The sequence below is a fragment of the Streptomyces sp. NPDC006997 genome (assembly GCF_040635175.1).
Classification (GTDB): Bacteria; Actinomycetota; Actinomycetes; order Streptomycetales; family Streptomycetaceae; genus Streptomyces.
On the sequence record NZ_JBEYHH010000014.1, the window covers coordinates 1 to 57,671 of the forward strand.

The following is a 57,671-nucleotide window of genomic DNA, read 5'->3' on the forward strand; positions in this document are numbered from 1 at the left end:
AGGATCCCGTTGACGCCCTCGACGTGTTCCGGGCCTACGCGGACGGCGGTGAGCGCATCGACGTCGCTCGCGACGGTGGTGACATCACCCTGCGCGTCGAGGTCTCGTCCGGGAAGCTCTCCGACGACCGGCCCGCGCTCGCCCAAGCCGTACGTGAAGCGCGGCCGACCGTCGAGCAGTTGCGCGAGGGCGGAGTCACCGCGGCCGACAGCGAGATCACGCTGACCCGCCTCGCCGATGTGCTCGTGCTGGACGGGGACTCCTACCGGATCAAGTCCCACCGGCTCTCCTTCGGCTTCGCCATCCCCTACCAGGGGCAGCAGATCACCTACCGGCAAGACGTCCGGGAAGACAACCGCGGCGTCTTCAGCGGCGACATCACCCTTCCTGACAGCCTCGCTTGAGGACCCGGAGCCATGAGCTTCCGCCGCACCTTCCGGGCCGTCGCGGAATTCGAAATCCGGGACGAACCTCGACCGTGCTGGCAGATGGCGTGCCGACCCACGAGGTCTCCCACTGGCTCAGACGCAAGTCGATCAAGACCACCGTGGACATCTACGGCCACCTGGTCCCCGAGGCGTGGGGCCGTTGCCGAGACATCATGCAGAACGCTATGGGGACCAGTTGGGGACCACACGGTGTCCGCCCACCTGAACGGCACGCACGTCGCCGCGCGCCATGCTCCCTGATTTCTAGCTGTATGTGTGGACAAAAGGGATGACCTCTACTCCTGGAGGTCAAGGGGTCGCAGGTTCAAATCCTGTCGTCCCGACTGGAGACAGTCGCAGGTCAGGGCCGGGATCGGAGCCATCCGAACCCGGCCCTTGATCATTCTTGCGGGCCAGTTGGGGACCGGCGTCCTTGACCGGGTCCAGCCGGTCACGACGATCGGGCTCGGCAGTGGGCGTGGGTGCGCGGAGAGTGCCGCTCCGGCGGCCGTGATCTGTTGACTGCTCCTCGCTCCCCGGCCGGAGCATGACCACCCTGCCTCTCCCCTCCCTCGTACCAGCCGGGACGGGCGCCACCCCCGGTGAGTACCAGTTCTGCTTGTGGCGGCCCGGCCGCGCGGCTCGCTGCGCCCTCCGCGCGGGCAGCCACGATCGGGGCGCGCTCCGCCACACGAGCTGGGACGTGCCACACGAGGCCGCCGTACCGCATATGTGATGAACTGTGGCCCGGTTTCGAGACGTTGGTCTCGTCTCGGACAAGGGAGTGGGAGAAACCGTGGACCTGGGTGGGGGGACGTGGCAGCGACTGACCGCCGTGGCGCTCATCATGGCGGTGGCGGCCGGGTGCACAGGGCGGGGCGAAGGCGCGGGCGGCGGAAACGACGAAGACCTGCTGCGCAACCACGACTGGACGCAGATGCCGGGCACCACCGGGCGGAGCGACGTCCTGCGGGTCAGCGCACTGGATCGGCACATCGTGGAGCAGGACTCCTCCGGCGGCCAGCCCAACCCCCCGCTGAACCTGGCCGGCCCGCATCTCAGGTCCGAGGGCGACTTCACCGTCACCGCGCGCATGTCCGGTGTGGGTGACGGCGACGGCGACTCATGGCTGCGGCTGTACGGACGGGTACCGGTCATCTACGACGAGTGGCGGCAGGAGGGGCCTTCACTCCGCGTCGGCGTGACCGCCGACGGACGAGTGAAGGTACAGATATGGGACGGCGAGGGCGACGACCCAGCCACCTCCGAGGCATTCGACTGCGGCTGCTCCGGGACGGTGACGCTCGCCGTGTCGAGCATCGGTGACACCTTCCGCGTGAAGGCCGACGGGCGGCGGCTGGGAACCGTGCGGGACCCGGGGGTGTTCGCCGAGGGCACTGTCTGGTTCGGTCTGGAGGCGGAGGCGGAGGCGGAGGCGGAGGCGGAGGCGGACGCGGGCGAGGACGAGCGCCGCGAGGGATGGCGTCTGACGCAGCTGGTCGCGCGGGCGGAGAGCGGTGACTCGCTCCGCGTGATCAAGGCGCCGCGGCTACACCAGGAGCAGTCCGAGGACTCGCTGCGTGCGCGGGCCGCAGACGTGGGGCGGCCGTTCGACATCGGCGCCGCCCTGGCCGAGAACCCGCTGCTCACCGACTCACGCTACCGGGCGCTCGCGGGGAGCCAGTTCTCCATGCTCACTCCGGAGAACGCGTTCAAGCCACAGTTCCTCCACCCACGCCGGGGCGTCTACGACTTCGGCGACGCGGACCTCCTCGTACGCTTCGCCCGCGCGAACGACATGAAGGTGCACGCGCACACCCTCGTCTGGCACGAGGCCCTGCCCCACTGGATGCGGGAGAACGACGACCCCGAGGAGGTGCGCCGGACCATGCTCCGGCACATCGCCGTGGTCGCCGGGCACTTCAGGGGACAGGTCGCGGAATGGGACGTGGTCAACGAGCCCATGTCCGACGACGAGAAGAGCTACACCAACGGGGATCTCGGTCTGCGCTCCGAGCAGAGCCCGTGGTTCGGGGCCATGGGGGAGGAGTACATCGACGAGGCGTTCAGGGCCGCCCACCGGGCTGATCCGAAGGCACGGCTGTTCCTCAACGAGTACGGCATCGAGGAGGAAGGCGAGCGGTGGGACGCCCTTTACGACCTGGTCAAGCGGCTCAAGGAGCGGGGCGTACCGATCGACGGCGTGGGTTTCCAGAACCATGAGTACGCGCCCGGCGACCGCACCGACCCGGAGACCTTCCGCGGCCATGTGCGGGATCTGGCGGAGCTCGGGGTCCAGGCGCGGGTGTCGGAGATGGACGTCCTCATAGGTGAGGACGAGGAGGACGGGCGACAGACGCAGGCTGATGAGATGGCGGGCAAGCTGCGGGTCTGCCTGGAGGAGCCGAACTGCACATCGTTCTCCACCTGGGGACTCACCGACCGGTACGGTTCCACCGCCGACACCCAGATCTATCCTCCGCGCACGGCCGACTCCCTGCCGTGGGACGCGGCCCTGCGGCCGAAGCTGGCGTACGAGCGCCTGCTCGAAGCCTTTGACGAGGCGTGAGGAACCAAGGTGCGATCTCTCGGGGGTGGGCCGGTCGTCATCCAGTGCTGGGGACACGTAGTCGCGGGTTATCCGCTGGAGACCATGCAGTCGAAGCTAGGCCCGGGGCTGACCGTCCACGTTGTCCTCGTACAGCTCCCGGGTACGGCGCAGCAGCGCTGCCCGTACGTCGTCCGGTGCCAGGACGCGCAAGGGTGTCGCCAGACTGAGGAGGTACCTGGCGAGTCCGTCCGCGTCGGGGCCGCCGATGACGACGATCGTGGCGTCGCCGCCCTCGGAGCGGTGGGTGCCGACGGTCGCCGGGATCAGCCGACGCGCCTGCCGCATGGGCAGGGGGAGGCGGATGGTGACGTAGAGCGGGTAGGCACCGGTGGCGATGGAGCGGGAGACGAGCAGCGCCGGGTCGGGTGGGTCGACGATGTCCACCGGGCGCCCGGTCGGCTGCAACCGCCCGACCCTGTCGGCCCGGAACGTCCGCCACTCGCCCTTCGCCACGTCCCGGGCGACGAAGTACCAGCGGCGTCCGGTGTGGACCAGGCGGTAGGGATCGACGTCCCGGACCGTGGCTCTCCCTTCTCGATCGCGGTACGACAGACGGCTGCGCTCGCCCCTGCGGCACGCACCGGCCAGTTCCAGCAGCACGCCGGACGCGATCTGCGGCTCGTCCGGCCTGGGGGTGTGCACCAGGGCGGCGTCCATCCCGCTGAGCCGGTCCGCGATCTGGCGTGGCAGCACCTGACGCAGTTTCAGCAGGGCGGACAGCGCGGCTTGGTCGCCGCCGAGGACACCGCTGAGCGCGGCCTCGCGCAGCCCGACCGCCACGGCGAGTGCCTCTTCGTCGTCGAGGACCAGGGGCGGCACCCGGGCTCCGGGGCGGAGGCGGTATCCGCCCCACGGCCCCGGGTCGGACTCGACCCCGTAGCCGAGTTCCCGGAGCTTGGCGATGTCCCGCCGCACCGTGCGCTCGGTGACCTCCATCTGGTCGGCCAGTTCGCCGCAGGTCCACGACGGCCGTGCGGACAGCAGGGATATCAGTCGTAGCAGACGGGCGGAGGCGCTGATCACGTCTCGAAGTGTCCCGCACGACCAGGACCGAATCTGTCCTGGTCCCGTCATAACCTCCTCTCCATGAGCACTGGAACCCCCTCCACGCCCGCGTTCCGCTACGCGGCCGTCACGTTCGACTGCCCGGACCCCGCCGAGCTGGCCCGCTTCTACGGCGATGTCCTCGGCCTGCCCGTGGCCTACTCCAGCGACGACTTCGTCCTGCTCGGCCGGGAGGGATCGGCCGGCCTGGGGTTCAACCGGCTCGCCGACTACCGGCGTCCCACCTGGCCGGACCCCTCCCAGGAGAAGCAGGCCCACATCGAACTGGGCGTCGACGACCTCGAGTCAGCGCAGGCCCACCTCCTGTCCCTGGGAGCTGTCGAGCCGTCGGCCCAGCCCCAACCCGACCGGTGGCGGGTCCTGTTGGACCCCGCGGGCCACCCGTTCTGCATCACCACTCTGGTCTGACCGTGATCGGCAGACTGATGACCCTGACCGCGCATCCGGGCAGAGGCGGCGAACTCGCCGCCGTCCTGCTGGGGGTGGCCGACGGCCTGCGGGGCTTCCCCGGCTGCGGGATCTACCTGATCAGCCAGGACGCGGCCGATCCGGACACGGTGCATGTCACCGAGGTCTGGCGGGACGAGGCCAGTGCGCGGGCAGCCCTCGACGCTCCGTCGCGCGCCGGCGGTCCCGACCCGGCTGACGTTCTCGCGCTGTTGTCGTCTCCACCACAGCGCACGGACCTGGCCGTCCTGGGCGGAGTGGGCCTCCCCACCATCGGCGGCCAGCCCTGACGGACGCCCCTGGCCGCAGAAGTGGCCTGCTCGTAGGTCAGTCCCGCGGTCGGGGCGCGTATGACCGCTGCGCGGGTGGACCTGGGTCCGCACGACCCGAGTCGACGTCAGCCGGAGGCCAGGGGTGACGTCCGGCGAGGCCGCGAGCCCGAGCGGCTGCGTGCCGAGGCGCCGCGCCGAGCCGACGAGAGCTGTCGCCGTTCTTGTCGTGTGTCAGGTGCCGGTGCTGACGACATCCATTCAGCCAGTCCCTCACAATCCGGCTACGGCGCTGAGCGGCACCGGATCCCGTGATCCTGCCTTGATCCACGTGCGGAGGCCCCCGTACGACCAGTACGAGGGCTTCCGGCCGGCACCACGAGAGCACGCACCGGACGCCGCGCCCTGACGGGCAAGCGCTGCCTGCCGCGGCACTGGTACCGCGAATCAGCGATCACCGACACCGAGGGATGAGCCGCCACAGCCCCTCAGGGCGTGGTGTGGGCGCGGAAGGTGCTGGGGCTCATGCCCCGGTGGCGTTTGAAGGCGGCGCTGAAGCCGAAGGCGTCGGCGTAGCCGACGGACTTGGCGACCTGGGCGAGGGAGGAGTCGGTGTCGGACAGGAGCGCCTCGGCCTCGTCCATGCGGCATTCGGTGAGGTAGGCCAGTGGTGGGTGACCCATCACCTTGGTGAAGTGTCTGGCGAACAGCGCTCGGGAGACACCGGACTCGGCGGCCAGCGCCTCCACCGTCCATCTCCTGGAGGGCTGGGTGTGGAACGCTTCGAGGGCGGGGGCGAGGATCCTGTCGGTCATGCCGCGATACCAGTCGGGGGCTTCCGGGCCTGCCTGGTCGAACCAGGAACGCAGCGTGCACACCAAGGCCCAGTCCAGCAGCCGGTCCATCAGGGCCTGGGAACCGGGAGAGCGCAGGGCGGCGTCGGCGGCGGCCGCCTCCAGCCAGGCGCAGACCTCAGTGTCCTCGTTGATCACGAGTACGGGTGGCAACGCGCGGAGCAGCCGTTCGTGGCGGTGGCCCGCGGCGCGGTACGCGCCCACGATCAGTGCGGTTGTTCCGTCCGGTTTGCTGCCCCAGCGGATGCCGCCGAGGTCTTGGGCCGTGCATTCGGCGTCCCCTGTGAAGCACGCGATCTCGTACTCGCTGTGGGGGCGGTCGAGGGTGGCCGCCTGGTCCGCGAGGTGGAACGTGTCGGGGCCGCGCACGAGAGCCGTGTCGCCGACGCCGACCGCTTGTTCCGAGCCGTCGGACAGCAGCAGCGTGCCACCGCCCCGCAGCACGCTGACCATCGTGAGCGGGGCGTCGTCGACGAAGCGGATGCTCCAGGGCGCTTCCAGCACGGCGTGGCTGACGACCGAGCCCTCGGCCCGGATGCCACTGAGCAGGGCACTCAAAGGATCCACGGGCGCCATCGTAGACGCATTCCTATGCGATGGAGCGCTTCCCCTATGGATCGTCTAACGGATCACGGCTGTACTGGGCTGGTCGGACTGACCCACACCTGCCAGGAGAAGTCGTGCCACACCCCAGCAGCGCCGCCAGGACCGCCCTCGTGGTCATCGCGCACCACCGCCCCGACTCCCTCACCGCTCACACCGCCCGCCGTACCGTCGCGCGACTCGAGACCGCGGGGTACCGCGTCGACCTGCTCGACCTGCACGCCGAGGGGTTCGACCCGCGGATGAACGTGGCGGACCAGCCGGACTGGGGCGACCGCGAGAAGCCGTACTCGGACGAAGTCCAGGCCCATATGCGGCGCGTTCTCGACGCCGACGTCGTCGTCGCCGTGTTCCCAGTGTACTGGCAGAGCGTCCCCGCCCTCCTCAAGGGCTGGATCGATCGCGTATGGAACTACGGGTTCGCGTACGGCCGCAGCGAGCCCCGCCTCGCGGGCAAGCGCATGTTGTGGCTCGGTCTGGCCGGTGCCACGTCCGACGACCCCGTCACCGAGGGGATGCGGGCGGTGCTGGAGACCAACCTGAGCGAGGGCATCGCCTACTACTGCGGGTTCTCCTCCTCCTCCGTCGCCCTGCTCCCCGACGCCGAGGAGCGCCCGCAGCGCATCGACGCCGAGGGCAACCTGCTGGTCGGCGACGCGGTGGCGGGAGCGGAGCGCGAGGCGCGGTACGCCGAGTTCGACCGCCGCGCGCGGGAGGCCGTGGAGGAGTTCCTCGCCGCGGAACTGGCGGCGGTCTGAGGGCGGGCACAGGCTCCGGCTGGAGGCAGTCGCAGGTCAGGGCCGGGTTCGGAGTAATCCGATCCCGGCCCCTGGACATCCCTGCGGGCTCGCGCTTACGCGCGGGTCCACTTCTGGTTGGTCTGGCCGTTGCAGGTCCACAGCACCAGCCGCGTGCCGTTGGCGGTGCTGGCGCCGCTGGCGTCGAGGCACAGGCCGGAGTGGACGCTGCGGATCGAGCCGTCGGAGCCGAGGGTCCACTTCTGGTTGTCCTGGCCGTTGCAGGGCCAGGTGATGACCCGGGTGCCGTTGGCGGTGCCCTGGTCGTAGGCGTCGAGGCACTTGTCGCCGTAGACGCGGATCTCGCCGTTCGCCCAGGTGGTCCAGAGCTGGTTGGCGGCCGTGTGGCAGTCCCACAGCAGGGTCGCGGCACCGGCGGCGGTGGAGGCGTTGTCCACGTCGACGCAGCGGCCGGAGGCGGTGCCCCGCAGGCGTGAGGTGGTGGCGGCCAGCGGACTGCCGCCGCTCACCCGGTACGCGGCGACACCGTGCGCGGGGACGCTCGCCGAGATCTGCCCGGACGTGCTCGACGTGCCGCCGGTCCACAGGTCGGTGAGGGTGAACGGCCCGCCGCCCAGGCCGATCTGGGCGGCGGTCGTGGTGACCGTCGCCGCGCTCCCGCCCCGGTTGAGCAGCCCCACCGCGACCGACCCGTCGGCCAGGGGCTTGGCGAACACCTCGGTGTTGCCGTCGTCGCGCACCCGGCGTCCGCCCGCGCCCAGGGAGTCCTGGTTGACCGCCAGCAGGCGCGGGTTGCGCAGGATCGCGCTGACGTCGGCGGACATCGTGCGGATGTCGTTGCCAGCCATCAGCGGGGCACTCATCAGCGCCCACAGGGTGAAGTGGGTGCGGGACTCGGTCAGCGACAGGCCGGGGCGGCCGACGACCAGCATGTCGGGGTCGTTCCAGTGCCCCGGCCCGGACTGCGCGGCCAGCGGCGCGTTGACGTCCAGGACGTTGCCGACGCCCATCGGATAGCTGTTGGTGTTGCCGTTCTGCCAGATGTCGAGCAGGTCCTCGGTGGTCCGCCACAGGTCGGCGACCTCGCCCCAGTCGTACGTGGATCCCGTGATGGCGTGGAAGCTGTTGGGGTTGATGCTGTAGACGATCGGCCGACCGGTGGCGCGCAGGGCGTCGCGCATCAGCGTGAACCGCGCGACCTGCTCGTCACGCGTGCCGCTTGAGGAACACCAGTCGTACTTGAGGTAGTCGACCCCCCACGAGGCGAACGTGGCGGCGTCCTGGGCCTCGTGGCCCCTGCTGCCCGTGGCGCCCGGGTAGGTTCCCACGGTCTGCGCGCAGGTGCGTTCGCCCGGCACCTGGTAGATGCCGAACTTCAGGCCCTTGCCGTGGATGTAGTCCCCGAGGGCCTTCATCCCGCTCGGGAACTTCGTCGGGTTGGCCCGCAGGTTGCCCTGCGCGTCACGCTGCGGGTCGAACCAGCAGTCGTCGACCACCACGTACCGGTAGCCGGCGTCCCGCATACCCGAGGACACCATCGCGTCGGCGGCCTGGCGGACCTGGGCCTCGGTGATCCCGCACCCGAAGCTGTTCCAGCTGTTCCACCCCAGCGGTGGGGTGAGCGCCGGACTGCCCGGCGCGGCCGTGGCGGTGGACTGCGCTGATGCCGTCACGGACGCGGCCACCGCCAGCACGGCGGCCGTGAGGAGGCGGAACAGTCGTCCGCCTGAACGTCGGGGCACCGGGACTCCTTTGGCAGGGAAGAGAGGGGGGTGGAGAGGAGCAGGGGGGAGTTCGAAATTTCGGTCGACGTTCGGAAAGTGCGGTGCACCACGGATACTAGAGAGGCGACCGTTCGTGTCAACACCCCCGGTCGCACGGGTCCGCGCCGCGGCGATCGGGTCGCTCGTCGCCGCCCGGCCGACCGGACGGCTCAGGTGCGGGGGAGTACGCCCAGGAGCGTCGAGGTGAAGGAGATCCGCAGGGCCTCGCGCAGCTCCAGGTTGTACACGCCGAGCGCGGGCTCGTCCGCGTAGGCGGCGAGGAGGCTGGGCGGGGGTGGGACGTACGTCGAGAGGGCGCCCGCCGAGACCAGGCTGATCAGGGAGAACAGCTGTGCCTGGGAGCCGAGTTCGGGGACGTGCCGGAGCAGCAGCTCGGACATGGCCGCGAGCTGGGTGAGGGAGGCCCGCTTGTGCCGCTTGACCACTTCGACCGAGACGTTGTGTTCCAGGACGCCGCCCTGCGCGCCGAAGAGGTCGCAGAGCACCACCCGCTCCGCCAGTGACCGGCTGAGCACCTCGGCCAGCTGGTCCGCCCGCACCTCCGGCGTCGCCTGCGCCTCGATGCCCGCGGCCAGCTCGTCGGCCAGTTCGGTGAGCCAGCGTTCCAGGAAGACGTCCAGCAGTTCGAGCAGGACCGCCTCGCGCGACTCGAAGTACCGCAGGACGTTCGACTTGGCCAGGCCCACCCGTCGGCTGAGTTCGTTGAGGCTCACCTCGGCCACCGGCATCTCGTCGAGCATCGCCGCCGCCGTGTCCAGGATCGCCCGTCGGCGGATCTCCCGCTGCTCCTCACTGCGCGCCCGCTGGAATGTCACGCTCCCAGCCTACCTTAAAGACCGCCGGTCCCTTGACAGCGGACCACCGGTCTCTTATGTTGGCACATGTAACAGACCGATGGTTCTTTAGGAGGGTGTCATGGCGGGGAACTGGACCGAACAGCACATTCCCGACCAGCGCGGCCGGGTGGCGGTCGTGACCGGCGCCAACACCGGGCTCGGCTTCGAGACCGCGCGGATGCTCGCCGCGCGCGGGGCGTCGGTGGTCCTGGCCGTCCGTGACGTCGAGAAGGGCAAGCGGGCGGCTGCCCGCCTCGCCGGCGACGTCACCGTCCAGGCCCTCGACCTGGCCTCGCTGGCCTCGGTCCGGTCCGCGGCGGCCGACCTGCGCGCGGCCCATCCGCGCATCGACCTGCTGGTCAACAACGCGGGCGTGATGTACACCCCGCGACAGGTCACCGCCGATGGCTTCGAACTCCAGTTCGGCACCAATCACCTCGGTCACTTCGCCCTCACCGGCCTGCTGCTGGACCGGCTCCTGCCCGTCCCCGGTTCCCGCGTCGTCACGGTCAGCAGCGTCGGCCACCGCATCCGGGCCGCCATCCACTTCGACGACCTGCACGGGGAGCGCTCGTACAGCCGCGTCGCCGCCTACGGCCAGGCCAAGCTCGCCAACCTGATGTTCACGTACGAACTCCAGCGGCGGCTGGCACCGCACGGCACCACCGTCGCGGTGGCCGCCCACCCCGGTGTGTCCAACACCGAACTCATCCGCAACTCGCCCGCCGCGCTCCGTGTGCCCGTCACCCGGCTCGCGCCGCTGCTCACCCAGAAGGCCGAGAAGGGTGCCCTGCCCACCCTGCGCGCCGCCACCGACCCGGCCGTCACCGGCGGCCAGTACTACGGCCCCGGCGGCCTGGGTGAGGTACGGGGTTACCCGAAACTGGTCACTTCCAGCGCCGCCTCCCACGACCAGGACGTCCAGCGGCGCCTGTGGACCGTCTCCGAGGAACTCACCGGGGTGACGTTCCCCGTGGGGTGAGCCTGCGCCTTCACCAGGAGGGGTCTCGGCCCCGGGGCACGTGGCGAAAGTCCCGCCTGGCACCCGGCGTCTGTCTGACGCGTCCCTGACGAACCCCAGACTTGGACTCAATCCTTTTCTTGAATCATTCATGTTTGAGGCGGTAGGTTCTGTGGCATGACCGCACCTCGGACTCCGAGCGCCCCGCGCACCCCGAGCCCCGCCGACGCCCTGCGCGGCGCCGGGCTGCGGGTGACGTCCGCGCGCGTCGCCCTCCTGGAGACCGTCCGCGCCGGAGACCACCTCGGCGTGGACGCCATAGCCGCCGGTGTGCGCGAGCGGGTCGGCCAGGTCTCCGTCCAGGCGGTGTACGAGGCGCTGCACGCGCTCGCCGCGGCCGGTCTGGTGCGCCGTATCGAGCCGCCCGGCAGTCCGGCGCGCTACGAGGGACGGGTCGGGGACAACCACCACCACCTGGTGTGCCGGTCCTGCGGCACCGTCGTCGACGTCGACTGCGCGGTCGGCGAGGCGCCCTGTCTCACCGCCGCCGACGACCACGGCTTCACGGTCGACGAGGCCGAGGTCATCTACTGGGGCCTGTGCCCCGACTGTTCCACCACCCGCAGTGCCTGAGCATGTCGTTCAGTCCAAGTTCCGGAAGGATTCACCCCATGGCCGAGAACCCTGATGCCATCGTCACCGACCCCAAGGCGGAGGGCGCAGGCGGCTGCCCGGTCGCGCACGGACGCGCCGCGCACCCGACTCAGGGCGGCGGAAACCGCCAGTGGTGGCCGGAGCGGCTCAACCTGAAGATCCTCGCCAAGAACCCGGCCGTGGCCAACCCGCTCGGTGAGAAGTTCGACTACGCGGCGGCCTTCCAGTCCCTCGACCTGGCCGCCGTCAAGCAGGACATCGCCGAGGTGCTCACCACCTCCCAGGACTGGTGGCCCGCCGACTTCGGCCACTACGGCCCCCTCATCATCCGGATGGCCTGGCACAGCGCGGGCACCTACCGCATCAGCGACGGCCGCGGCGGCGCCGGTGCCGGTCAGCAGCGGTTCGCCCCGCTCAACAGCTGGCCGGACAACGCCAACCTCGACAAGGCCCGCCGCCTGCTGTGGCCGGTGAAGAAGAAGTACGGCCAGAACATCTCCTGGGCCGACCTGATGATCCTCGCGGGCAACGTCGCCCTGGAGAACATGGGCTTCGAGACCTTCGGCTTCGCCGGTGGCCGCGAGGACGTCTGGGAGCCGGAGGAGGACGTCTACTGGGGTCCCGAGACCACCTGGCTCGACGACCAGCGCTACTCCGGCGACCGCGAGCTGGAGAACCCGCTCGGCGCCGTCCAGATGGGCCTGATCTACGTCAACCCGGAGGGCCCCAACGGCAACCCGGACCCGCTGGCCGCCGCCCGCGACATCCGTGAGACGTTCCGCCGCATGGCGATGAACGACGAGGAGACCGTCGCCCTCATCGCCGGTGGCCACACCTTCGGCAAGACCCACGGCGCGGGCCCCGCCGACCACGTCGGCGACGACCCCGAGGCCGCCTCCATGGAGGAGCAGGGCCTGGGCTGGAAGAACACCTTCGGCACCGGCAAGGGCGGCGACACCATCACCTCCGGCCTGGAGGTCACCTGGACCAACACGCCCACCCAGTGGAGCAACGGGTTCTTCAAGAACCTCTTCGAGTACGAGTACGAGCTGACCGAGTCCCCGGCGGGCGCGAAGCAGTGGATCGCCAAGGACGCCCCGGAGACCGTCCCCGACGCCCACGACCCGTCGAAGAAGCACCGCCCGACGATGCTCACCACCGACCTGTCGCTGCGCTTCGACCCGGTCTACGAGCCCATCTCGCGCCGCTTCTACGAGAACCCCGACCAGTTCGCGGACGCCTTCGCCCGCGCCTGGTTCAAGCTGACCCACCGCGACATGGGCCCGAAGTCGCAGTACCTCGGCCCGGAGGTGCCCGCCGAGACCCTGCTGTGGCAGGACCCGCTGCCCGAGGCCGAGGGCGAGGTCATCGGCGCCGCCGACGTCGCCGCCCTCAAGGCGAAGCTCCTCGACTCCGGCCTGACCGTCGCCCAGCTCGTCACCACCGCCTGGGCGTCCGCGTCCACCTTCCGCGGCAGCGACAAGCGCGGCGGCGCCAACGGCGCCCGGGTCCGCCTGGAGCCGCAGCGCGGCTGGGAGGTCAACAACCCCGACGAGCTGGCCTCCGTGCTGCGCGTCCTGGAGGGCGTCCAGCGGGAGTTCAACTCCGGCGCCAAGAAGGTCTCCCTCGCCGACCTGATCGTCCTCGGCGGCTGCGCCGGTGTCGAGAAGGCCGCCAAGGACGCCGGGTACGACATCGAGGTGCCGTTCACCCCGGGCCGGGTCGACGCGACGGACGAGCACACCGACGCCGAGTCCTTCGCCGCCCTGGAGCCCGCCGCCGACGGCTTCCGTAACTACTACGGCAAGGGCAACCGCCTCCCGGCCGAGTACCTGCTGCTCGACCGCGCCAACCTGCTCACCCTGAGCGCCCCCGAGCTGACCGTCCTGGTCGGTGGCCTGCGCGTGCTGGGCGCCACCTACGACGGCTCCAAGCTCGGCGTCCTCACCGAGAACCCGGGCAAGCTGACGAACGACTTCTTCGTCAACCTGCTCGACCTGGGCGTCCAGTGGAAGGGCACCTCCGCGGACCAGACCACCTTCGAGGGCCGGGACGCGGCCACCGGAGAGGTCAAGTGGACCGGCACCCGCGCCGACCTGGTCTTCGGCTCCAACTCCGAGCTGCGCGCGCTCGCCGAGGTCTACGCGAGCGACGACGCCGGGGAGAAGTTCGTGACCGACTTCGTCGCCGCCTGGGACAAGGTCATGAACCTGGACCGGTTCGACCTGGTCTGACCGTCCCCCAGTGGCGTGGCCGAGACTCGCCTCCCTCCCCCGAAGGAGACGAGTCTCGGCCGCTCCCCCGGTGCCGGACTATGGTCCAGGCGCCCGTGCGGCGCGGCCGTCGTGCGCTGTCACCAGCACATGACGGCCGTCTCCCCCGAACCCCAGCCGGAGTACGGGCGCACACGGACGAAGTAGCGGCGGCCCTTGACGAGCCGGGCCCTGACGGTGGCGTTGCGGTCGGTGCCGCCGTCGTCCTGACCGGCGAGGTAGCGGGGCTCGCCGTCCCGCTCCTCGAAGAGCACCACGACGGTGTCGGCGTCGCCGAAGACCCCCACCGCGTACTCACGCGTCTCCGGCGGTTCGAGGAGGAAGTCCGCCTGCTCCCCGGAGGCCAGCCGCAGCGGCGCCGAACGGAACGGCACCAGCGCGGTCGGCTGCGACGGGGCGAGCGGCGGGTACCAGCGGAGCACGAACTCCTTGTCCAGCGGCGAGAGCGTGCCCGGCGGGTGCAGACCCGCGCGGAACTGCTCCGGCTCCAGGACCAGCCCCGGCGAGAACGGGAACTCCATGATCGACAGCGGGTCCCAGGCGGAGCCGTTGGCCTCGTCCGCGTCCAGCTTGCGCAGCACGTTGACGAGCGTCCGCTCCCGGCTGAAGAAGTTCGGTGGACCCGCCAGCTCCGCGTAGACCGCCTCGTCGTCCCAGTGGATCCCCGCGAACGGGCTCTGGTGCTCGTGCACCATGCCCAACGCGTGCCCGATCTCGTGCAGCGCCGTGGCACGCGCCCCGGGGGCCGTCAGGTCCCACCCGAAGTTCATGGTGCGCTCACCGGCGCCCCACCGCAGGGCGTCCTTGCCGACGGCCGACCAGGACCCGCCGCCGCACTGGAACCCGATCCGCAGTTCCGCCTCCGACCGGTCGGCCACCTCCGTGAACGACAGGCCGATCCCCAGGCCCCGCCACTCCGCGAAGCACTCCCGCACCACGTCCCGCTGCTCCTTGGCGCCCGCCCACGACACCCTCCGGGTCTCCCCGGAACCCGGCACCGTGATCACCGAGGCGTCGGTGTCCCGGTCGAGGAAGCAGTAGTGCAGGACCGTCCCGTTGACCCACATCCGGTGCCCGCGCAGCAGCGCACCGCGCCGCTCGGCGGTCAGCCCCGGGGCGAACACGGGAGCCGACGCCTGCGCGAGGGAGCAGTAGCGTCCGGACATGCGCCAAGACTGGCGGGGCGGTCACCCCGTACGCCTGAGTCGAAGGCTACTCAAGTCGCCCTGTATCAGAACTGAGTAACCCGGCTCCTGCTGTCGTGATGACTTTCGCACGGGACATGACGTCCGCACGGGACACGGCCTCCGACGGCGGCGCGACCACCCTGGAACTGCCCTGGCCGTTCACCGGCCGCGAGGAGGAACTCGACGCCGTACGCCGCTCCCTGGCCGCCGGACGCCCCGGCACCGTGATCACCGGACCCGCGGGCTGCGGCAAGACGAGGCTGGTCGCCGAAGCCGTCCGCGGCACCGACTGGGCGCGGGCCGCCGGGACCCCCGCGACCCGCGAGGTGCCCTACGCCGCGTTCGCGCACCTGCTGCCGGAGCGGGCCACCCTGCACCGCGCGGTGCACCTGCTCTCCGGGCGCAGGCTGCTCGTCGTCGACGACGCCCACCTCCTCGACGACGCCTCCGCCGCCCTCGTCCACCAGCTCGCCGTCCAGGCCCGCACCCGGCTGCTCGTCATCGCCACGGACGGCGCCCCGGTGCCCAGCGCCGTGTCCCGGCTGTGGACCGGCGAGCTGCTGCCCCGCCTCACCCTGGAGCCGCTGCCCCGCGAGGACACCGTGCACCTCGCCGCCGCGGGCGCGGACGGCCCCCTGGAGCCGCTCACCGCCAACCGGCTGCACCGCCTCGCCCAGGGCGACCTGCGCCTGCTGCGCGACCTGGTGGGCGCGCTGCGTGAACGCGGCCTGTTCACCCCGCACCCCGACACCGGCGAGCGGACCTGGCGCGGCCCCGTCCCGGTCACCGCCGCCCTGCGCGAGCGCACCGCCGAGGTCCTGGAGCGCACCGACGCCCACGAGCGCGAGGTCCTCGACCGCCTCGCCTTCGCCGAACCCCTGCCGGTCGACCTCGACAGCCTCGACCTGCGCGTCCTCGAACGCCTTGAGGCCGGGGGGCTGATCCGGGTCGACGACCTCCCCGACGGCGTGCCCGACTCCGCCGTACGCCTCGCCCACCCCCTGCACGGCCCCGTCCTGCGTGCCTGTGCGGGCACCCTGCGCGCCCGCCGCCTCACCGGCGCCCCCGGCCGCTGTGGGCCCGCCCTCGCCGCCGAGGCGGCCACCCTGCTCCGGCACGTCGAACTCGCCGACGTACGGCCGCTGGCCACCCCGGTGGGGGAGTGGCTCGCGGCCGAGGGCATCGCGATACCGGCCGGGTACGCCGCCGTGCGCGCCCGGTTCGCGCGGCTGCGCGGCGAGCTGCGGGAGGCCGCCGCGTGGGCGCGCCAGGGGCTGCGGTACGCACCCGACGACCGCGACTGCCGCGGCGAGCTCGCGCTGGCCGCCGCGCAGAGCGGCGACCTCGGGACCGCCGAGCGCATGATCGCCAATCGGCGGGCCGCGGCCTGGGCCGCCGCCGCGCGGGGGGACGTCCAGGGCGCGGTGGCAGCCCTGGAGGACGAGGCCGCCTACGACCGGTACGACGCCGTACGCCTCGGCGCGCCCGAGCGGGCCGGGGAGCTGCCCGTCGGCGTCCTCGCCGACCACGCCTACGCGCTCGCCCGGCGGGACGGGGCCGCGCTGGACCGGGCGGCGCGGGCGCTGGAGGAGCGGGGCTTCCTGCTGTTCGCGGCGGAGGCGTACGCGCAGGCGGCGGGCGTGCACGGGGAGCCGCGGGCGGCTCGCACCTCACGGACGCGGGCGGTCTCGCTGGCGCGGCGGTGCCAGGGGGCGCGGACGCCCGCGCTGGCGGGGCTGGTGCTGGGGGAGTTGACGGCGCGTCAGCGGCAGATCGTGACGCTGGCCGCGGCGGGGCTCAGCAACCGGCAGATCGCTGAGCGGCTGACCCTGTCCGTGCGGACGGTGGGGAACCATCTGTACAGCGCGTACGCGCGGTTGGGGGCGAGTGACCGGGGGGAGTTGAGTGGGGCGGTGGGGTTGAGCGCGTGAGCGTCTGCCGGGTTCGGCGCGCTTGCGGGTGCGGGTTGTGGAGGGCTTGTCGCGCAGTTCCCCGCGCCCCTGAAGGCGTCGTCCTCATCGGTGATGTCACGCCGCGCCGAATGCCGTGAACGCCCAGCCCGTCGCCTGGTGGGTGGCGTCGTTCGGGAGGGCTCTGCGGGCGTCCCTCAGGGCCTCGGCCAGGGAGAGGCCCGCGCTGAGGCCCTTGTGGAGGGCGAGCATCAGGGGGACCACCGCCGCGTCGTTCACCGGGGCGCTGCTCGCCACCACGCCCGCGGTGCCCAGCGGCAGCAGGGCGGTGACCAGGCCGAGGAGTTCGTCGGCGCCGACCGAGGCGAGGCGGGCGGTGTCGCAGCTGGAGAGGATGATGCGGTACGGGCTGCGGTCGAGCCGCTCGAAGTCGTGCACGATCAGCGGGCCGTCCGCCATCCGCAGGGAGGAGAACAGCGGGGCGTCCGCGCGGAAGGTGCCGTGCGCGGCGATGTGCGCGAGCGCCGCGCCGTCGAGTTCCTCCAGGACTCGCGGCACACGCGCCTCGTGGTGCTCCAGGACCCGCGGCACGGGCGCCTCGTCGTGCTCCGGCACCCACGGCCCCCGCACCTCGTCGTGTCCCCGTACCGGCGTCGGCCTGCCGTAGCGGTCGGCCAGGTCCGGGACCTCCGCGCCGCCCGAGGCCAGGCCGGGGCCGCGTACCAGGACGTGACGGCCGTCCGGCGGCGGCTCGGTCTCCCGGGCGCGCAGCCAGCTGCTCGCCGACGGCGACACGCTCAGCACCCGCTCCCGCAGTGACGGCAGCAGCGCCCACGGCACCCGGTGCAGCCGCGCGGGCGGCACCACGACGACGGGTCCGCCGCCCAGCCGCTCCGCGGCCCGGCCGAGCAGCAGCTCCTCCAGACGGCGCCCCATCTCCTCCACCACCGGCAGCCGGTGCTCCGCCCCGGGGTGGGCCAGCCGCCGCAGCGCCGCCTGGACGTGCTCGGCCTCCGACTCCGCCGCGGCGAGGCGGCCCGCCTCGAACCGCCGCACCCGCCCCTGCCCGCACAGCAGCACGTGCACCTGGCCGTCCAGCACGGCCAGCTCCACCAGCTGGGTGTCGCCGAGCCGGGCCAGCAGCCGGTCCACGTCGAACCGGTCCCCGCCGCCGGGCGCGTCACCGCGTATGTGCAGGGTGCGGGAGCGGATCTCCCGTTCCAGCCGCCGCTGTTCGCGCTCCAGGGCCGGAACGGGCCGCGCCTCCATGCGGGCCTCCTCCGCCCGGGCCGCGATGGTCCGGAACGCGGTCAGCGAGGTGAGCAGCGCCGGGTCGGCCGGGGGCCGGGTCGGCGGCGCGGAGAGCACGGTCGCCCGCCACCGCTCGCTCCACACCAGCAGCCGTCGCGGCCCGCCCCGCGCCCGGCTCGCCTCCTGCGCCAGCGCCGCCAGCTCCGCGCCCTGCTCGGTGGCGCGGGCCCGCAGCTCCGAGGCGCCCAGCGTCATCCGGTGGTCGTCCAGCACGTCCAGACCGCGGCGGCACGCCTCCAGGACCCCGCGCCGCGAACCCGCCGCCCGTGCCCGCAGCGCCTGCGCCGCCCAGCCCGTCAGCCGCGCCAGCGGCGGCCCGCTGTGCCTGCTGCGGGCGGCCACCCCCAGATGCCGCTCGGCGTCCGCCGTCCAGCCCAGGCCCAGCGCGATCCGGCCCGCGAGCAGCGACGCCTCCGGCGCGGCCGGGGCGCCGAACGCGGCGAGTTCCTCGGCGACCTGCGCCGCGTCCGCGACCAGCCGCCCCGAGCTGCGCCCGGCGGCCACCCGCGCCTCGATCAGCACCAGCCGGGCGTGCGTCCCCCACCAGGTCCGCCGCTGCGCCGCGAACAGCCGCACGGCGAGCGCGGCGCGCGCTATCGCGGTGTGCGGGTCGCCCGCGAGCCGGGCCGCGCGGGCGGCGGCGAGCAGCAGCTCCGCCTTGCGGGTGGACTGCCCGCCGATCCCGTCCAGGACCGCGATCGCCGCGTCCGCCTCCGCCAGCGCCTCCGGCGCCAGATTGGCCGCCATCAGCACCTCGCAGCGCCGGATGTTCAGCATGAACGTCGGCGTGCCCAGCTTGGCGTACCGCTTCTCCGCCTCGTCGAGCAGCCGCAGCGCCGCCGGGATGTCACCGGAGCGGAACGCGGCGAGGCCCCGGCTCTCCACCGCGTCGGCCTTGTCGTGCTCCTGCCCGGTGGTGTCCCACAGCGCCTCCGCGGCGGTGAAGTCGGCGTCGGCCCGGTCCACCGCGCCCAGCGCCAGGTGCACGGTCGCCCGCAGTGTCAGCGCCCGCGCCACCCAGATGACGTCGTCCTCCTGACGCAGGACGGGAATCGCCCGCCGGACGTCCTCCAGTGCCTGCGGATGCTGGCCGAGCACCCACCAGGCGTACGCCCGGCGGTACAGCACGCGCGCGCGGGTGTGCCCGCTGCCGCGCCGCACGCCCCGCTCGAACGCGGCCAGGCCCTGCCGGGTGCGGCCCGCGTGGACGAGGGCCACCCCGAGGGTGGCGAGGACGTCCGCCTCCCGTTCGGCGAGGTCCGCGCGGGCGGCCAGGTCGCGGGCCCGGCGCAGATGGCTCAGGGCGAGCCTGAGGTCCCCGAAGTCCCGCTGCCAGATGCCGATCACCTGGTGGGCGACGGAGGCGTGCAGGGGCGGCGGATCGGCGCCGAGCAGGCGTTCCGCCTCCGCCAGAGCGGCGTTCGGGGCGGCGAACACCCTCGGCAGCAGTCCGAGTACCGAGTCGCTTCCCGCTGTCACCCTCCGGATGGTAGTGGCCGCGGAACCGAGCCACACCGGTTCGGGTCTGTATCAAGCAGCCCGCACCGGGCTCTGTCTGAAGACCGCCACCTCAGTGGGAGGACACCCATGGCACCACAGCGATTCCGCGAGCAGTTCGGCCACATCCAGCGCTCGATGCCCGACGTCCCCCTGGCGATGGGACCCGACGACTCCGCGGAGTTCCTCTACGAGAAGGGTGTCGTCCTCGTCCGCGACGGCGAGGACGCGGCGCTGGTCGAGGACGCGGTCCGCACGTACTTCACCGACACCCCCGACCTCGACCCGGAGCCCGTGCGCCGGGTCAGCCCGCGCGCCGACCGCACCGGCGTCACCCGCATCCGGGTCGGCGACCCGGGCCGGAGCGGCGCCCAGGACGACCCGGCGGTGGCCCACGCGCTGCGCGCGGTACGGGAGCGGGCGGGCCGGGCCCGGCGCCGACTGGTCAGCCGGAACCACGTCATCCACATCGCGCCGGTCAACGCCTGCCCCGGCGACGAGCCGGTGCCCGCGCCGCGCGCGGACGGCACCAACCCCGCGCCCGCGCCGGGCGTGGCGCACGATCCGGCCACCGCGGTCGGCGTCCTGGTCATCGACACGGGCCTGCTGCACGACTACCAGTCCTGGCCCCAGCTCGCCCACGTCGACGGGGACATGGCGGTCCAGGAGACCGACGCGGACGGGATGCTGAAGCAGTACGTCGGCCACGGCACCTTCATCGCCGGGGTCGTCTCCGCCGTCGCCCCCAACACGAACGTCACCGTCCTCGGCACCCTGAGCGACGTCGGCGCCATGCTGGAGTCCGACTTCGGCGCCGCGCTCTTCGAGAGCGTCGACCGGCACGGCTGGCCCGACCTCATCAGCCTCTCCGCGGGCACCACCAACGGCGGCCTCGACGGGCTCCTCGGCATGGACGCCTTCATGGCCGAACTGCGCGAGCAGCGCACCCTGCTGGTCGCCGCGGCCGGGAACAACGGCAGCTCCACGCCGTTCTGGCCGGCCGCCTACGCCAGCCAGCCCGACCACGCCGACAGCGTGCTCTCGGTCGGCGCGCTGCGCGGCGACGGCGAGTACGGCGCCTGCTTCACCAACCACGGCTCCTGGGTACGGGTCTACGCCCCCGGCGAGCGCCTCACCAGCTCCCTCACCGGCTTCGACACCCCGGCCCCGTACGTCTACCAGCACTCCACCTACGACGCCTGCCGCTACGGCTTCGGGTACGCCTGCACCTGCCAGGAACCCAGCCACAGCGGGGTGCTGAGCGACGACGGCGCGACGGCCAAGCCGGACCAGGTGATGTTCGAGGGCCTCGCCCACTGGAGCGGCACGTCCTTCGCGACGCCGGTGGTGGCCGGTCTGGTCGCCGACCTGATGGTCAGCGCCGGACAGCGCGACCCGCGCGCCGCCGCCCGGCAACTGCTGGCGCAGGCCGCCGAGTTCGCGGAGGTGCGGGGGGCGCACGTACCGGCGCTCAGACCGCCCACCTGGAGCCCGGTGCCCGTGCGGTCCTCCACGGCGTCCGTATGAGGCCGAGATGAGGTCGGAGACATGCCCCGCCACGGCGTACGATGACTTGCCGTACTCAAGGGGTGGGGCCGTGGACCGTGCAGATGTCGGCGCGCTCGTCCAGTCCGCCGTCGACGGAGACGCGGCGGCCTGGAAAGCGCTGGTGGAAGGGTTGAGCCCGCTGGTGTGGTCGGTGGTGCGCGCACACCGGCTCTCGGACGCCGACGCGCACGAGGTGTACCAGACCGTGTGGTTCCGCTTCGCCCAGCACCTCGGGCGGATCCGGGAACCCGACAAGACCGGCTCCTGGCTGGCGAGCACCGCGCGCCACGAGAGCCTGAAGGTGATCCGGAGTTCGCGGCGGCTGACGCCCACGGACGATCCGCAGCTGCTCGACCGGGTCAGCGAGGACCGTACGCCGGAGCAGTCGCTGCTCGACTCCGAGGAGGCCGCCGCCCAGTCCGAGCGGATCCGGCGGATGTGGCAGGAGTTCGAGGAACTCGGGGAGCGCTGCCGCCAGTTGCTGCGGGTGCTGATGTCCTCACCGCCGCCCAGCTACCAGGAGGTGTCCAGCGCGCTGGGCATCGCCGTAGGGAGCATCGGCCCGCTGCGGCAGCGCTGTCTGCGACGGCTGCGGGCCCGACTCGACGCACGGGGAGTGCTGTGAACCGCGACGACGACCACGGATACGACGACGAGGAGTTCGGCGCCGGTCTGCTGGAGGAGGAGCTGCGCCGTGCCGCCGCCATCTTCGACCCGGTACCGCCCGAGCTGCGGCGCACCGCCGTCGAGGCGTTCACCCTGCACGACCTCGACGCCCGGCTCGCCGAGCTGACCTTCGACTCGCTGATCGACGCCATCCCGGTGCGCGGGGTGGCCGACCCGCCGCGGATGCTGACCTTCCGCACGGGAGAGCTGACCGTGGACGTGGAGGTGACGGCCGAGGGCCTGATGGGTCAGGTGCTGCCGCCGCAGCCCGTCCGGATCGAGGTGCTCGGCGGGGCCCGGGTGGCGGTGCCGCCCGCGCTCACCGCCGACGACATGGGCCGCTTCACCAGTGACACCCCGCCCGCCGGTCCGTTCGCGCTGCGGCTGCGCACCGGTGGGGACGTGGTCGTCACGGAGTGGCTGCGGGCCTGATCACCAGGCGCAGGGCAGGGTCCGCGGCCCGCGGATCATCGTCCGGCGCCGCCAGTCGACCTCCTCGGCGGGGACCGCGAGCCGCAGTCCGGGCATCCGGTCGAGCAGGGTGTCGAGGAGGAGTTCGGTCAGCGTGCGGGCCAGGACGGCGCCGGTGCAGTAGTGCGGGCCGTTGCCGAACGCCAGGTGCGGGTTCGGGCTGCGGTCGGGGTCGATCCGGTCGGGGTCCGGGAACACGTCCGGGTCCCGGTTGGCGGCTAGGTAGGAGACGTACACCGGGTCACCCGCGCGGATGAGCGTCCCGTGCAGTTCGACGTCCTCCAGGGCGATCCGGGCCAGCCCCACCGAGCTGCGGTGCGGGATGTGGCGCAGCAGTTCGTCGAGGACGGGGCCGCGGTCGTCGGGCCGCTCCCGCATCCGGGACATCAGCTCCGGGCGGGTCAGCAGCAGGTACAGCATCTGGCCGCAGTTGTGGGTGACGGCCTCGCCGCCGATCTGGAGCGGACCGGCGAGGCCGACCGCCTCCTCCTCGCTCATCTCACCGCGCCCGACCGCGGCGCCGAGCAGCGCGTACACGTCGTCGCCGGTGCTGGCGCGGCGGGCCCGGACGGTCTCGGTGATCCAGGCGTACAGGCCGTCCTTGGCGCGTCCGGCGGCCTCGGCGCCGCCGGAGGTGGAGATGATCGTCCGGGTCCAGGCGTGCACCCGCTCCCGCTCCTCCTCGGGCACCCCCATCACCTCGCTGACGACGGCGATCGGGAACGGTTCGAGGACCCGCTCCACCAGGTCGGCGGGCGGCCCGTCGCGCAGCACCCCGGCCACCAGCCCGTCCAGCACCGTCTGCGCCCGGGGCCGCAGCCGTTTCACGGCGCCCACCGTGAAGGCGCCCGCGACGGGCCTGCGGAGCCGGTTGTGGTCGGGCTGGTCGGCGAAGGCGAGCGATCCCGGCCGGGGCTTGAAGTGCGGCGCCATCCGGGTGACCTGCCGCCGCGGCACCTCGGCCCGGCCGAACCGCGGATCGTTGGTGATCAGCCGGACGTCGTCGTAGCGGGTGGCCAGCCAGGCCCAGCCCTCGCCGTGCGGCAGCCGGATCCGGGTCAGCGGGCCCTCGCGCATCAGCTCGGCGAGGACCGGGTCGAACCGGGTCCCCTCCAGGTCCAGCGCGGGCCAGTCCCGCACCGGGGGCGGGGCCTGGCCGGTCAGTGTGGTGCTCTCCTCGGTCATTCCCCCACCCTCACCGCCCGCCGCCCGCCTGTCGCGCGGGAGTGCTCCGGCCGGGCCCCCGGGGCCCTAGCCGACCGCCCCCACGGCGTCCACGAGCCGCGCCAGTGCCGTCGCGAGCCCGGTGAGCCCGTCCCCGGCCGGGCCGCCGGGCTCGGTCATGTAGACGTCCCGGCGGATCTCCACCATCAGCGCGGACACGCGCGGGTCGGTCCCGTGGAACTCCAGCGGCACGTACGTCCCGGCGAACGGGCTGTCGAGCCCGGTCTCCCCGCACGCCGCGAACGCCTCCCGGGCCGCGTCGAGCAGCTCGGGCGGCGTGTGGAAGGCGTCCGTGCCGAGGCAGACCGGCGGGCGCGGGCCGGTGCCGTGCAGCTCGTAGGGGAGCGGGTCGGTGGGGTAGGAGTGCACGTCGACGACCACGGCCCGCCCGGTCGCCGCGAGCCGGTCCGCGACGGCGTCTGACATGGCGCGGGCGTACGGGTGGAAGTACCGCTCGACCAGCGGCGCCGGGTCGAAACCGGCCGGTCGCAGCACGTCCTCGTGGGTGGTGCGCGTGTAGACGGCGCCCATGCCCACGGCGAGCATCTCCTCCCGCTCGTCCGGGAACCGCTCCGGGTCGACGACCAGCCGCGACAGCCGGTTCACGAACCGCCACGGCGCCACCCGCGCCGTCTCGGCCGCCCCCGCCGCGAGCTCGGCGGTGTGCGCGTCGGTGATGTGGTCCAGCTCCCGCGCCAGCTCCGCGTCACCGAGCACGATGTCCGCGCGCACGGCGGGCGGTATCTCCCGCGCGGAGTGCGGCACGTGCAGGATCAGCGGCGAGTCGGCGGCGCCGGGCAGCAGCTCGAAGGACGGGGCGGACAGGGGCACGGGGCGGCTCCGGGGGGCGTTGTCAGTGGCGTGCGGCAGGCCGTACGACGACGGGCCGCCCGGCGTGGGAACGGGCTCCGCCCCGCCCGGAGGGGTACGCCGGACGGGGCGGAGGGCCGGTGGGGGACCGGCGCGTCAGCTCAGGGACGCGAGGATCCCGTTCCAGGTGGCCGACGGGCGCATCACCGCGGCGGCCCTGGCCGGGTCGGGCTGGTAGTAGCCGCCGATGTCGGCGGGCTTGCCCTGGACGGCGAGCAGCTCCTCGACGATCTTCTGCTCGTTGGCGGTGAGCGTCTCGGCGAGCGGCGCGAACGCCTTCGCCAGGTCGGCGTCGTCGGTCTGCGCGGCCAGCTCCTGCGCCCAGTACAGGGACAGGTAGAAGTGGCTGCCGCGGTTGTCGATGCCGCCGACGCGCCGGGTCGGGGACTTGTCCTCGTTGAGGAAGGTCGCCGTGGCGCGGTCCAGGGCGGCGGCGAGGACCTTGGCCTTGGCGTTGCCGGTGGTCTCGGCGTACTGCTCCAGGGACGGCACCAGGGCGAAGAACTCACCGAGGGAGTCCCAGCGCAGGTAGTCCTCCTTCACCAGCTGCTGGACGTGCTTGGGGGCGGAGCCGCCCGCGCCCGTCTCGAACAGGCCGCCGCCCGCCATCAGCGGGACGACCGACAGCATCTTGGCGCTGGTGCCCAGCTCCAGGATGGGGAAGAGGTCGGTCAGGTAGTCGCGGAGCACGTTGCCGGTGACGGAGATGGTGTTCTCACCGCGGCGGATGCGCTCCACGGACAGCTTGGTCGCCTCCACCGGGTTGAGGATCCGGATGTCCAGGCCCTCGGTGTCGTGCTCCGGCAGGTACTGCTCGACCTTGGCGATCAGGTTGGCGTCGTGGGCGCGGGTGGCGTCCAGCCAGAACACGGCCGGGTCGCCGGTGGCGCGGGCGCGGGTCACGGCGAGCTTGACCCAGTCCCGGATCGGGGCGTCCTTGGTCTGGCAGGCACGGAAGATGTCACCGGCCTCCACGGGCTGCTCGATCAGGACGGCGCCGGAGGCGTCGACCAGGCGGACGGTGCCCGCGGCCGGGATCTCGAAGGTCTTGTCGTGGGAGCCGTACTCCTCGGCCTTCTGCGCCATCAGGCCGACGTTCGGCACGGAGCCCATGGTCGACGGGTCGAAGGCGCCGTTCGCGCGGCAGTCCTCGATGACGGCCTGGTAGACACCGGCGTAGCTGGAGTCCGGGATGACCGCGAGGGTGTCGTGCTCCTGGCCGTCCGGGCCCCACATGTGGCCGGAGGTGCGGATCATGGCGGGCATCGAGGCGTCCACGATGACGTCCGAGGGCACGTGCAGGTTGGTGATGCCCTTGTCGGAGTCGACCATCGCCAGCGCCGGGCCCTCGGCGATCTCGGCCTCGAAGGACGCCTTGATCTCGGCGCCCTCCGGCAGCCCCTCCAGGCCCTTGAGGATGCCGCCCAGACCGTCGTTCGGGCTGAGTCCGGCGGCGGCGAGGACGGCGCCGTGGCGGGCGAAGGTCTTGGGGAAGAAGGCGCGCACCACGTGGCCGAAGATGATCGGGTCGGAGACCTTCATCATCGTGGCCTTCAGGTGCACGGAGAACAGCACGTCCTCGGCCTTGGCCTGCGCGACCTGCGTGGTGAGGAACTCGCGCAGCTTCGCGGCCCGCAGCACGGCGGCGTCGACGACCTCGCCGGCGAGCACCGGCACGGACTCGCGCAGGACGGTCGTGTTGCCGTCGGCGCCGACCAGCTCGATGCGGAGCGTGCCGTCCGCCTCGATGACGACGGACTTCTCGGTGGAGCGGAAGTCGTTCTCCCCCATGGTCACCACGTTGGTCCTGGACTCGGGGGTCCAGGCGCCCATGCGGTGCGGGTGGGTCCTGGCGTAGTTCTTCACCGAGGCGGGGGCGCGGCGGTCGGAGTTGCCCTCGCGCAGCACCGGGTTGACCGCGGAGCCCTTGACCTTGTCGTAGCGGGCGCGGATGTCGCGCTCCTCGTCGGTCTTCGGCTCGTCGGGGTAGTCCGGCAGCGCGTAGCCCTGCGCCTGAAGCTCGGCGACGGCGGCCTTGAGCTGCGGGATGGACGCCGAGATGTTCGGCAGCTTGATGATGTTGGCGGCGGGCGTCTTGGCCAGCTCGCCCAGCTCGGTGAGGGCGTCCGGGACGCGCTGGTCCTCGGTGAGGTACTCCGGGAACACCGCGATGATGCGCCCCGCCAGCGAGATGTCCCGGGTCGTCACGGCGACACCCGCCTGCGAGGCGTACGCCTGGACCACCGGCAGGAGGGAATACGTCGCCAGGGCCGGGGCCTCGTCAGTGTGTGTGTAGATGATGGTCGAGTCAGTCACCGGGTGCTCCGCTCCACGTCTGCAACATTGCTCGACATCAAGATATCTCGTGCCGGGGGATCCCGGGGCACGGGGCTGGCACGCGGTGCCGTGATCTTCGCGAGCGCGCCCCGGGAACCCCTCGGCGGTCGGCCGCCGCGCCGCGCTACTGCCGGGGCGCCCGGCTCTCCCGCTGGTGCGGGATGAGGGTCTCCTGCGCCTGGAGGACCTGGGGCAGGCCCGCGCCGTCCTGGTGCAGGGCGACCGTGCGGGTCGGGGCGGGGATGCGGATGCCCTCCTCACGGAAGCGCTTGTGCAGCCGCTTGATGAACTCGTGCTTGATCCGGTACTGGTCGCTGAACTCGCCGACGCCCAGGATCACCGTGAAGCCGATGCGGGAGTCCCCGAAGGTGTGGAAGCGGACGGCGGGCTCGTGGTCCGGGACGGCGCCGGTGATCTCGGTCATGACCTCCGTGACCACCTCGGCGGTCACCTGCTCCACCTGCTCCAGGTCGCTGTCGTAGCCGACGCCGACCTGCACCAGGATGGTGAGCTGCCGCTCGGGGCGCATGTAGTTGGTCATGTTGGTCTTCGCGAGCTGGCCGTTGGGGATCACGACCAGGTTGTTGGAGAGCGCCCGCACGGTCGTCTGCCGCCAGTTGATGTCCTCGACGTAGCCCTCCTCACCGCTGCTCAGCCGGATGTAGTCACCGGGCTGGACGGTCTTGGAGGCCAGGATGTGGACGCCCGCGAACAGGTTGGCCAGCGTGTCCTGGAGGGCCAGCGCCACCGCCAGACCGCCGACGCCGAGGGCGGTCAGCAGCGGCGCTATGGAGATCCCCAGGGTCTGCAGGACCACCAGGAAGCCGATGGCCAGGACCAGGATGCGGGTGATGTTGACGAAGATCGTCGCCGACCCGGCCACCCCGGACCTGGACTGCGTCACCGTCTGCACCAGACCGGCGACGATCCGCGCCGCCGTCACCGTCGCCACGAAGATCAGCAGCACGGTCAGCACCTGGTTGGTGTGGTGCTGGACCGTCCTGGTCAGCGGCAGCACCGCCGCCGCGGACGCCGCGCCGCCCGCGATCGCCGCCCACGGCAGGAGGGTGCGCAGGGCGCCCACGAGGACGTCGTCGCCCTCCCAGCGGGTGCGCTTGGCGTGCTTGGCCAGCCAGCGCGTCAGCACCCGCAGCAGGAACGCCGTCAGCAGTCCCGCCGCCAGGGCGATCCCGGCGACGACCAGGTCGTGCATGGTGACCGCTCGGTTCACCGGGTACCTCCGGGCGTACAGCGTGCGGCGAAGTCGTTCGCCGACGGCCGGATGTGAGATCTCGTCACGTCGTCACCTGCTCGATACTGCGGGATTGCGGGGGTGTGCGCCATAGGGCGGTCCGATACCGCGGCGCGACCGCTCATCCTGCCGCATCCCGCGGGGGTGTTCGCACCAGGCCGGGGCCCCGGTCGCGCGCGGACTTCCCACAGGACGACCGCTCCTGGCCCGCCGCCCGGCCCGCGGCGCCGGGGCGTGCGACCCTGGCCGCGGAGGGTGAACGATCACGTCCCGAGCCCAAGGAGCCCGACATGGCCAAGCAACCCGACGACGGCGCGGGGGAGTCGCCCGTCGCGGTGGTGACCGGCGCCAACCGCGGCATCGGCTACGAGGTCGTACGGCAGCTCGCCCAGCGCGGCCACCGCGTCGTCCTCGGCTCCCGAGACCTGGCCAGGGGCGAGGCCGCCGCCGCCCGCCTCGACCCGGGCGGCACCCGCGTCACCGCCGTCCAGCTCGACGTCGCCGACGACGCGAGCGTGGCCGCCATGGCCGACCGGGTCACCCGCGAGCTGGGCCGCGCCGACGTGCTGGTGAACAACGCCGCGATCCTGTACGACACCTGGGCGCGGGCCGGGACCGCCGACCTGGACGAGGTGAAGCGGGCCCTGGAGACCAACCTGTTCGGCGCCTGGCGGACCACCCAGGCCCTGCTGCCGCTGCTGCGCCGCAGTCCGCACCCGCGCGTGGTCAACGTCAGCAGCGAGGCCGGAGCCCTCCACTGGATGAGCGGCGGCACCCCCGCCTACAGCGTCTCCAAGGCCGCCCTGAACGCGCTCACCCGGCTGCTCTCCGGGGAACTCGGCGGTCGCCACCGCGTCCTGGTCAACGCGGTCTGCCCCGGCTGGACGGCCACCGACATGGGCGGCGGCGGACGCCCGGTGCCCGAGGGCGCGGCGGGAGTGGTCTGGGCGGCCACCCTGCCCGACGACGGCCCGACGGGCGGCTTCTTCCGGGACGGCAAGCCGGTGGCCTGGTGAGCGACGCGGAGCCTCGGGGCGTGCGCTCACCAGCCGGGAGCGATACGGCCTTGACCCCAACCTCGGTCGAGGTCCTACGTTGCCCGGTATGAGTATGGAGACCACGGCCTGGACCCAGCTGCACAGCGTGATGAACGCCGAGCGGGAACGCCGCCCCCTCGCCCGCGCCACCCTGCGCCGCGTCGCCGGGTTCGCCCGGCCGCACCGCCGCCGCATCACCGCGTTCGTGCTGCTCGGAGTCGCGACCGCGCTGCTCGCCGTCGCCACGCCGCTGCTCGCCGGGCGGGTCGTCAACGTGATCGTGTCGGACGGCGACACCGCCACCGTCGTACGGCTGGCGCTGCTGATCGCGGCCATCGCCGTGGCCGAGGCGGCGCTCGGCATCCTCGGGCGGCGGCTGTCGGCGCGGCTCGGCGAGGGGCTCATCCTCGACCTGCGGACGGCCGTCTTCGACCACGTACAGCGGATGCCGGTGGCGTTCTTCACCCGCACCCGCACGGGGGCGCTGGTCAGCCGCCTCAACAACGACGTGATCGGCGCCCAGCGGGCGTTCAGCAACACCCTGTCCGGCGTGGTCAGCAACATCGTCACGCTGCTGCTCACCCTCGCCGTGATGCTCACCCTGTCCTGGCAGATCACGCTGCTGGCGCTGGTGCTGCTGCCGGTGTTCGTGGTCCCGGCGCGCTGGATGGGCCGCCGGATGGCGCGGATGCAGCGCGAGGCGGCCACGCTCAACGCCGCGATGGGCACCCGGATGACCGAGCGGTTCTCCGCCCCCGGCGCCACCCTCGTCAAGCTGTTCGGCCGACCCGAGGAGGAGTCCGAGGAGTTCGCCGCCCGCGCCCGCCGGGTCGCCGAGATCGGGGTGCGCACGGCGACCGCGCAGTCCGCGTTCATCACCGCCCTCACCCTGGTCTCCGCCCTCGCGCTCGCCCTCGTCTACGGCCTCGGCGGCTTCTTCGCGCTGCGCGGCACCCTGGAGGCGGGCGCCGTGGTCTCCCTCGCGCTGCTGCTGACCCGGCTGTACGCGCCGCTGACGGCGCTCGCCGGGGCGCGCGTCGAGGTGATGAGCGCCCTCGTCAGCTTCGAGCGCGTCTTCGAGGTGCTCGACCTCGAACCGCTCATCAAGGACCGCCCGGACGCCCGCCAGCTCCCCGAGGGACCCGTCGCGGTCGAGTTCGACGACGTCCGCTTCGGCTACCCGGCCGCCGACAGGGTCTCCCTCGCCTCCCTCGAAGAGGTCGCCGCCCTCGACACCCGGGGCGGCACCGAGGTCCTGCACGGCGTCTCCTTCCGCGCCGAGCCCGGCCGCACCGTCGCCCTCGTCGGCTCCTCCGGCGCGGGCAAGTCGACCATCGCGCAGCTGCTGCCGCGGCTGTACGACGTGGACGCGGGCGCCGTGCGCGTCGGCGGCGTCGACGTCCGCGAGCTGACCGCGGAGTCGCTGCGCGGCGCCGTCGGCATGGTCACCCAGGACGGCCACCTCTTCCACGACACCGTCCGCGCCAACCTGCTGCTCGCCCGGCCCGAGGCCACCGAGGACGAGGTGTGGGACGCGCTGCGCCGGGCCCGCCTCGACGACCTCGTCCGCGACCTGCCGGACGGCCTGGACACGGTGGTCGGCGAACGCGGCTACCGCTTCTCCGGCGGCGAGCGCCAGCGCCTGACCATCGCCCGGCTGCTGCTCGCCCGGCAGCGCGTCGTCATCCTCGACGAGGCCACCGCGCACCTCGACAACACCTCGGAGGCGGCCGTCCAGGAAGCGCTTGCCGAGGCGTTGCGGGACCGCACCGCGCTGGTCATCGCGCACCGGCTGTCCACCGTCCGCGCCGCCGACCTCATCCTCGTCCTGGAATCCGGCCACATCGTCGAACGCGGCACCCATGACGAGCTGCTGGCCGACGACGGCCGGTACGCCGAGCTGTACCGCACCCAGTTCGCCCAGCGCACCGACGAACCGGCGCCCGCCGAGGTGGCGTAGCGGGGGCGAGCGGCGGGCGTCGGATGGCTGAAATCAGTCGGTCCGGTTACCGCTTCGCCGGTAACCGGGCTATGCCCCCGGCAACTTGGCTTAGGTTGGGCCCTGATCACTGACGCTTTGCCGTGGGAGGCGCTTGCCGTGTCGGACTCCAATTCCCAGCTGGTCGATGCCGCGGACATACGTGCCCGCATCGACACCTCCAAGCCGCACTCGGCCCGGTTCTGGAACTACTTCGTCGGCGGCAAGGACAACTACGAGGTAGACCGCGAGATCGGCGACCAGATCAAGGAGATCTTCCCCGGTCTGGTGGACGTGGCGGTCGCCAGCCGGGCCTTCCTCGGCCGCGCCGTCACCTACCTCGCGGGCGAGGTCGGCATCCGGCAGTTCCTGGACATCGGCACCGGCCTGCCCACCGCCGACAACACCCACCAGGTCGCCCAGCGCGTCGCCCCCGACTCCCGGATCGTCTACGTCGACAACGACCCGATCGTGCTGGCCCACGCCAACGCCCTGCTGACCAGCACCCCCGAGGGCAGGACCGCCTATCTGGACGCCGACCTCTACGACCCGGACTCCGTCCTGGAGGCCGCCGCGGGCACGCTGGACCTGTCCCAGCCGGTCGGTCTGATGATCCTCAACACCCTCGGCCACGTCGCCGACTACGACCAGGCCCGCGGCCTGGTGGACCGGCTCATGGCGGGCCTGCCGTCCGGCAGCCACCTGGTGATCAGCGACAGCACCGCCACCAGCGAGGGCATGATCGCCGCGTCCAACGCGTACAACTCCAGCGGCGCGGTCCCGTACTACGTCCGGTCCGTCGAGGAGATCGCCGGGTTCTTCGAGGGCCTCGACCTCGTGGAACCCGGCGTCGTCCAGGTCACCGCCTGGCGCGCCGAGGAGGGCGATCCCGCCAACCCGACGAACCCGGTGGACGCCTACTGCGGAGTGGGCCGCAAGCCGTAGGTCCCGCGCGCGTACGGATGCGGCACCGTGGACGCCCGGTCCCCGGTGCCGCTCCGCGTTACCGGACGCCCCGTCTCCGGTGCCGCTCCGCGTTACCGGAGGGCCACCGCCGTCGACGCCACCGCACCACCGGCCGTCAGACAGCCCACCGCCCAGCGCATCCCACCGGTACCTCGCCGCCGGTATCCGCCCGAGGGCACAGGAGTCGGCCAGCATCCAGCGACCGGGGTCACGCCCCGCCGCGAGCACGGACGCCGTGAGCCGGGCGGCACGTGTGGTGCCGTCGAGCGTGAGCACCACAGCCTCGCCCCCCGGCGCAGGGGGGCGCGCCCATCACCCGGGACGCGGACGCGGGCGCGGGCGCTGAGCGCCCCCTGCCGCCCCGGCGCGTGCCCCTGCCGCCCCGGCGCGGAGTGCGCGGCGCGTGGGCGCGGGGTCACCGGCGAGGCGCCGCCCCGGCCCCGGCCCTCGCTGCCCTCCGCGGCGGGACCACCGGCACCACCAGCGTCGACGAGGGGGCGGCCCGCTCGGTGAGGTTCACCTCACCCGCGTCGTGACGGCGTGCCACAGCGAGCCCCAGGAGCGCCGCCCCATGAGGCTTAGCGGCGCGTGTACCGGGAAACGACTACCTCGAACGGTCGGCCGACGCGGGAGGGGTCCTCGGTGGACGTGCCCTTGTACCTGAGGCCGCGAGTGGAACCACCGCTCGCCGGACTGCTGGAGGCCGGGCCGTTCCTGCACTCCCTCGTCGACGCGCTCGGCTCGCCGCTGCACGTGCTGCTGCCGGACACCGCCGCCGCCAACGCGGCCCGCTTCCGGGCCGTCTACCGCCGTCACCACCTCGCCGGACGCGTGTACTTCGCGCTCAAGGCCAACCGCTCCGCCGCCCTGCCGCGCCGCCTCGCCGTCGAGGACCCCGCCGCCGTGGGCGCCGACGTCGCCTCGACCGGGGAGCTGCGGCACGCCCTGGGCTGCGGCTTCACCGGCGACCGGATCATGGCCACCGGCCCCAAGGACCCGGAGTTCCTGTGGCTGGCCGCCCGGGTCGGGGCGACGGTGAACCTCGACTCACCCGGGGAACTGGACCAACTCGCCGCGCTCGTCGGGCGGTACGGGCTCGGCAGGGTGCCGGTCCTCGTGCGGCTGTCCGGGTTCGAGTCGGCCGCCGCGCAGGGCGGCGCGGGCACCAGGACGCTGTCGCGCCGCAGCCGCTTCGGCACCCCGCTGCGGGACACCGACGAGCTGCTGACCGCCGTACGGCGGCACGCGGACGCCGTCGACCTGGTCGGCGTCGCCTACCACCTGGACACCACCGGCCTGGGCGAGAAGGTCCGCGCCCTGGAGCAGTGCGTGCTGTTCCTGGACGAGTGCCGGGCCCGCGGCCTCGCCCCGCGCGCCGTCGACATCGGCGGCGGGTTCGGCGTCGGCTACGTCGCCGACGCGGGGGAGTGGGAACGCTGGACCACCGCCCTCAGCGAGGCCGTCCTCGGGGTGCGCCCGCCCCTGACCTGGCGCGGCCACGGCTACGGACTGCGCAACGAGGGCGGCACCGTACGCGGGACGGCCGCGCTGTACCCCGGGTACCGGCCCACCGCGGGCCCCGGCTACCTCGACGAACTGCTCTCCACCCCCGCCCCGGTCCTCGGCCGCGCCCCCGCCACCCTGCTCCTCGAACACCTCCACGACCTGCACATCGAACCCGGCCGCGCGCTGGCCGACCAGTGCGGACTCACCCTCGCCCGGGTCCTGGAGGTACGGCCCACCGGCGACGGCCACCTCGTCCGCCTCGGCATGAACGCCGGGGACATGACCCTGGAGGAGCACGGCGTCCTCGTCGACCCCGTACTCCTGCCGCGTGACGACACCGCCGCCGGGGAGCGGCCGGTCGGCGTCCACCTCGTCGGCAACCTCTGCCTGGAGGCCGACCTGATCACCCGCCGCACGGTCCACCTGCCCCGGCTGCCCCACGTGGGGGACCTGCTGGCCTTCGTCAACACCGCGGGCTACACGATGGACTTCCACGCCCACCACGCGCAACGGCAGCCCGCCGCGCGCACCGTGGCCGTGGAGAGGGAGGGCGGATCCTGGCGCTGGCGCCTGGACGAGGACTACTGGCCGATCACTCACCCGGGGGGAACGCCCGCATGAGGTACGACAGCATCACGGAGGCCATCGGCAACACACCGCTGGTGCGCATCGACCCCGCCGTGCACGGACTGCGCCACATCGACCTCTACGCGAAGCTGGAGATGCTCAACCCGTTCGGCTCCGTCAAGGACCGCCCCGCCTGGCACATGGCCCGCCCCGCGCTGGAGGCCGGGGGTGGGGGCACCGTCGTGGAACTGTCCAGCGGCAACACCGCCAAGGCCCTCGCCCTGCTCGCCGGGATGCACGGGCGGAAGTTCCGCAGCGTCACCAACCGGATGCGGGTCCCCGAGATCAAGGAACTGCTGCTGCTCCTCGGCGCCGAGATCGAGGAACTGCCCGGCCGCAGCGAGTGCCTCGACCCCACCGACACCGACGACCCGCTCACCCACTTCCACCGCGCCCTCACCCGCCCCGGCTCCACCCACCTCCACACCGACCAGTACTTCAACCCCCGCAACGTCGAGGCGCACGCCGAGGGCACCGGCCCCGAGATCGTCAAGGACCTCGACGGCCGGGCCCCGGACTGGTTCATCGCCTGCGTCGGCACCGCCGGTTCGTCGACCGGCGTCGCCCGCGCGCTGCGCGAACACGACCCCGCCGTACGCGTCGTCGGCCTGGTCGCCGACAAGTCGGACTTCGTCCCCGGCATCCGCACCATCGACGAGGTCCACCAGGTCGGCCTCTTCGACCCGGCGACCTACGACACCCTCGAAGCGGTGACCTCCGGCGACGCCATCGACGGCATGGTCACCCTCATCCGCCGCTGCGGCCTGCTCACCGGACCGACCGGCGGCGCCGCCTACCACGGGGCGGTACGGCACCTGCGGGACGCCGACGCCCGGCTCGCGGAGACCGGGGAGCGGCAGAGCGCGGTCTTCGTCGTCTGCGACCGCGCCGAGAGCTACCTCAGCTACGTCCGCGCCCGCCGTCCCGAACTCCTCGGCCGCACCAGCCGGACGCCGTCCCTCGCCGCGCTCACCGACGCCGAGGCGCGCGCCGAGGCCCGCGTCATCGACGCCGCCGACGCCCGCCGCTGGACCACCGAGGGCGACCCCCGCCCCCTCGTCGTCGACCTGCGCGGCCCGCACGCCTACGCCGCCCTGCACATCGAGGGCTCCGTCAACATCGTCGACGAACTCTTCGAGGAACTGCTACGCGGCGGACTCCCGTTCAGCAAGAGCACCCCCGTCCTGCTGGCCTGCCCGGTCGGCGAGAAGTCCCTGCGCTACGCCGCCCTGCTGACCCGGATGGGCCACCCCGACGTCCGCAGCCTGGCGGGCGGCATCGTCGGCTGGCGGGACGCGGGCGCGCCGCTGGTGCGCGAATGAGCGCCGCCCCCGAGCAGATCGAGGCCCCGGTGTGGCAACGGGAGCTGCGGGCGCAGTTCCCGATCCTCACCGGCCACCCGGAGCTGGTCTACCTGGACAGCGCGGCCACCGCCCAGAAGCCGTACGCCGTCCTGGACGCCGTACAGCGCTACCTCACGACCGCCAACGCCAACGCGGGCCGCGGCACCTACCCGTGGGCCAACCGCACCACGGAACTGGTGGAGCGCACCCGGCGGCGCGTGCGGGAGTTCCTGCACGACCCGGAACCGGACCGGTCCGCCGTCCACTTCACCAGCGGCACCACCGAGGGCCTGCGCGCCGTCGCCCGGGACTGGCTCGTCCCGCTCCTCGACGACGGCGACGAGGTCCTCGTCCCGTTCGCCGACCACCGTGCCAACCTCGACCCCTGGCAGGAGGCCCGGCGGCTGCTGGCCGAGCGCGGCACCGACGTCCGGGTGCGGGCGCTGCCGTACCAGGCGTCGTCCGGCGACTACGACCACCGCGCCCTCACCGACGCCGTCGGCCCACGGACCCGCTTCGTGGCCGCCACCCACGTCCACCACGTCTACGGCGGCGACATGAACGTGCACCGGCTGCGCGCCGCGGTCGGTCCGGACGTACCGATCTGCCTCGACGCGGCGCAGAGCGTCGGCCACCGGCCGGTGCGCCTCGACGACCCGGCACTCGACGTCGACTTCGTGGTCTTCTCCGGACACAAGGCGATGGCGCTGCCCGGCACCGGAGCGGTCTGGGCGCGCAACGCGCGCGGACCGGCGTTCCGGCCCACCGGCTGGCAGGGCACCCCCAACACGGTGGGCATCGTGTCCCTGGGCGCCGCGCTCGACTGGCTCGACGCCGCCGGTCCGGACCGTGTCGCCCGCTGGACGGCCGCCCTCACCACCCGGCTCACCGACCGGCTGCGGCACCTGGACGCGTACGAGATCCTCGGCTGCCAGACCAGCCTCGCCGCCGACAGCGCGCTGCCCGAGACGCAGCGCCGCCACGGCATCGTCACCTTCCGGCACCGCGACATCCCCTCCGACGACCTCGGGTTCATCCTCTACAGCCACGGCTTCATGGTCCGCGCCGACAGCCTCTGCCAGGCGGGCGCGGGGGAGCGGGACGGCTCGGTGCGGGTGAGCCTGCACGTCTACAACACGGAGGAGGAGATCGACCGGCTGACGGACGTACTGACCTCGCTCGTGTGACGCACCGCCACCACAGGCAAGTGATAACCGTTTCCACCTGTAGATTCGGTCCCGTATCCGGTGGGCCCGGCAGGTGAGAGACGGAAGAGGTGGCGCGACCAGATGGGCGTGAGCATGGCGGCGGCCAGGACGTGGGTGGAGCGCTGGGAGCGGCAGCAGCAGCGGTACGCGGTCGACCGTGAGGAGCGGTTCACCGTGATCGCCGACGTCGTCGAGCACGTGACGGCCGACCGCGCCCGGCCCCTCCTGCTCGACCTGGGCTGCGGACCCGGTTCCCTCGCCGCCCGGCTCGCCGCCCGACTGCCGCACGCGGAGATCGTCGCCGTCGACATGGACCCCCTCCTCCTCGAACTGGGCCGCACCCACCACGCCGGCGCCGCCCGCTACGTGGACACCGTGATCGGCGCGGACGGCTGGACCGACGCCCTCGGCCTCGACCGCCCGCTGGACGCGGCGGTGTCCACGACCGCCCTGCACTACCTCCCCGAGCCGGTGCTCCAGCGCGTCTACCGGGCCCTGGCCGCCCTGCTGCGCCCCGGCGGCGTGCTCGTCAACGGCGACCACTTCCCGCCCGGGGCGGCGCGCTGCGCGGACCTCAGCGCCCATGTGGGCCGCCGTCGCGCCGAGCGGACCGGTGGGCACGCCCACGAGGACTGGCGGTCGTGGTGGGCGGCGGCGGCCCGGGACCCCGAGCTGGCCGACCTCTTCACCGAGCGTGAGGGACGGCTGGCGGGCCTCGGTGGCGGGGCCGGGGGGCAGCTGTCCGTGGAGTGCCACGAGCGGCTGCTGCGGGGGTCGGGTTTCGGTCAGGTGGCGCCGGTCTGGCGGTTCGGGGACAGCGCGGTGCTGGTGGCGGTGGCCGACGAGGGGTCGGCGGGGACCGCGTGACGCGTCGTTGACATGTTCAGTGTCGGTCGCGATGCTGAGGGGAACCGCTGTTTCAACGATGTAAAAGCGGTGCGCGGTGGTGCCCGCAGAGGGTCCCGCCGCGCCCCGTACGCGTGAATCCCCCGTCGCGACACGGTCAAGTCGCCCCTTGAGACGTCATCATGACCGCACGTCAGCTCCCCAGCCGCGTTCCGCCGCCGGTGTCCGGCGGCGCGGACCCCACCACGGAACGGGACCAATGAAACGCTTCCGCCTGCTCTACGGCGTCCTCGCCGTCGCCCTGTCCGGCGCCCTCGCCGCCGTGCTCTCCCTGACTTCCGCCGAACCCGCCCGCGCGGGCCAGACCGGCCAGACCGGCCTCCGCGCCGCCGACCCGAGCGTGATCCGGGTCGGCTCCACCTACATCGCCGTCCGGTCGACCGGTGACGGTGTCGCCGTACGGCGGGCCGCGTCGACGGCACAGCTGGCCGACGCGCCCGACCGGCGGGTGTGGACCAACCCCGGCAACCTGCCCGAGGTCTGGGCCCCGGAGATCGTGCGGGACGGCGGCCGGTACTACGTCTACTTCGCCGCCGGGTCCGGCGCGGCCCGCCGCACGTACGTGATCAGCTCGGCCAGCCCGGACAGCGGCTACGGCGCCGCGACCAAGCTCGCCCTGCCGGACGACAAGTGGGCCATCGACGGCACCCTGTTCACCTTCAACGGCCAGCGCTGGTTCGTCTGGTCCGGCTGGGCGGGGGACACCAACGTCGAACAGAACCTCTACATCGCCCGGATGAGCAGCCCGACCACCCCGGTCGGCGCCCGGTACGTCATCTCGCAGCCGCGGGAGAGCTGGGAGCGGGTGGTGGGCAACCCGTACATCAACGAGGCCCCCGAGGCGATCAAGGACCCCAACGGGCAGCTGCACGTCGTGTACTCCGCCAACGGCAGCTGGAGCGAGCAGTACTGCCTGGCCGACCTGCGGCTGCGGGCCGGGGGCGACCCGACGTACGTGTGGGACTGGTACAAGTCCAACGGCTGCCTGTTCGGCAGCGACCGGAACACGATGATGTCCGGCTGGGACCCGACGCTGTACGTCAACGGCCCCGGCCACCACAGCTTCGTGCTCCTCGACGGCGACATCGGCACCAGCCCGCCCGCCGGTCCGCGGTTCCCGCTGATGTTCCACGCGGTGCCCAAGGGGACGCCGTACGGGTGGGAGAACCGGTACTGGTACACCGGTACGTTCTGCTGGTGGGGGAACACCACCTACCGGCGCGCCAACGTCCCGGGTCCGAACACGGACACCGGCTGGGGGCTGAAGTTCTTCGAGTGACGGCTGTGACCATAGTGACAGCTGTGACCGGGGTGACAGCTGTGACAGTGGTGGGCGGCCGTGGCCCCGGCGGGTCGGGCACCGGCTTGTCAGTCAGGGCCGCCGACTGTATAACTCCGGGACGTATAACGTTGTAAATGGTCGCTATCCAGGGCCGGGAAGGGATGGACGTGCGGGTCAGCCTCAAGGACGTCGCCGCGCACGCGGGGGTCTCGATCAAGACCGTCTCCAACGTGGTGAACAACTACCAGCACGTCACCCCGGCGATGCGCGAGCGCGTCCAGCGCTCCATCGACGCGCTCGGCTACCGGCCCAACCTGGCCGCCCGGCACCTGCGCAAGGGGCGCACCGGCATCATCGCGCTCGCCCTGCCCGAGCTGGGCAACCCCTACTTCGCCGAACTCGCCGCCGCGGTCATCGACGCGGCGGCCGAGCAGGACTACATCGTGCTGCTCGACCACACCGGAGGCCGCCGTGAGCAGGAGGTCCTGGTCAGCCAGGGCTTCCGGGCCCGGGTCATCGACGGCCTGATCCTCAGCCCCATCGAGCTGGAGACCGAGGACCTGCGCGACCGCGCGGACGTCCCGCTGGTGCTGATCGGCGAACGGGACTACGACCTGCCGTACGACCACATCGCCATCGACAACGTCGACGCCGCCCGCGCCGCCGTCCGGCACCTGGTCGGCCTAGGACGCCGGGAGATCGCGTTCATCGGGGACCGGCGCGGGCGCAGCGAGCCCGCCCAGCTCCGGGTGCGCGGCTGGCGCGAGGAGCTGGCCGCCGCCGGACTCGCCGCCGACGAGGGGCTGGTGGCCGCCACCGACGGCTGGGGGCACGCCGACGGCGCGGCGGCGATGTCCCGGCTGCTGGACGCCGGGCGGCGCCCGGACGCCGTGTTCGCCTACAACGACCCCATGGCCATCGGCGCGATGCGGGTGCTCCACGAGCGGGGGCTGCGGGTCCCCGAGGACATCGCCGTGGTCGGCTTCGACGACGTGATCGAGGGCCGGTTCGGCGCGGTGACGCTGACGTCCGTGTCGCCGGACAAGGAGGCCATCGGGCGGCTCGCGGTGGAGTCGGTGCTCGCCCGGCTCGGCGGCACGGCGCCCGAACCCCGGCGGATCCGCGCGGAGTACCGGCTGGTGGAGCGGGAGAGTACGCTGGGCCGCCGCGGGGCCTGAGCCGACGTCACCGCCAGGCGGTGGCCTCGGTCGCGTGGACGCAGTACCGGTCGAAGGTGCTGTCGCCCCCGGGTTTGGGGATCACGCAGGCGGTGGCCTGGAACTCGCCGTCGGGGACGGTGACCATGTGCGTGAACTTGTCGTGGTCGTACTCGACCTCGGCGCTGCGCGCGGTACGGCCGGGCAGCACCTCCACCATGACCACGTCCCCGGGGTTGCCGCTCTGGATCCGCGCCCACACCGCCCCGCACGCCTCGCTGTAGCGGATCTGGAGCTGGGCCGGGTTGTTGACGGCGGGTTTGAGGGAGCGGGCGTCCTCACCGCACCCCTGGCTCTGCGGGTTCTTCCCCTCGCAGGCCTCTCCCGGGCAGGTCGGCTCGTCGAAGAACGAGTTCATCACGCGGTCCCCGAGCGGAGTCACCGCGGCGGCCACCACCGCGCCGACGATGGTCACCGCCAGCGTGACCGTGGTGGGGCCGCCCAGTCGCCTCCTCGTCGGGGGCTCGGGTGAGGGCGTGGTCGTCGTCGTGGTCGTCGTCGCGGAGTGGTCGTCGGTGCTGTCCGTGGTCATGAGCATCACCCTGGTTGACTGCTGCCGGAGACCAGGATCGCCTCCCGTGGCGGCGGGAGAAAAGGCGCAACTCGGGTGCAGGGAGGCACGGCCACCGTCCCCGCGCGCCCCCCGGGGCGGGCCGACGGCGCTGGTAGTTGAGGGCGCGGGCCGTCTTCGTCTGGTTGCCTGTCGTAGGTGGTGGGGCGTCTTCGTCCGGCTGTCTGCCGGAGGTGGTGGGGTGTCTCCGCCTGGTTGCCTGTCGCAGGCGGCGGGCCGTCTCCGCCCGGCTCTGAAGAACGACGCCACCTGGCGGATCGTTCCCGGCCTCGCCGAAGGCTCCTGCTACTCCTTCGAGTCGCGCAACTACCCCGGCGCGTACCTGCGGCACCGCGCCTACCGCGTCTACAAGGAGGCGGGCAGCGGCGCCCTGTTCCAGGCCGACGCCACCTTCTGTCCCGTCCGGGGCGCGAACGGGGGCGTGCGGCTGTCCGCGTACAACTACCCCGAGCAGTACCTGCGCCACTACGACGCCGAGGTGTGGCTGGCCACCCCGGGCGGCAACCACGCCTGGGACAACCCCACCCTCTTCACCGAGGACACCACCTGGGCGGTGGAGGCGCCCTGGGCGCCGTGAGATGACGGCGACGGCGGGCGGCGCCTGAGCGCCGCCCGCCGCGAGTACCGGGAGCGTCTACGGCTTCTCCCCGGCGTGCAGGGCGCTCACCTCCTCGGCGGTGAGCGCCTTGTCGTAGGCGTGCACCTCGTCGACGGCACCGTTCCAGAAGTCGGTGTCGTCGCCGTCCCACTGGGCGCGGCCCACGGCCAGCGGGCCGGTGCTCACGTAGTTCGGGCCGCTGGCGGTGGTCGCCGCGAGCTTCCCGTCGACGTACAGCCTGATCTCGTTGCTCGACGCGTCCCGGACACCGACCAGGTGGTACCAGCGGCCCGTCTCCGGGGTGGTCACCAGCCGGGCCCGCTGCCCGCCGGGCAGGCTGAAGGCGAAGGCGCCCTGCCCGTACTGGAGGTAGAACGGGCTCGCCTGGCGGCGGCCGTCCTGGCTGACCGCGGTGGCGTAGTTGCCGGGGAGCGCGTCGAGGCGCACCCAGGCGGCCACCGCGTAGCTGCCGGTGGTGTCGAGCACCGGCCCGTCGGTCGCGGCGTACTGCCCCCGCCCGTCGAACCGCAGGGCGCTGCCGCTGACGCCGTCGGTCCAGGTGGTGCCCTCGGACAGCGTCAGGGGCCTGCCGTTCGGGCCGTCGTCCGCGGCGGTGCCGCCGGTGCCCTCGTCGAGGGTCCAGTGGCCGCCGCCGGTCAGCGGCTCCCGGTCGCCCGCGGTGGCACCGGCCGCGACGACCTTGAGGTTGATCTCCCGCACCTGGGCCGGGGCGACCTTGATCTCCCGGCGGTCGTACGTCCAGAGGCCGTTGAGTTCGTTCTCCAGGTCGGTGATCTGGGTGTAGACCGAACCGGACAGCTCGGCCCCGGCCTGGTCGAGGTAGTACCGCTCGGTGTTCTCCACGTACCGGCGGGTCAGCTGCTCCTTGGTGGTGACGCCGCTGTAGATCACGGTCGGGGCGCCCGGCCACATGTGGCCCGGGGTGCGCAGGGTGAAGCCGCCGTGCTCACCGTCCATGGCGGCGCGGGTGGCGTCGGGGAAGGGCGGGTCGGTGTTGTTGTAGTCGTGGTGGTCGATGATGTCGCCCTTGCCGGAGTCGCCCTTGGAGTTGCAGCAGTTGACCCCGCTGTGGGCGTTGACGACGCGCGACGGGTCGGCCGCCCGCACCGCCTCCGTGAGCTGGCCGGTGACCGTGCGGTCCCACTCGCCCCAGCCCTCGTTGAAGACGATCCAGCCGATGACGGACGGCGCGTTGTGGTGTTCGCGCACCACCTCCATGCCCTGGTCGACGAAGCCCTCGCGGCCGGTGTCGGTGCGGTAGTCGCCGGAGACGAAGTCCTGCCAGACCAGCAGTCCGAGCCGGTCCGCGTGGTAGAACCAGCGCGCGGGCTCGACCTTGATGTGCTTGCGCACGGCGTTGAAGCCGAGTTCCTTGTGCGCCTCCAGGTCGAAGGCGAGGGCCTCGTCGCTGGGCGCGGTGTAGAGCCCGTCGGGCCAGAAGCCCTGGTCGAGCGTGGCGAGGGAGAAGACGGGCTCCCCGTTGAGGACGAGCTTCTGGTAGCCGCCGACCTCCTCGACGCCGATCTCCCGCATCCCGAAGTAGCTCCCGACCCGGTCGGCGGACCTGCCGTCGGTGAGGCGGACGTCCAGGTCGTACAGGTAGGGGTCGTCCGGGGTCCACAGGTGCTGCCTCGCCACGGGCAGCCGCAGCTCGCGGCCCGCCGGTCCGCTCACCCTGCCGACGATCCGGCCGCGGGTGTCGCGGGCGACGGCCTCGACCCGGGCGCGGGCGGAGGCGTTCTCCGACTCCACGGTGACCGCGAGGGTGCCGGAGTCGATGTCCGGGGTCATGACTACGTTGTCAACGGACACGTCGGCGACCGGTTCCATCCACACCGTCTGCCAGATACCCGACGACTGGGTGTAGAAGATGCCGCCCGGGTTCCGGGACTGCTTGCCCGTCGGCTGGTCGGCGCCGCCGGTGTCGGTGACCGCGACGACGATCTCCTGCGGGCCGCGCCGCTTGAGGGCGTCGGTGATGTCGGCGCTGAAGGCGTCGTAGCCGCCGGTGTGTTCGGCCACCTCCTCGCCGTTGACCCAGACCCGGGTCTGGTAGTCGACGGCGCCGAAGTTGAGCCTCAGCCGGTTGCCCTTGCCGACCTCCCAGTCCTTCGGGACGTTGACGAGCCTGCGGTAGAACATGTGGTCCTCGTGGCGTTCGAGCCCCGACAGCTGGGACTCGACGGGGAACGGCACGATGATCTTCTCGTCGAGGTCCTTGCCGAACACCGGCTGCTCACCGGCGTCGGCGCCGCTGAACTGCCAGGGGCCGTTGAGGTTGCGCCACTGCTTGCGCACCTGCTGCGGGCGCGGGTACTCCGGCAGCGGGTTCCCGGGGTCGACCTTGTCGCCCCACTCGGTGGTGAGGCGGTGGGCGGAGGAGTTCTGCGCCCAGCGGACGAGCTTCGGCACGGTGTCGCCGCCGACGGTGAGGCCGCCGTCGCCGTCGTAGCCGAACCTGACCTGCTGGCCCCGCTGGACCGGCTCGGCCAGGTCCACCAGGAGGGTGTCGGGGGCGGCGGGGTCGACGGTGGCCGACTCGACGGGCATCGCCGTGGTGTCGGCCTCGACCTCCAGGTGCTCCCGGGCCGCCCGGACGTCGCCGACGGGGCCCTCGAAGCGGGCGCGCAGTCGCCGTCCGTCCTCGGTGACCACGGGTTCCACCGGGTAGACCTCGAACCCGTCGGGCGGGGTGAACGCCGACATCGGCACCAGCTGCTTGGGCAGTGTCGGGGTCGACCAGCGCAGGTACATGTTCGCGCCGCCGAGGTCCTGGAACATCTCCAGCCGGAAGTCGTGCTGTTCACCGGCGGTCAGGTGGACGGGCGCGCTGGTCTGCTCCCGGTCCCAGTCCGGTTCCCAGTGGTCGATCACCGGCTCGCCGTCGACGAACAGCCGGAAGCCGTTGTCGCCGACGGCGTGGAAGGTGTAGTCGCCGGTCTCCGGCGCCGTGAGCCGGCCGGTCCAGCGGGCGGTGGTGTGCTCGGTCTGCCCGGTCAGCTCCTGGAAGGTGCTGGTCAGCCCGGAGAAGTTGATCTGCGGGTCGAGCACGGTGCCGCCGAGTTCGGCGAAGTCCCGGGCGCCGGGCGCCGACATCTTGAAGTACTCGCCCTTCAGGCCGTGCACCTGCACGGGGGCCTGTTCGGCGGCCGAGCGCACGGACGCGGCGCCGGTGGCGGTCGTCCCGGCGGCGGACGCGGCGGGCGTCAGGGCGGTGGTGGGCAGTACCAGGGCCGCGGCGGTCAGCAGGGCCCAGACCCCGCCCCGTGAGCGCAGTGGCCGTCCGGGCTGTCTCGCACCTGTCGGGCGTCTTGTCGTCCTTGTCATGGAACCCTTCCTCGCGCAGCGGGCACGGACGTCCAGCGCGGTCTCCCGACGCGTCCTTCCAACGTTGGAAAACCGGGCCAGCGGAATGACAACACGCCCTCGGGGGACTGTCCAGACCTCGCGCACGGGTGAGTTGACGCGCACGGCGGGACGGGTGCGGCGAAGTGCCCCTACCCCAGCGCGTCCGCACGGGCCGTCGGCGCCGCCTCCGCGCGCCCCGCGGCCCGCGCGCCGCGCAGGCCGAAGGCGGAGACCACCACCCCCAGCGCCACCATCACCACGGGCACGACCAACGCCGTGCGGTAGGCGTCCAGTACCGCGCCCGGCGAGCCGCGCCACCGGCCGAGGCGATCCCGTACACGGCCGTCACCGCGGAGGTCCCGACCGCCGAGCCGAACTGGGTGAACGTGTGGAGCAGCCCCCCGGCCAGCCCCTGCTCCTCCTCGGCCACGCTGCCGGTCGCCGCGATGGAGAGCGGGCCGTAGGCGCAGGCGAAGGCGGTGCCCGCGACGACCAGGCTGGGGAACATCGCCGCGTACGGCCAGTCCATCCCGACCGGCAGGAACAGCCCGTACGCCACGACCGCCAGCAGGCAGCCGCCGAGGATCACCCGGCCGCTGCCGTAGCGGGCGACCAGGCGCGGGGTGAGGAGGGGCGCGAGTACGGCGTGGGCCCAGGCCGCCCGTCCACCGCTCGGCTCCGCGGGGGCGATGGACACGGGGGCGCTCCTCGGGATCGGTCAGCGCGCCACACGGTAGCGGAGGAGCACGAACTTCGCGTTGAAGGTGCGGGTCTCCACCAGGTCGAGGTCCACCCGGCGTTCGTCCCGCGGGAAGAACGGCGTACCGCCGCCGACCAGCACCGGGTACACCATGACCCGGTACTCGTCGATCAGCCCCAACTCGGCCGCCTGGGCGGCGAGGGCCGCGCCGCCGATCGCGATCTCGCCCGTATCCGGTGCGTCCCGAAGCCGCCCGATCTCCTCCGCCAGACCGCCGGAGGCTAGCCGGGCGTTCCCCCGCACGCTGGACAGCGTGGTGGAGAACACCACCTTCGGCAGCGGGTTCCAGAGCGCCGTCCACTCCCGCTGGTCGTCGTTGAGTGAGGGGTCCTCGGCGGCGGTCTCCCAGTACAGCATCGTCTCGTACAGCCGCCGCCCCAGCAGATGGACGCCGACCCCCCGGATCTGCTCGATCCAGAACCGGAAGACGTCGTCGTCGGGCTCCGACCAGTCGAAGCCCCCGTCCGGCCCGACGATGTAGCCGTCGAGCGAGACGCTCATCGAATAGGTGACGCTCCGCATCCGACCTCCTCCTTGGCGATGGTCCGACAGTACGGGCTGCCGCCGCGCCCCGCCGCCACCTCGGCGGGCCCGCCGACCACCCCGCGCGCGTCGACCGCGGCCACTTGGCGAAGTCCCGCACGGCCGGGACGAAGCCGGCCTGCTCTTCGGTGAGTCGACTGCCCGTCAGGTCCTTCGGTGTCCACTGCGACAGAGATGCAGAGATCCAGGATGCAGAAACACAGAGATGCAGTGCCGGGGCAATGCAGAGATACGCCAGGTGTTTCTTTGTATCCATACCGTGGTGTGGCGGTAGTGTGAGGAACACCATGAGCACCGACACGAACGCGGCCTGGCTCGCTCGTGCCCTCGCCGAGCCGGAGCCGGACGACCCGGTGGCACGCCGGATCCTCGACGCGGCCCTGGAGCAGTTCACGCTCCTCGGACTGCGCCGTTCCTCCATGGACGACGTCGCCAAACGGGCCGGTGTCTCCCGGGTCACCGTCTACCGGCGCTTCCAGAGCAAGGACAAGCTCGTCGAGGACACGCTGCTGCGCGAGCTGAGCCGGTTCCTCCAGCGGCTCGACACGGCGGTGGCGGGGCTGCCCGCCATGGGGGAGCGGGTCGTCGAGGGCTTCGTGGTCGCCCTGCGCCACACCCGCGCCCACCCGCTCCTCGGCGGGCTGCTGCGCCTCGAACCGGAGCTGGTGCTGCCCTATCTGACGGTGCAGGGCGGCTCCTCGCTCTCCGCCACCGTCGAGTACCTGACGGCCCGTCTGCGCCGCGCGCAGCAGGCCGAGGGCCGTCCCGGCGACGACCCGCGGCCGGTGGCCGAACTGATGGTGCGGATCGCCGTGTCCTTCCTGCTCAACCCCGTCAGCTGTGTCGAGATGGACGACGACGACCAGGCCCGCGCCTTCGCCCGCCGCTACCTCGCCCCCTTGCTGGACGCCTGACCGGCCCGCGGCCCAGCCGTCCGCCCGGCCGTTCAGCGGCGCCGGTGCAGCGCGGGCCGTCCGCACCGCGCGCTCCCGGGTGGCGGCCGGGACCGCGAAGGAGGTCGGCGTGAGCGGCGGGGTGAACCGCTGCCGGACGCAATCTCAGAGTCCTCTGATCCGGGCCCGCTAGCGTCCGGCCCATGGTGCGCGACTACCTCATCCTCGGGGCCGGACCGGCCGGACTGCAGCTCGCCGCTCTGCTGGAACGCGAGGGACGCGACTACGTCGTCCTGGAGCGGGGGAGCGGGCCCGGCACGTTCTTCACCCGCTTCCCCCGGCATCGACAGCTCATCTCCATCAACAAGGTCAACACCGGGTACGGCGACCCGGAACTCGCCCTCCGCATGGACTGGAACTCGCTGCTCACCGACGATCCCGAGCTGCTCTTCACCCGGTACAGCGAGCGCTACTTCCCGGCCGCCGACGACCTCCTGCGCTACCTGCGCGACTTCGCCCGGCGCAGCGGCGTCCGCGTCGAGTACGGCGTCCAGGCCACCCACGTCTCCCGCGACGGCGACGGCTTCCTGGTGCGCGACGACACGGACCGGACCTACCGGGCCCGCCGCCTCGTCGTCGCCACCGGCGTCTCCCTCCCCTACATCCCGGACATCCCCGGCATCGAGACCGCCGAACGCTACACCGACTTCGACACCGACCCGGCCTCCTTCACCAACCAGCGCGTCCTCGTCCTCGGCAAGGGCAACTCCGCGTTCGAGACCGCGGACGCCCTCATGGAGAAGGCCGCCGTCATCCACGTCGCCGGACCGCACTCGCTGAGGATGGCCTGGCAGACCCACTTCGTCGGCCATCTGCGCGCCGTCAACAACAACTTCCTCGACAGCTACCAGCTCAAGTCGCAGAACGCCGTCCTGGACGGCACCGTCGAGGCGATCGAACGGCGGCCCGACGGCGGCTACCGGGTCGAGTTCCGCTACGCCCGCACCAGCGAACGGCTCCGCGAACTCCACTACGACCGGATCCTGGTCTGCACCGGGTTCCGCTTCGACGCCTCCCCGTTCGCCCCCGACTGCCGCCCCGCCCTCACCGTCAACGACCGGTTCCCCGCCCAGACCTCCGCCTACGAGTCGGTGAACGTCCCCGGCCTGTACTTCGCGGGCACGCTCACCCAGCAGCGCGACTTCAAACGGTCCACCAACGGCTTCATCCACGGCTTCCGCTACGGCACCCGCGCCCTGCACCGCGTCCTCGGCGCCCGCCACCACGCCACGCCCTGGCCGTCCCGCACCCTGCCCGCCACCCCGGAGGCCGTCGCCGACGCCCTCGTGGAGCGCGTCAACCGCTCCTCCGGCCTGTGGCAGCAGTTCGGCTTCCTCGGCGACGTCGTCACCGTCCACGACGACCACGCCCAGTACCAGGAGGAGGTCCCGCTCGACTACGTCACCGACGGCGGACTCGGCCCCGCCGCGCACCGGTTCGTCGTCGACCTGGAGTACGGACCCGACCACGACCACGCCGACCCGTTCGACGTCACCGTGCCCCGCGTCCGCGAGAACGACCCCGAACACGCCATGGACTCCACCTACCTGCACCCCGTGGTGCGGTACCACCGCGACGGCGCCCTCGCGGGCACCCACCACCTGGCGGAGAACCTGGAGAACGACTGGGACATCCCCGCCGTCCACCGGCAGCCGCTCGCCGCGTTCGTGAAGTCCTGCCTTGGCTGAGCAGTTCCCCGGCGCCGTCCTCGACCTCCTCGACGCGGCGGGCGACCGCCCCGTCTTCGAGCACGGCGACCGGGCCCTCACCGGCTCCCAGCTCCTCGCCCTCATACGGCGGGTGGCCAACGGCCTGCGCGCCCGCGGCGTCGGCCCCGGCGACGGCGTCGCCCTGCTGCTCGGCGTCACCCCCGAGGCGTTCGCCGCCGTCCTCGCCGCGCACACCGTGGGCGCCCGCGTCGTCGGCGTACGCCCCGGACTCACGGCACACCAACGGCACCACCTGCTCACCGGCGCCGACACCGCCTACCGCGTCACCGACCACGCGCGTGACCCGGACGACCCGGCCGACGACGCGCACGGCACCGTCCTCTCCCTGGACGACCTGCTCGCCGCCGAGGACGACGGCCGCCGCCCCCGGATCGCGGCCCGCCCGCACGACATCGCCCGGCTCCTGCACACCAGCGGCAGCACCGGCGTCCCCAAGGCGTGCGCCCAGACCTACGCCGCGCTGACCGCGGGCTGGGCGGCCCACCCCGACCGCTGGCCCCCCGCCATCCGCGAACTCGCCCCGCGCCTGCGCCGGTTCCTCGTCTTCGGCACCCTCGCCAGCCAGGTCATGATGGAGTACGGGCTGCTCGCGCTGGCCGCGGGCGGCACCCTCGTCACCGCCGACGCCCCGGCCTTCCCCGACAGCCTGGTACGGCACCGGGCCACCGGCAGCGTCATCACCGTGGCCCGGCTGACCAGGCTCGTCGCGAGCGTCCGGGCCCGGCCCGTGGACCTCGGCGCCCTGCGTGCCCTGATGGTCTCCGGCTCCCCGCTGGACGCCGCCCGGCTGCGGGAGGCCGCCGACGTGCTCGGACCGGTCGTCTTCCACGGCTACGGCCAGACGGAGACCGGCATGATCTCCATGGCCACCCCCGCCGACGCACCGGGCTCGCTGGGCGTCCCCCCGGTCGACCTGGAGGTGCGGGACGCCACGGGGCGGCCCCTGCCGCCCGGCACCGAAGGCGAACTCTTCGCCCGCACCCCCTCCCAGGGCTGCGGCTACTGGGGCGAACCCGCCCTCAGCGCCGAGGTGTTCACCGACGGCTGGGTCCGCACCCGCGACATCGGCCACCTCGACGGCGAGGGACGGCTCTGGCTGACCGGACGCGCCCGCGACGTCGTCATCGTCAACGCCAACCTGTACTACGCCGGACCCGTCGAGCGGGTGCTCGCCACCCACCCGGCCGTCCGGGAGGCGTACGTCGTCGCCGTCCCCGACGACGACACCGGCGAGGCCGTCCACGCCTTCGTCGTACCCGCGCCGGGCCGGACCCCCCGACTCGGGGAGCTGCGCGCCCTGGTCGCCGCCGAACTGGGCGAGGCCACCGCCCCGACCCGGCTCACCCTCCTCGACGAGGTGCCGCTCACCCCCGCCGGGAAGCCCGACAAACGGGCGCTGGCGGCGCGGGGTCAGCGGACCTGAGGTTCGGGGGGCGCCACCGCCGACCGCCGGTCCGGGGCGCCGCCCCGGGCCCGCTCCCGCCGGTCGATCCAGGACAGCAGCGGCGTCGCCATCACCGTGGTGACGACGGCGACCACCACCAGCGCGCTGAACAGCGCCTGCGTCACGATGCCCGCCGCGAGCCCCAGGTTGAGCGCGATGAGCTGCATCAGCCCCCGCGCGTTCATCAGCGCCCCCACCCGCAGCGCCACCGCCCCCGGCTCCCCGGCCAGCCGCGCCGCCAGCCAGCACGCGCCGAACTTGCCCGCCACCGCCACCGCCACGCACCCCAGGGTCAGCAGCAGCACCGGCCCTGAGGACAGCAGCGCGAAGTCCGTGTTCAGTCCCGAGTAGGTGAAGAACAGCGGCAGGAACACCGTGCCCACCGGTTTCAGCGCCTCCGCCGTGTGGTCGAGGCGCTCCGAGCGCGGGAAGACCAGCCCGAGGCTGAACGCGCCGAACACCGCGTACAGCCCGATCTCGTCGGTGTACCAGGCCACCAGGAACACCGCCCCGACCAGCAGCGGCAGCAGGTTCTCGGGCGCCGCCCGCTCGGTGAGCCGTACGGTGTGGCCGTGCAGGCGCGTCACCACCGCCAGCACCACGACGAGCCCGAGGGCGCCGACGACGGCCAGCGACACCAGCCCCGCGCTGCCCCCGGAGATGCTGAAGACACCCGCGAGCAGCACCCACGCGAGCGCGTCGTCCACGGCGCCCGCGCCGAGCGCCAGCGACCCGTACCGGGTCCCGGCCAGGCCCCGTTCGGAGATGATCCGCGCGAGCATCGGGAACGCCGTCACCGCCAGCGCCACCCCCACGAACAGCGCCGACACCACCAGCGGCACCCCCGGCACCAGCGTGCCCGTCCGCTCGCCGACGGCGGCGATCAGCGCCGCCCCGAGCGCCACCGGCACCAGCACCCCGGCCGCGGAGACCAGCCCCGCCGACCGGGCGACGCCGCGCAGCCGGTCCACCCGGAAGTCCCAGCCGACGTGGAACATGAACGCCACCAGGCCGATCTGCCCCACCACGTACAGGACCGGCCGCAACTCCTCCGGGAACAGGCCCGCCTCCACCTCCGGCAGCAGGGCGCCGAGCACCGAGGGCCCCAGCACCACGCCCGCGAGCATCTCCCCGACCACGGGCGGCTGCCCGACTCGGCTCAGCAGCGCCGCGACGACCCGGCAGACGGCCAGGATCACCACGACGGCGAGGAAGAACGCGGGGGCGAGTTCCGAGGGTGTCACGCGCCGTCTCCCGTGGAGCGGACGACGGGGCACCGGCCGGGCGGGGACTGCTCGAAGTACCGTGCGGCGAGCCGCAGCCGACGGGCGTGCAGCACCATCACCGTGCCGAGCACGAGCTGCCGTACCCCTCGCGTGACGTCCTCCACACCGTCCCGTACCCGCAGGAAGCCCCGCAGCCGCGCGAGCCGGGCGCCGGGCTCGACCCCGCGCGGGACCAGCAGGCAGGGCGCCCGGTGCGGGATGGACCGGGTGTGGGCGACCGGCGAGTCCAGGCGGAAGCGGCGCAGCACCTCCCGGACGGCGGCCCGCAGCACCAGCGGCGACAACCGCCACGCCGGACACGGCCGGTTGGCCGCCACCCCGAACGGGATGTGGTGGACGTCCCGCGCGGACAGCGACGCCCAGCGGTCCGGATCGAACACGTCCGGCCGGTCGTAGCCCGCCGCGTGGTAGTCCGGGTAGCTGAAGCAGACCACCGAGCCGGACGGCAGCGTGGTGCGGTCGTCGAGCGGGATCTCTCCCGTGGTGATCCGGTGCGCGATGCCGAACAGCGGGTACAGCCGCATCGTCTCGTCGAGTACGTGTGTCAGGTACCGGTCGTCCCCCGGGGCGTCCGCGAGCCGCCGCTGCACCCCCGGGTGCCGGGCCAGCGCCAGCAACAGGTGCGCGGTCGCCTCCGACAGCTGCACGACGGCCGTGTTGAAGAACGTGCCCTGGAGGTAGAGGACCTGCTCCTCCGGCGACAGCGAGGACGGCAGCCGGTGCGGCACGTCCCCGGCCGCCAGCCGCTCGCGCAGGTACGCCGTCAGCCGCGCCCGGCGCCGCGGATGGCGCAGCCCGGTGCACTTCAGGGCGCTGATCACGTCCTCGGCGTGCGCGGTGATCAGCTCCCGGGCGCGCGGCGGGCACGGCTCGTGGAACACCAGCCCGTAGCAGAACTCCGCCCAGGCGGGCATCACCAGGTCGCGCAGCCGCACCAGGCTGACCCGGTCCGCGGGCAGCGTGTCCAGCACTCCGGCGACCGCGCGGGTGGCCGCCGCCGCCAGGTCCGCCGAGCCGCCCGCGAGGATCCGCCGGGTCGTCCCGGCCACCTCCTCGTACCGCGGCCCGGGTTCGAGGTGCTCCTGGTGCACCTGGGGCCCCGGCGACAGCCAGTACCAGAACAGGTCGGACAACCCCGCCCCGGCACTGCGGCCGTTGGCGGCCGGATGGGCGTACACCCGCTCGAACACCTCGGGGCCGTACGCCGCGCTGGGCAGCGTCAGCGCCCGGTCGCCGTTCACCTTCTCGAAGACGCGCACCCGCAGCGCCACCACGGCGCGCGGCAGCCACCAGGTGTCCGGTCCCCGCCCGCCGCTCACCACGTGCCGCCCCCGCGGACCACCATGTCCGGGGTCAGGTCGGCGTTGCCGCCGCCCCCGCACAGCGCCAGCGTGTGGTCGTAGCCGTCCCGCAGCTCCGCGAGGACCTGCCGCACCCCCGCCTCCCCGTCCGCGGCCAGCCCCCACAGCACCGGACGGCCCACCCCGACCGCCGCCGCGCCCAGCGCGACCGCGACGGCCACGTCCCCGCCCCGGCGCACCCCGCCGTCGAGCAGCACCGGCACCCGGTCCGCCACCGCCCCGACGACGGCGGGCAGGCAGTCCACGGCGGCGGGTACGGTGTCGCACTGCCGCCCGCCGTGGTTGGAGACGACGACCCCGGCCGCGCCGTGCGCGACGGCCAGCAGCGCGTCCGCCGGGTGCAGCACCCCCTTCACCAGCACCGGCAGCGCCGTCACGGCCAGCAGCGCGTCGAAGTCCCGCCAGGACAGCGCCGGGGACATGGGGATGTCGGTGAGGCCGCCCGGCGGGGCGCCGGGCAGGTCCCGCATGTTCTCGGCGGCGTAGCCGGGCGGCAGGTCCGTGAACCCGTTGCGCGCGTCCCGGGCGCGGCGGCCGAACACCGGCGCGTCGACGGTGACCACCAGCGCCGTGCAGCCCGCCGCCTCCGCCCGCCGCACCAGCGCCTCGGTGACCTCGGGGCGCGGGTGCAGGGAGAGCTGGAACCACACGGCCGCGTCGGCGGCCGCCTCCCGCGCCGCCGCGACCACCTCGCCGACCGCGACGGTCGCGGCCAGGCCCGTCACCAGGACGGCGCCCTCGGCCGCCGCGGCGCGGGCCGTGGCCCGCTCGCCGTCCGGGTGCAGCAGCCGGTGGAAGGCGGTCGGCGCGACCAGCACCGGACCCGCCCCGCGGGCGCCCGGCAGGTCGACGGACGTGTCCCGCCGCGCGTTGCCGCGCAGCACCCGGGGCAGCAGCCGGTACCGGTCGAACGCGCGCTCGTTGTCGGCCAGCACGCGCTCGGCGCCCGCGCCGCCCGCCACGTAGTCGTAGCGCACCGGGTCCAGGACGCGGCGGGCCCTGTCGTGCAGCGCGCGCAGCGTCATGGCGCCACCGGGGTGCTCGGGCCGCCGCACCGGGCGGCGAGGAACGCGCGCAGCGGTGCCCGGTGCACGTCCTCGCTGTCCCACTCGTTCTCCAGGTTCTCCGTCAGATGGTGTTCGGCGACGAACTCCCCGGCCCGGTACCAGCGCAGCACCGGATGGAGATAGCGGCCGTCGAGACCCGACGCGTCCCGCTGCGCGGGGCGGACCGTCGAGACGTCGAACGGGTCCACCCGGTCGTGGTCGGCCCCGTACTCCAGGGTGATCACCGCATGGGCGGCCACCTCCCCGAAGTGCCCGGCGCGCACCGCCCCCGGCACCTGGCCGACCGGAACCTCCTCGGCGTAGCGCAGCGTGCCGTCCGGGGCGAGCAGCAGCAGGTCGCCGAGGACCCCGAACTGCTGCCACAGCGCCGAGGACCGGTTGACCCGCTCGATGATCCGGCCGACGGCGCTCTCGGTCTCCCCGCCCAGCTCCGCCACCGGCCAGGGTTCGCCGTGGTGGCGACGGCGCAGCTCCCGGTGCAGGGCGCGCACCGAGTAGCGGAAGCCGTGGACGAAGCCGGTGGTGGACTTCTTGAAGTCGCGGCCCTGCGTCAGCGTCCCGGCGAAGTACAGCTCCGGCACGTTCACCGACTCGCCGACCGCGGTCACGGCGGGGAACCGGCCGTCGACCACCGTCTCGGGCACGCAACTCCCGTCGAACACCGACCCGTCGTAGCGGAACCCGGTCGCCACGATCACCCGGTCGTAGTGGAGGTCCTTCACCACCTCGTCGACCCGCTCGAAGGCCACCGGCACCCGGAAGCCGTCCCCGTCCCGCCGGACCTCCAGCACCCGCCCGTCCAGCAGGGCGTTCTGCGACTTGAGCTGGTAGCTGTCCAGGAAGTTGTTGTTCACCGCCCGCAGATGGCCCACGTAGTGCGACCGCCAGGCCAACCGCAGCGAACCGGAGCCGACCAGGTGGATGACGGCCGCGGTCTCCATCAGGCTGTCGGCCGTCTCGAAGGCGGAGTTGCCCCGCCCGATGACGAGCACCCGCTGGTCGGTGAAGGACTCCGGGTCGGGGTCGAACGTGTCGTAGCGCTCGGCCAGTTCGATACCGGGGACCCGCGGCAGGTTCGGCAGCGGCACCCCGGTGGCCACCACCACGCGCCGCGCCCGCCAGGTCCCCCCGGTGGCGTCGGTCACGGCGAACCCGTCGGCGTCGCGGGCGACCCGCTGCACGGCGGTGCCGTACCGGACCCGGACGCCGGTGCGTTCCGCGAAGTCCGCCAGATAGCGGACCATGTCGTCGGCGGCCGGGAAGTACCGTCGGCTGTACCGGGTGAACAGCAGCTCGGGATCGTCGCTCAGCAGGGAGTTCCAGTCCATGCGCAGCCGCAGCTCCGGATCCGCGTACCCCGTGTGCACCTTGTTGATGGAGATGAGGGTGCGGTGCCGGGGGAAGCGCGTGAAGAACGCGCCCGGACCGCCGCCGCGCTCCAGCACCACGTAATCCGCGCCGTCGCGCTCCAGGAAGGCGGCGAGCTGGAGTCCCGCCGGGCCCGCTCCGATGATCAAGTAGTCGTGCGCCATGGCCCGGAAGCTATCCAGCGGAACTCAGAGCGCTCTGAGATTCCCGGCCTACCGTCCCCGACGTGCTGACCACCGCGGACACCGTCCCCCTCACCGCCCCCCTCGACCCCGCCGTCCTGCGCCGCGCGGCCGGACCGCTCACCGTCACCGTGGACGACGCGGCCCACGCCCGGCTGGAGCGCGGGCGCCGCCGCTTCCGCGCCCTGCGCGACGGCGACGACGGGGAGGGCGGTGGCGGACGGCCGATCTACGGCGCCACCACCGGCTTCGGCGCCCTCGTCGGCTACGCCGGACGGGCCGACGAGGCCGACCAGTGCGACAACACCCTCGCCCACCTCGGCGCCGGACAGGGCCCCGACCTGCCGCACGGCATCGTCCGCGCCGCCCTGCTGGTGCGCGCCCGGTCCCTCGCCCAGGGCCTGTCCGGGGTCTCCGCCGAGGTCGTCGACCGGCTGGCGGACATGTTCGCCACCACCTTCACACCGGCCGTGCCGCGCTACGGCTCCGTCGGCGCCAGCGGCGACCTCATCCCGCTCGCCTACGCCGCCCAGGCGCTCCGCGGCCGGGGGCACGCCTACGTGGACGGTCACCGGATGCCCGCCGCCGACGCGCTCGCCGCCAGCGGACTGCGCCCCCTCGCCCTGGACGGCCGCGACGCCCTCGCCCTCGTCAACGGCACCTCCGTCACCACCGCGGCCCTCGCCCTGGCCCTCGACGCCGTCCGCGCCAGCCAGCGCGCGCTCACCGCCCTGACCTGCCTGCTGGCCGACCTGCTCGGCTGCGACCCCGGCTTCCTCGACGCCGGACTGCTGCGCGCCTACGGCCACCCCGGCGCGGCCGACACCGGCGCCCGGATGCGGCACCGGCTGGACGGTACGGTGCCGTCCGGCGGGCGCCCGCTCCAGGAGCCGTACAGCATCCGCTGCTCCCCGCAGGTACTCGGCGCCGCCGAGGACGCGCTGCGGTACGTCGACGCGGTGGTCGCCGCGGACCTGGCCGGGGTCAGCGACAACCCGCTGTTCCTCCCCGGCGCGGAGGACGCCGGGGGCCCGGACGAGGGGCGGGCGGTGCACGGCGGGAACTTCTTCGGGCAGCCCGCCGCGTTCGCCGCCGACCTGCTCGCCTCCGTCACCGCCCAGCTCGGCAACCTCGCCGAACGCCAGCTCGACCTGCTGGTGGACCCGGCCCGCAACGGCGGCCTCCCGCCCATGCTCGCCACCGAACCCGGCGCCCAGCACGGCCTCCAGGGCGTGCAGCTGGCGACCACCGCCCTCGTCGCGGAGATCCGCCGCTGCGCGACCCCCGCCGCCATGCAGAGCCTGCCGACGAACCTGCACAACCAGGACATCGTCCCGTTCGGCACCCAGGCCGCCCTGCGCTCCTACGACATGGCCGACCTGCTCGCCCTGCTGTGCGGCTCCCTCGCCCTCGGCCTGCGCCAGGCCGCGCACGTCGGCGCCCGACGCCCCACCGCACCCCGGTGCGCCGCGCTCCTCGACACCCTCAGCGCCGAGATCGCCCCGGTCGACCCGGACCGCCCACTGGACGCGGACGTCCGGACAGCGACACGGGCACTCGCCACGCACGCCAGGTCCTGAGCGGGGGATCCGGGGCCGCCACCGCGGGGACCGGGGCCACCGCCGCCCCGATCGCCGTGCCCTCGCCCACCGGTTCCGTGCCCGCCGCGGGCACCGACGTGCTCTGCGGCAACCGGAGCGTGAACCGTGCTCCCTGCCCCGGTCGACCCGTCGCCGCGACCGTGCCGCCGTGGCTGGTGACGACCTCCCGCAGCAGGGCGAGGCCCAGCCCGTACCGGCCGCCGCCGCCCCGGTGGAACCGGCGGAACAGCCGCTCGGCCTCACCGGAGTCGAACCCGGGCCCGGTGTCCGTGACCGCCAGCACCACCGTCGTACCCGAACGGGACAGCGCCACCTCGATCCGGCCGCCCGGCGGGGTGTGCGCGATGGCGTTGGCGAGCAGCTCCCCGACCGCCCGGCGCAGGGCGGAGGCCACCCCGTCGACCCACAGCGGATGCGCGGGGCCGTCCACGCGGACGGTCAGCCCGCGCTCCCGGACCCGTTCCGCCTCCTCCGCCGCGGCCGACCGGGCCAGCGCCACCAGATCCACCCGCCGTACCGCCCGCCACGTCTGCCCGGCCGTGAGAGCGGCCGACGACAGCAGGTCGTCCAGCACCTCACCGAGCCGCCCGAGGGAGGTGACCAGCAGCGCCAGGCCCTCCCGGTGCGCCGTCGGCAGCCCGTCCGCCGACGCCCGGCGCGCCAGCACCTGCGCCCGTGTGTGCGCCCGGGTGATCGGCGCGCGCAGCTCATGGCTGGCGTCGGCGACGAACCGCCGCTGCCGGACCAGCGCCTCGGCCAGCGGCGCCACCGCCCGCCGCCCGAGGACCAGACCGGTGGCGCCCGCGGCGGCCAGCCCCACCAGCTCGGCCACGCTCAGCGCGAACCACAGGTGGCTGCGGTCGGCGAGCTGGGACCGCAGGTCCAGCACGGCCTGCACCACGTCGCCGTCGTCCCGGAGCTGCGTCCGCACCAGGTACACACCGCCCGCGCG

At 73.2% G+C, this 57,671-nt stretch carries 43 protein-coding genes and 2 pseudogenes (1 of these 45 running past the window's edge); 26 read left to right on the plus strand and 19 right to left on the minus strand.

What is annotated here, in order from left to right:
* Nucleotides 1–404: pseudogene (locus tag ABZ659_RS15710) on the plus strand (hypothetical protein); the annotation flags it as partial.
* Nucleotides 405–1,224: 820 nt separating this feature from the next.
* A complete protein-coding gene (locus ABZ659_RS15715) occupies nt 1,225–2,997 on the plus strand; it encodes an endo-1,4-beta-xylanase (protein WP_360219059.1) in 1,773 nt (590 codons plus the stop codon).
* Between the two features lie 96 nt (nt 2,998–3,093).
* Here ABZ659_RS15715 and ABZ659_RS15720 read toward each other — a convergent pair whose 3' ends face one another.
* Nucleotides 3,094–4,062 (minus strand): YafY family protein, encoded by a 969-nt coding sequence (locus ABZ659_RS15720; RefSeq protein ID WP_360219062.1) that lies wholly within the window; start codon nt 4,060–4,062, stop codon nt 3,094–3,096.
* A gap of 63 nt (nt 4,063–4,125) precedes the next feature.
* Between ABZ659_RS15720 and ABZ659_RS15725 the strand changes: the two genes are divergently transcribed.
* Both ABZ659_RS15725 and ABZ659_RS15730 read left to right on the plus strand, forming a co-directional pair.
* Nucleotides 4,126–4,512, plus strand: coding sequence for a VOC family protein (locus tag ABZ659_RS15725; RefSeq protein ID WP_360219065.1), 387 nt, complete (start codon nt 4,126–4,128; stop codon nt 4,510–4,512).
* A 2-nt stretch (nt 4,513–4,514) separates the two neighbouring features.
* Nucleotides 4,515–4,841, plus strand: coding sequence for an antibiotic biosynthesis monooxygenase family protein (locus ABZ659_RS15730; protein WP_360219068.1), 327 nt, complete (start codon nt 4,515–4,517; stop codon nt 4,839–4,841).
* 467 nt (nt 4,842–5,308) lie between these two features.
* Here ABZ659_RS15730 and ABZ659_RS15735 read toward each other — a convergent pair whose 3' ends face one another.
* Entirely contained in the window at nt 5,309–6,250 is a 942-nt protein-coding gene (locus tag ABZ659_RS15735; protein ID WP_360219071.1) for an AraC family transcriptional regulator, read from the minus strand.
* 59 nt (nt 6,251–6,309) lie between these two features.
* Here ABZ659_RS15735 and ABZ659_RS15740 point away from each other — a divergent pair, with 59 nt between their 5' ends.
* Complete coding sequence (locus ABZ659_RS15740) at nt 6,310–7,035, plus strand: NAD(P)H oxidoreductase (protein ID WP_360219544.1); 726 nt, start codon at nt 6,310–6,312, stop codon at nt 7,033–7,035.
* Between the two features lie 95 nt (nt 7,036–7,130).
* On the opposite strand, the gene ABZ659_RS15745 is transcribed toward ABZ659_RS15740, so the two are convergent.
* Both ABZ659_RS15745 and ABZ659_RS15750 read right to left on the minus strand, forming a co-directional pair.
* Complete coding sequence (locus ABZ659_RS15745; RefSeq protein WP_360219074.1) at nt 7,131–8,777, minus strand: ricin-type beta-trefoil lectin domain protein; 1,647 nt, start codon at nt 8,775–8,777, stop codon at nt 7,131–7,133.
* Between the two features lie 191 nt (nt 8,778–8,968).
* Complete coding sequence (locus ABZ659_RS15750) at nt 8,969–9,634, minus strand: TetR family transcriptional regulator (RefSeq protein ID WP_360219077.1); 666 nt, start codon at nt 9,632–9,634, stop codon at nt 8,969–8,971.
* 100 nt (nt 9,635–9,734) lie between these two features.
* Between ABZ659_RS15750 and ABZ659_RS15755 the strand changes: the two genes are divergently transcribed.
* From ABZ659_RS15755 to katG, 3 genes are all read left to right on the plus strand, one after another.
* Nucleotides 9,735–10,637: an SDR family NAD(P)-dependent oxidoreductase gene (locus ABZ659_RS15755; protein ID WP_360219079.1), complete on the plus strand. Its 903-nt coding sequence runs from the start codon at nt 9,735–9,737 to the stop codon at nt 10,635–10,637.
* A gap of 156 nt (nt 10,638–10,793) precedes the next feature.
* Complete coding sequence (locus ABZ659_RS15760; protein ID WP_360219082.1) at nt 10,794–11,249, plus strand: Fur family transcriptional regulator; 456 nt, start codon at nt 10,794–10,796, stop codon at nt 11,247–11,249.
* Nucleotides 11,250–11,287: 38 nt separating this feature from the next.
* Nucleotides 11,288–13,504, plus strand: a complete 2,217-nt coding sequence (gene katG, locus ABZ659_RS15765) for a catalase/peroxidase HPI (RefSeq protein WP_360219085.1) — start codon at nt 11,288–11,290, stop codon at nt 13,502–13,504.
* A 119-nt stretch (nt 13,505–13,623) separates the two neighbouring features.
* On the opposite strand, the gene ABZ659_RS15770 is transcribed toward katG, so the two are convergent.
* On the minus strand, nt 13,624–14,709 hold the full coding sequence (locus tag ABZ659_RS15770) for a M12 family metallopeptidase (protein ID WP_360219088.1): 1,086 nt from the start codon (nt 14,707–14,709) through the stop codon (nt 13,624–13,626).
* A gap of 116 nt (nt 14,710–14,825) precedes the next feature.
* Here ABZ659_RS15770 and ABZ659_RS15775 point away from each other — a divergent pair, with 116 nt between their 5' ends.
* Nucleotides 14,826–16,661 (plus strand): LuxR family transcriptional regulator, encoded by a 1,836-nt coding sequence (locus tag ABZ659_RS15775; RefSeq protein WP_360219091.1) that lies wholly within the window; start codon nt 14,826–14,828, stop codon nt 16,659–16,661.
* A gap of 96 nt (nt 16,662–16,757) precedes the next feature.
* Here ABZ659_RS15775 and ABZ659_RS15780 read toward each other — a convergent pair whose 3' ends face one another.
* Complete coding sequence (locus ABZ659_RS15780; RefSeq protein WP_360219094.1) at nt 16,758–19,430, minus strand: CHAT domain-containing tetratricopeptide repeat protein; 2,673 nt, start codon at nt 19,428–19,430, stop codon at nt 16,758–16,760.
* A gap of 108 nt (nt 19,431–19,538) precedes the next feature.
* Here ABZ659_RS15780 and ABZ659_RS15785 point away from each other — a divergent pair, with 108 nt between their 5' ends.
* Genes ABZ659_RS15785 through ABZ659_RS15795 form a run of 3 tightly spaced genes read left to right on the plus strand, consistent with a single transcriptional unit; the run spans nt 19,539 to nt 22,094 of the window.
* The gene (locus tag ABZ659_RS15785; protein WP_360219097.1) at nt 19,539–20,975 is read left to right on the plus strand and encodes a S8/S53 family peptidase; all 1,437 of its coding nucleotides are present in this window, start codon (nt 19,539–19,541) and stop codon (nt 20,973–20,975) included.
* 7 nt (nt 20,976–20,982) lie between these two features.
* Nucleotides 20,983–21,621: a sigma-70 family RNA polymerase sigma factor gene (locus ABZ659_RS15790; RefSeq protein ID WP_360219100.1), complete on the plus strand. Its 639-nt coding sequence runs from the start codon at nt 20,983–20,985 to the stop codon at nt 21,619–21,621.
* Nucleotides 21,618–22,094 carry a hypothetical protein gene (locus ABZ659_RS15795; RefSeq protein ID WP_360219103.1) on the plus strand — a complete coding sequence of 159 codons (477 nt, stop codon included), beginning with the start codon at nt 21,618–21,620 and terminating at the stop codon, nt 22,092–22,094. Before ABZ659_RS15790 ends, ABZ659_RS15795 begins: the two co-directional genes overlap by 4 nt.
* On the opposite strand, the gene ABZ659_RS15800 is transcribed toward ABZ659_RS15795, so the two are convergent.
* From ABZ659_RS15800 to ABZ659_RS15815, 4 genes are all read right to left on the minus strand, one after another.
* Nucleotides 22,095–23,318 carry a cytochrome P450 gene (locus tag ABZ659_RS15800; protein WP_360219106.1) on the minus strand — a complete coding sequence of 408 codons (1,224 nt, stop codon included), beginning with the start codon at nt 23,316–23,318 and terminating at the stop codon, nt 22,095–22,097.
* Nucleotides 23,319–23,384: 66 nt separating this feature from the next.
* Complete coding sequence (locus ABZ659_RS15805; RefSeq protein ID WP_360219109.1) at nt 23,385–24,188, minus strand: N-formylglutamate amidohydrolase; 804 nt, start codon at nt 24,186–24,188, stop codon at nt 23,385–23,387.
* Nucleotides 24,189–24,323: 135 nt separating this feature from the next.
* Nucleotides 24,324–26,543, minus strand: a complete 2,220-nt coding sequence (locus tag ABZ659_RS15810) for an NADP-dependent isocitrate dehydrogenase (RefSeq protein ID WP_360219112.1) — start codon at nt 26,541–26,543, stop codon at nt 24,324–24,326.
* Nucleotides 26,544–26,688: 145 nt separating this feature from the next.
* Complete coding sequence (locus ABZ659_RS15815; RefSeq protein WP_360219115.1) at nt 26,689–27,795, minus strand: mechanosensitive ion channel family protein; 1,107 nt, start codon at nt 27,793–27,795, stop codon at nt 26,689–26,691.
* Between the two features lie 311 nt (nt 27,796–28,106).
* Here ABZ659_RS15815 and ABZ659_RS15820 point away from each other — a divergent pair, with 311 nt between their 5' ends.
* From ABZ659_RS15820 to ABZ659_RS15860, 9 genes are all read left to right on the plus strand, one after another.
* Nucleotides 28,107–28,832, plus strand: a complete 726-nt coding sequence (locus tag ABZ659_RS15820; RefSeq protein WP_360219118.1) for an SDR family oxidoreductase — start codon at nt 28,107–28,109, stop codon at nt 28,830–28,832.
* Between the two features lie 94 nt (nt 28,833–28,926).
* On the plus strand, nt 28,927–30,813 hold the full coding sequence (locus tag ABZ659_RS15825; protein WP_360219547.1) for an ABC transporter ATP-binding protein: 1,887 nt from the start codon (nt 28,927–28,929) through the stop codon (nt 30,811–30,813).
* A 138-nt stretch (nt 30,814–30,951) separates the two neighbouring features.
* Nucleotides 30,952–31,776, plus strand: coding sequence for an SAM-dependent methyltransferase (locus tag ABZ659_RS15830; protein ID WP_360219121.1), 825 nt, complete (start codon nt 30,952–30,954; stop codon nt 31,774–31,776).
* Nucleotides 31,777–32,469: 693 nt separating this feature from the next.
* Entirely contained in the window at nt 32,470–33,924 is a 1,455-nt protein-coding gene (locus ABZ659_RS15835; protein WP_360219124.1) for a Y4yA family PLP-dependent enzyme, read from the plus strand.
* Entirely contained in the window at nt 33,921–35,252 is a 1,332-nt protein-coding gene (locus tag ABZ659_RS15840) for a pyridoxal-phosphate dependent enzyme (RefSeq protein WP_360219127.1), read from the plus strand. Before ABZ659_RS15835 ends, ABZ659_RS15840 begins: the two co-directional genes overlap by 4 nt.
* Nucleotides 35,249–36,460 carry an aminotransferase class V-fold PLP-dependent enzyme gene (locus ABZ659_RS15845; RefSeq protein ID WP_360219130.1) on the plus strand — a complete coding sequence of 404 codons (1,212 nt, stop codon included), beginning with the start codon at nt 35,249–35,251 and terminating at the stop codon, nt 36,458–36,460. Before ABZ659_RS15840 ends, ABZ659_RS15845 begins: the two co-directional genes overlap by 4 nt.
* A 102-nt stretch (nt 36,461–36,562) precedes the next feature.
* The gene (locus ABZ659_RS15850; protein WP_360219133.1) at nt 36,563–37,348 is read left to right on the plus strand and encodes a class I SAM-dependent methyltransferase; all 786 of its coding nucleotides are present in this window, start codon (nt 36,563–36,565) and stop codon (nt 37,346–37,348) included.
* A gap of 238 nt (nt 37,349–37,586) precedes the next feature.
* Entirely contained in the window at nt 37,587–38,666 is a 1,080-nt protein-coding gene (locus tag ABZ659_RS15855) for a glycoside hydrolase family 43 protein (protein ID WP_360219136.1), read from the plus strand.
* 170 nt (nt 38,667–38,836) lie between these two features.
* Complete coding sequence (locus ABZ659_RS15860) at nt 38,837–39,847, plus strand: LacI family DNA-binding transcriptional regulator (protein ID WP_360219550.1); 1,011 nt, start codon at nt 38,837–38,839, stop codon at nt 39,845–39,847.
* A 7-nt stretch (nt 39,848–39,854) separates the two neighbouring features.
* Here the strand turns inward: ABZ659_RS15860 and ABZ659_RS15865 are convergent, their stop codons facing one another.
* Nucleotides 39,855–40,418 carry a DUF2690 domain-containing protein gene (locus tag ABZ659_RS15865; RefSeq protein WP_360219139.1) on the minus strand — a complete coding sequence of 188 codons (564 nt, stop codon included), beginning with the start codon at nt 40,416–40,418 and terminating at the stop codon, nt 39,855–39,857.
* Nucleotides 40,419–40,689: 271 nt separating this feature from the next.
* Here ABZ659_RS15865 and ABZ659_RS15870 point away from each other — a divergent pair.
* Nucleotides 40,690–41,034, plus strand: a pseudogene (locus ABZ659_RS15870) (AbfB domain-containing protein); the annotation flags it as partial.
* A 57-nt stretch (nt 41,035–41,091) separates the two neighbouring features.
* On the opposite strand, the gene ABZ659_RS15875 reads toward ABZ659_RS15870, so the two are convergent.
* The 3 genes from ABZ659_RS15875 to ABZ659_RS15885 all read right to left on the minus strand — a co-directional run bounded on the left by ABZ659_RS15875 (nt 41,092) and on the right by ABZ659_RS15885 (nt 45,706).
* Complete coding sequence (locus ABZ659_RS15875) at nt 41,092–44,403, minus strand: LamG-like jellyroll fold domain-containing protein (protein WP_360219142.1); 3,312 nt, start codon at nt 44,401–44,403, stop codon at nt 41,092–41,094.
* Between the two features lie 274 nt (nt 44,404–44,677).
* The gene (locus tag ABZ659_RS15880) at nt 44,678–45,121 is read right to left on the minus strand and encodes an MFS transporter (protein WP_360219145.1); all 444 of its coding nucleotides are present in this window, start codon (nt 45,119–45,121) and stop codon (nt 44,678–44,680) included.
* A gap of 21 nt (nt 45,122–45,142) precedes the next feature.
* On the minus strand, nt 45,143–45,706 hold the full coding sequence (locus ABZ659_RS15885) for a dihydrofolate reductase family protein (RefSeq protein WP_360219148.1): 564 nt from the start codon (nt 45,704–45,706) through the stop codon (nt 45,143–45,145).
* 308 nt (nt 45,707–46,014) lie between these two features.
* Here ABZ659_RS15885 and ABZ659_RS15890 point away from each other — a divergent pair, with 308 nt between their 5' ends.
* The 3 genes from ABZ659_RS15890 to ABZ659_RS15900 all read left to right on the plus strand — a co-directional run bounded on the left by ABZ659_RS15890 (nt 46,015) and on the right by ABZ659_RS15900 (nt 49,833).
* Nucleotides 46,015–46,641, plus strand: coding sequence for a TetR/AcrR family transcriptional regulator (locus ABZ659_RS15890; protein WP_360219151.1), 627 nt, complete (start codon nt 46,015–46,017; stop codon nt 46,639–46,641).
* Nucleotides 46,642–46,823: 182 nt separating this feature from the next.
* A complete protein-coding gene (locus ABZ659_RS15895; protein ID WP_360219154.1) occupies nt 46,824–48,368 on the plus strand; it encodes an NAD(P)-binding domain-containing protein in 1,545 nt (514 codons plus the stop codon).
* The gene (locus ABZ659_RS15900; RefSeq protein WP_360219157.1) at nt 48,361–49,833 is read left to right on the plus strand and encodes a class I adenylate-forming enzyme family protein; all 1,473 of its coding nucleotides are present in this window, start codon (nt 48,361–48,363) and stop codon (nt 49,831–49,833) included. The genes ABZ659_RS15895 and ABZ659_RS15900 overlap by 8 nt, the downstream gene beginning before the upstream one ends.
* Here ABZ659_RS15900 and ABZ659_RS15905 read toward each other — a convergent pair.
* Genes ABZ659_RS15905 through ABZ659_RS15920 form a run of 4 tightly spaced genes read right to left on the minus strand, consistent with a single transcriptional unit; the run spans nt 49,821 to nt 55,100 of the window.
* The gene (locus tag ABZ659_RS15905) at nt 49,821–51,098 is read right to left on the minus strand and encodes a cation:proton antiporter (RefSeq protein WP_360219160.1); all 1,278 of its coding nucleotides are present in this window, start codon (nt 51,096–51,098) and stop codon (nt 49,821–49,823) included. The two genes, ABZ659_RS15900 and ABZ659_RS15905, sit on opposite strands and share 13 nt — an antisense overlap.
* On the minus strand, nt 51,095–52,459 hold the full coding sequence (locus tag ABZ659_RS15910) for a cytochrome P450 (protein ID WP_360219163.1): 1,365 nt from the start codon (nt 52,457–52,459) through the stop codon (nt 51,095–51,097). The genes ABZ659_RS15905 and ABZ659_RS15910 overlap by 4 nt, the downstream gene beginning before the upstream one ends.
* Entirely contained in the window at nt 52,456–53,526 is a 1,071-nt protein-coding gene (locus ABZ659_RS15915; RefSeq protein WP_360219166.1) for an alpha-hydroxy acid oxidase, read from the minus strand. Before ABZ659_RS15915 ends, ABZ659_RS15910 begins: the two co-directional genes overlap by 4 nt.
* Nucleotides 53,523–55,100 (minus strand): NAD(P)-binding domain-containing protein, encoded by a 1,578-nt coding sequence (locus ABZ659_RS15920; protein ID WP_360219169.1) that lies wholly within the window; start codon nt 55,098–55,100, stop codon nt 53,523–53,525. Before ABZ659_RS15920 ends, ABZ659_RS15915 begins: the two co-directional genes overlap by 4 nt.
* A 62-nt stretch (nt 55,101–55,162) precedes the next feature.
* Between ABZ659_RS15920 and ABZ659_RS15925 the strand changes: the two genes are divergently transcribed.
* Entirely contained in the window at nt 55,163–56,698 is a 1,536-nt protein-coding gene (locus ABZ659_RS15925) for an aromatic amino acid ammonia-lyase (RefSeq protein ID WP_360219172.1), read from the plus strand.
* Here the strand turns inward: ABZ659_RS15925 and ABZ659_RS15930 are convergent.
* On the minus strand, nt 56,604–57,671 hold the 3' portion of the coding sequence (locus ABZ659_RS15930; RefSeq protein WP_360219175.1) for a HAMP domain-containing sensor histidine kinase. 291 nt of this gene lie beyond the right edge of the window; the window shows 1,068 of its 1,359 coding nt (coding positions 292–1,359); its start codon lies beyond the right edge, outside the window; its stop codon occupies nt 56,604–56,606. The genes ABZ659_RS15925 and ABZ659_RS15930 overlap by 95 nt on opposite strands.

Coding starts and splice junctions, on each gene's coding strand:
- ABZ659_RS15725 (WP_360219065.1), top strand. CDS start 4,126: ATGAGCACTGGAACCCCCTCCACGCCCGCGTTCCGCTACGCGGCCGTC.
- ABZ659_RS15735 (WP_360219071.1), bottom strand. CDS start 6,250: ATGGCGCCCGTGGATCCTTTGAGTGCCCTGCTCAGTGGCATCCGGGCC.
- ABZ659_RS15755 (WP_360219079.1), top strand. CDS start 9,735: ATGGCGGGGAACTGGACCGAACAGCACATTCCCGACCAGCGCGGCCGG.
- ABZ659_RS15760 (WP_360219082.1), top strand. CDS start 10,794: ATGACCGCACCTCGGACTCCGAGCGCCCCGCGCACCCCGAGCCCCGCC.
- katG (WP_360219085.1), top strand. CDS start 11,288: ATGGCCGAGAACCCTGATGCCATCGTCACCGACCCCAAGGCGGAGGGC.
- ABZ659_RS15770 (WP_360219088.1), bottom strand. CDS start 14,709: ATGTCCGGACGCTACTGCTCCCTCGCGCAGGCGTCGGCTCCCGTGTTC.
- ABZ659_RS15775 (WP_360219091.1), top strand. CDS start 14,826: ATGACGTCCGCACGGGACACGGCCTCCGACGGCGGCGCGACCACCCTG.
- ABZ659_RS15785 (WP_360219097.1), top strand. CDS start 19,539: ATGGCACCACAGCGATTCCGCGAGCAGTTCGGCCACATCCAGCGCTCG.
- ABZ659_RS15790 (WP_360219100.1), top strand. CDS start 20,983: ATGAGGTCGGAGACATGCCCCGCCACGGCGTACGATGACTTGCCGTAC.
- ABZ659_RS15800 (WP_360219106.1), bottom strand. CDS start 23,318: ATGACCGAGGAGAGCACCACACTGACCGGCCAGGCCCCGCCCCCGGTG.
- ABZ659_RS15820 (WP_360219118.1), top strand. CDS start 28,107: ATGGCCAAGCAACCCGACGACGGCGCGGGGGAGTCGCCCGTCGCGGTG.
- ABZ659_RS15825 (WP_360219547.1), top strand. CDS start 28,927: ATGGAGACCACGGCCTGGACCCAGCTGCACAGCGTGATGAACGCCGAG.
- ABZ659_RS15840 (WP_360219127.1), top strand. CDS start 33,921: ATGAGGTACGACAGCATCACGGAGGCCATCGGCAACACACCGCTGGTG.
- ABZ659_RS15845 (WP_360219130.1), top strand. CDS start 35,249: ATGAGCGCCGCCCCCGAGCAGATCGAGGCCCCGGTGTGGCAACGGGAG.
- ABZ659_RS15850 (WP_360219133.1), top strand. CDS start 36,563: ATGGGCGTGAGCATGGCGGCGGCCAGGACGTGGGTGGAGCGCTGGGAG.
- ABZ659_RS15855 (WP_360219136.1), top strand. CDS start 37,587: ATGAAACGCTTCCGCCTGCTCTACGGCGTCCTCGCCGTCGCCCTGTCC.
- ABZ659_RS15865 (WP_360219139.1), bottom strand. CDS start 40,418: ATGACCACGGACAGCACCGACGACCACTCCGCGACGACGACCACGACG.
- ABZ659_RS15875 (WP_360219142.1), bottom strand. CDS start 44,403: ATGACAAGGACGACAAGACGCCCGACAGGTGCGAGACAGCCCGGACGG.
- ABZ659_RS15885 (WP_360219148.1), bottom strand. CDS start 45,706: ATGCGGAGCGTCACCTATTCGATGAGCGTCTCGCTCGACGGCTACATC.
- ABZ659_RS15890 (WP_360219151.1), top strand. CDS start 46,015: ATGAGCACCGACACGAACGCGGCCTGGCTCGCTCGTGCCCTCGCCGAG.
- ABZ659_RS15895 (WP_360219154.1), top strand. CDS start 46,824: ATGGTGCGCGACTACCTCATCCTCGGGGCCGGACCGGCCGGACTGCAG.
- ABZ659_RS15915 (WP_360219166.1), bottom strand. CDS start 53,526: ATGACGCTGCGCGCGCTGCACGACAGGGCCCGCCGCGTCCTGGACCCG.
- ABZ659_RS15920 (WP_360219169.1), bottom strand. CDS start 55,100: ATGGCGCACGACTACTTGATCATCGGAGCGGGCCCGGCGGGACTCCAG.